The organism is Paenibacillus sp. oral taxon 786 str. D14 (genome assembly GCF_000159955.1).
Lineage (GTDB): Bacteria > Bacillota > Bacilli > Paenibacillales > Paenibacillaceae > Fontibacillus > Fontibacillus phoenicis.
The window spans coordinates 1-42,820 of record NZ_GG695999.1; the positions used below are offsets into that span (position 1 = coordinate 1).

The following is a 42,820-nucleotide window of genomic DNA, read 5'->3' on the forward strand; positions in this document are numbered from 1 at the left end:
TTTTTACCGCTATATACTCACGGAGATTAAGCTTCGCTGCGAATAGCGGTAATATATGGCCTTATTAGGCCCAATATACGCCATAATAAGTGCAACGCGGCTTACTTGATCCCCTGAACCCAAGCTGCAATATCGTCGATGATCTCCTTGAAGACGTTGGACGGTTGGGCGTACTCGGCGCCGATCGAGAGGCCATCCACTTTGGCCAGCAGGTGGTTGACCTGCGGATACGATTTAAACGCGACGTCTTTGCGGTTTTGCAGCGCGGTTTTCCAGCCTTCAAATTGCTTCATCGTCACTTGCCAATCGTTCTCGCCTTGCAGGATCAGCATCGGAACGGACTGCTGCTTGGCGAGCTCGGCCGGCACGTAGTTTTTCTGCTCAAACCACCAGTACGCCGGTTGGGTCGGGAATTGCTCCGGCATATGGTCAACCGTATACTGCGGGTCGTTGACCATCGCGGCGATCGACGTATACATCGCAGCTTGCTGCTCGTAAGGCGCCGGGTCCAGGCCGAGCTCCTTCACACGGCTGACGAGCTCCGCTTGCTGCTCAACCAACACATCGGCGAATTTGCCGCTTGGTCCGGATAGCAAGATTGTCCCGGCGATGTCGCCGCTGGTATCGCCTGCGATGATCAACGGCATCGCATAACCGCCTTGGCTATGGCCGGCGACAAAGATGCGGGAGGCATCGATCTCCGGTGTCTGTTTCAATAACGCGACCGCCTTCAGGGCATCGTCGACCGTCTCTTTTTTCAGCGTAAACTTCGAATCGGCGGCCACTTTAAAGGTATGCTCGTACGTGACTTTGTCGTACCGCAGAACGGCGATGCCTTGCGCAGCCAGGCCCACCGCCAGGTCACGGAACGGCTTGGCGCTGCCGATCGCCTCGTCCCGATCGTTGGTTCCGGAGCCGTGCACCAGCACAACGGCAGGGAACGGGCCGTTGCCCACAGGCAGCGTTAAGGTGCCCGGCAAGGCCATGGCGCCTTCCCCAACGGTGACTTCCCGCTCAGTATAAGCGGCGGCATCTTCGTAGGCAGGCTTTTGGTAGGCCGAGCTGGCAGCGGCAGCGATATACATATCGTCGATCTCACCTGCGGCATTCAGCCGCAGCGTTAAGTTCACAGGAACTGCGGCCGTTTGAAAGGCGTACGTTACGTTGCGGTGGACGGTATTGGACGTTTCACTCTTGGATGGAGTGCCAACCACTTTGCCGAACACCGCTTCATAATTGGCCCATAGCTGGTTCAGCAGGGAAGCCGGAAGGTAAGAAGATGCAGAGGCGCTGACGTATTTCGCCGCTTCGGCGCCGTTACCGGCAAGCAGCGCTTTCAGGAACAAGTCGGCGGAGTCCGCAGCTTCCGCATCCGTCTGCGCCGATTCATTTTCCCCAAACACCTCAACCAGCCATTTGGCATCGACCAGCGCCCGGCCGTTCGTTATACGTACAGGCTCCCCTAAAATAGCACGTTTCCCGTCCACCAACGCTTCCGACGAATCGAGGGTCAGCTCCAGCTTATGTCCGTCCTTGGTGATGAGGATGCTGCGGCTTTCCGGCAGCCAATCTACTTGCGCGCCAAAGTCTTCGGCCGCTTTCCGTACAGGGATGAGCGCAGTGGCGCTTTGCTGAGATGCCAGAGCGGATGCTGGCGGAAGTGCCAGACTAAGGGTGAGTGCAACAGCGGCGGCATGCTTGAATAGTTGGGATCGTTGGGTCATTTCATTTTCCTCCTTAAATATCAAATGAGCTTCATCTATTTAGTAAGCCAGGCAGACCAGGCGATGACGACCAGAATGCCCAGCAGGGTGAGCCATGATATCGGATTTGCGAAGTTCATCGTCCAGCCGATCCCGGTTCTTTTCTCCACAAAAAGAGTTGGGTCCTGCGGATTAAAGTAAATCGCTCCCAGCTTCCAGTAACGGTCATCGTAAACCGGCGCGGCGCTTGCATTGCCGGGGACACGCCCGCGTCCGATTCGGCTGCCGCCTTGGCCTGTCGTAAAGGTCAGCACCATGGCAAATAATACAATAAATACAGGGACGGCCAGGCTAACCATCGTGATCACGCTGATATCCATGGGACGAATCATGTTAACTTGAATGAACGAAAACATCAGGATCAACGCCAAGGATGAGGCTACTGTGAAGACGGACCATCTCCGGCGGAACGCGGCGTTTTGACGGAGCGAGCGCTCTGGATCGGAGGTCCGGAGCTGTTGTTTGCTGTGATGGATCGACCAATTCACAAACCAGAACAGCAACGTTAAGATGATCTGCATCACGTTAGGAAACAACACGATGCGATAAGATTTAGCGGCACTGCTGACCACTTGACCCGAAAAATCGAACTTCATTGCGACCGTATCAGGGATAGACGCGTATTGGCTCAGGGTCAGGGCTGCACTTACGACAATGATGACGGCGTGGATCAGAAACCACTTGCCGGATAATGCCAGCCTTTGCCGGCGAAACCCGGTGTCCACCGCAATCAAGGCCGGAGAGTCCGGAGCGGCGGGCAGGGACGGGCGGAGTTTTTTCATCCGGAAGTAAAACGCTAGATGGAGTCCCGTGGAGATCACGAGGACCACTCCGAGATAAATGGCAAACAGGATACCCTGCTCATTGCCATTCTTGTTCCACAGGCTCACGAAGCAGGCAATCAGCAGGAGTGAATAGATGGTTCCGCTGATGGAGGCATACAGCCTGCGCAGCCGCCGCACCGGTTCGCTCCAGTATTGCTCCTCGCTAACGGATACGCCGAAGCTTACCGTCTCCCGAGTTAAATAAGGCATCAAGGCTAAGGACGCCAGCAAGGGCAAAAACATCAACAATAAGAGAAATGTAGATAGTAGCTGCATTTCGGTTTACTCCTTTCGAGAAATCTCTTGGTGGATTTGCTCTACAATCCGAAGCAGTTCTTCCTTCTCCATCCCGCGGCAGATGGCTTCGGCCACGATCGGACGCAGCTCGCGCCGCTGTTTCTCGCGAAATTCCGGCGTAATCGGCGGCATGGCCACCGGATCGACGACAACGCCTTTTTGGCGGTGGACTTGGATGTAACCTTCCTGCTTCAGAATCGTATAGGCTTTGTTCACCGTATGCAGGTTAACGCCGATATCGGAAGCCAAGCTGCGTACGGAGGGCAAGGGTTCGCCCAGTTGAAGCCGTCCGCTGGCAATCCCTTCGATAATTTGATTAACCAGTTGTGTATAAATCGGGACCTCCGATTGTAAATCCAACTGAATGATCACGGACAGGCATCTCCTTTTTGTTCTAACTGTTATACATTAACTATAACAGATAGTTTGTGTGGTGTAAAGTGCTGCAGGAGCGATTGATTGACGGGTACCTGAAATCATGATTAGATGATCCTGACCATGAATGGGGGAGTTATAGGTGTCGGATCAGACGGAGGGGCGTTTGACCGGATACTTCAGCTGGTATTCAGCGGATGAGGTGGAGGCGAACATCAATGCCATGGTGCATCCGCAGCAGCGCCGCCAAGGTATTTTCCGAACTTTGCTGGAGGCGGCGGCAACGGACATGCGCGAGCAGGGGATTCAAGCCTGCCGATTTAAAGTTCCGGCGGATTCGGATGCCGGTCAACATACCATGGAGCATCTTGGCGCCCAGTTTGACAAATCGCAGTACGCAATGGAGTTTCTCGCTTTACCGAGCGATGAGATCAGGAACCCGAACCTCGCGCTTCGCCCGGAAACGCTGGAGGATTTCGGATTTATGGTGCGCTGCTCCACACAAGCGTTTGGCGATTCGGAGGAGTGGACGCTGCGTTATTTCGGTAATACCCGGGAGATTACTACACATGTAAGCTAAAAGCATGGCCATAAGATGAAAAAAACGAGTTCCCTTCACACACCGTGAAGAGAACTCGTTTTTGATTTGAAGCGTTGATTTACGCGTTTGCTGCGATCATTTGACGCAATACGGTTTGCAGGATGCCGCCGTTGTGATAGTAATCCACATCGACCATGCTGTCGAGGCGGGCAATCACCGTGAACTGGAACGTGCTTCCATCCTGGCGGGTTGCCGTTACGGTTAATTCTTGACCCGGCTTCACGTCGTTGCTCAGGCCTTCGATATCAAACGTTTCGGTGCCGTCGATGCCTAGCGTTTTCCAGCTTAAGCCTTCCTTAAATTGCAGCGGCAGTACACCCATGCCGACCAGGTTACTGCGGTGGATCCGTTCGAAGCTCTCCGCGATAACCGCTTTGACACCCAGCAGGTACGTGCCTTTCGCTGCCCAGTCACGGGAGCTTCCGGTACCGTATTCTTTGCCGGCAATGACAACGAGGTTTTGGCCTTCAGCTTGATATTTCATCGAAGCGTCGTAGATCGACATCACTTCGTCCGTCGGCAGGTATTTCGTTACGCCGCCTTCCGTACCTGGCGCCACTTGGTTGCGGATGCGGATGTTGGCGAACGTGCCGCGCATCATGACCTCGTGGTTACCGCGGCGGGACCCGTAGGAGTTGAAGTCTTTGCGTTCAACTCCATGCTCTGTCAAATATTTGCCCGCCGGACTGCTTGGCGAAATGTTGCCCGCCGGAGAGATATGGTCGGTCGTTACCGAATCGCCGAGCAAGGCCAGCACACGTGCACCGCGGATGTCTGCAATGTCGGACAAGCCTTCGCCAATCTTCTCAAAGAACGGCGGATTTTGGATATAGGTCGATTTCTCATCCCACTCGTACAGCTCGCCTTGCGGAACCGGGATGGAATTCCAGCGTTCGTTTTGCGTGAAGACATTCTCGTATTTGCTGCGGAACATCTCCGGACTCATCGATTGGCCGATCACTTCCTTAATTTCTTGGGAAGAAGGCCAGATGTCCTTCAGGTAAACCGGCTTGTTGTCGCGGTCGTAGCCGATCGGATCGTTTTGCAGGTCGATATTCACCGTACCCGCGAGCGCGTAAGCAACGACCAGCGGCGGAGAAGCCAGATAGTTCGCTTTCACCTGTGCATGGACGCGGCCTTCAAAGTTCCGGTTCCCCGAAAGTACCGCCGCAACCGTCAGATCGTTATCGGCGATCGCTGCGCTGACTTCGTCCGGCAATGGACCGGAGTTCCCGATACAGGTTGCGCACCCGTAACCGGCAACGTGGAAGCCAAGTGCTTCGAGCGGCTCGATTAAGCCGGCTTTTTGCAGATACTCCGTTACCACGAGGGAGCCTGGGGTCAAGCTGCTCTTCACGTAACCCGGCTTGGTCAGACCGCGTTCAACGGCTTTCTTCGCCAGCAGGCCAGCGCCGACCATAACGCTTGGGTTGGAGGTGTTGGTACAGCTCGTAATCGCCGCGATAACGACGGCGCCAGTTTTCAGTTCGCTGGTTGAACCGTCCGGATGCTTCACCGGTACGGACTGCTCGATCTTCTCTTCGGTCAGGCCGTAACCGCCTTTCTCAACCGGCGTGCGGATGATGGAGTTGAAGCTCTCTTTCATCGCAGTAAGCTCGATGCGGTCCTGCGGACGCTTTGGTCCGGCCAAGCTTGGTACGACGGAGCCAAGATCCAGCTCGATCAGATCGGTAAATACCGGATCCGGCGTATCGTCCGTGCGGAACATGCCTTGCGCTTTGTAATAGGCTTCAACCAGCGCGATTTGCTCTTCGGAGCGGCCGGTGCTACGCAGATAAGCGAGCGTTTCCTTATCTACCGGGAAGTAACCGATCGTTGCACCGTATTCCGGGGCCATGTTTGCCACGGTCGCGCGATCGGCAAGGCTGATGTTGGTCAGGCCTGGGCCATAGAATTCCACGAATTTGCCGACAACGCCTTTCTTCCGCAGCATTTGCGTAACGGTCAGCGCCAAGTCGGTGGCCGTAGCGCCCTCAGCCAGGCTGCCGGTGAGCTTAAACCCGATAACTTCCGGAGCGACAAAATAGAGCGGTTGCCCCAGCATGCCCGCTTCGGCCTCGATCCCGCCAACGCCCCAGCCAACGACGCCAAGACCGTTGATCATCGTCGTATGGGAGTCGGTGCCTACGAGCGAATCTGGGTAAACGAACGTTTCGCCGTTTACGGTCTTCGTAGCGGCCACAGATGCCAGATACTCCAGGTTGACCTGGTGAACAATCCCGGTAGCCGGAGGTACGGCGCGGAAGTTGTTGAAGGCGGTTTGCGCCCAGCGCAGGAAGCGATAACGTTCTTCGTTGCGCTCAAACTCAACCTTCATGTTGTACTCAAGCGCATCTGGGGAACCAAACGCGTCGACCATGACGGAGTGGTCGATGACGAGGTCAACCGGCACGAGCGGGTTGATTTGTTTCGGATCCCCGCCGGCTTTCTTCACGGTGTCGCGCATCGCGGCGAGGTCGACGACGACCGGTACACCGGTGAAATCCTGCAATACGATACGAGCGGGGATAAAAGGAATCTCTTTATTCTCATCGCGGCCCTCGCTCCAACCGGCGATTTGCTTCACATGTTCTTGGGTGATCGCTCTTCCGTCATATTGGCGGACAGCGGCTTCAAGCAATACTTTAATGGAGAACGGAAGTCTGGAAATCTTCCCCAGACCTTGCTGCTCAAGAGCTTGCAGGTCATAGTAGCGGTAGCTCTTGCCGCCGACCTCCAGCGTACGGGCAGCGGAAAAAAAATCGTTCGCTGACATGAATGAACCTCCTTGATTGTAGTTTCACTAGATGAAACATTATTTCAAAAATTCCTGATTTAAGTATACCTTTCCTACCGTGGGGAGTAAAGTACTTTTTGTACCTGATTTAGGCTCGTTTGGGCTGTATCGGTGCGGTTGAATGGGCTTTCAAGCCTAGGCCGGCCAGGTGTAAAACATACTCCCTCCCAGGCGTTCATATAATGGCTAATAGTGAAAAGGAGGCGTGGACGTATGGCGGAGGAATGGAAGAAGACGTTATCGGTTTATGTAAACGAACAGAACCAGGACGAAGTGGACTATCGCACGCCTAGCGGAGGCACGGTCGTAACCGATGTGGATTATCTAATGCGGCGGGGTGAGCGGAAGCGCAGACTGGAGAGCTGGTATCGCCTTCGGGGAGCCTCGCCGCTGCGCTGCGAGACCCGGGCCAAGCTGGTGCGTGAGATCGAGAAGCGCGAGGGCGAGATCGAGGTCGATCTGCAGCTGTCCCGCAAAATATACTATGAAAAAGGCGGAGCCCGCCATCAGGAGGAGCGAATCGAAAAGCAGCGCCTAACCTTGGCGCGCGACGGTTCCGGCTGGATCGTCAGCAAGGTGGAACAGCCGGTGCCTGAGCGGCATCCGGTGATGGTGCTCCCTGATCATAATGAAGAGGAAGCGGCGGGGAGCAAGGGAGCTGTGCCGCGGCCGTTTTTGAACCACGAAGTTCTCGGGATAGGCGGCGCACGCAGCATCGCTTACCGTCGCGAGGAAGCCGTGATATACGCTGATCGGTGGTGGGACAGCTTTAATCCGGAATTCGCCGCCTTTGAGGTGGATTGCACGAACTATATCTCCCAGTGCCTCTTTGCAGGCGGAGCCCCAATAAACTATACTGGAAAAAGAGAATCGGGCTGGTGGTACAAAGGTTATGTCGGCGGACGGGAGCTGTGGAGCTACAGCTGGTCAGTGGCCAATGCGTTAGCGCGCTATCTCGGCCAGAGCCGAACCGGACTTCGCGCCGAACTGCTCGAGCGTCCGGAGCAACTCCAGCTTGGCGATGTGATCGCCTACGACTGGGACGGCAACGGCACGTTTCAACACAATACGATCGTGACCGCGTTCGACGCTGGCGGCATGCCGCTGGTTAACGCCCATACGACGCCAAGCAAGCACCGTTATTGGGATTACCGGGATTCCTACGCCTGGACCGAAAAGACGGTGTATCGTTTTTATCATATCGCGGACCGCTTCTAGAGTTGAGTTCAATGAAGGTTCATTGAACTACATATTTAAGGAAAGAGGTTGCTCATGGGACAGGACAGAATTACCGTAGGCCTCATCTACGGGGGTAAATCAGGAGAGCATGAGGTTTCGCTGCAGACGGCCTTCGCCGTATCTAAGGCGTTTAATTTTGACAAGTACGAGTTACTTCCTTTTTATATCGATAAGCAGGGCAAATGGAAGGTGGGCGAGAAGCTGCACGCGCCGTTTGCCGCACTGGAGGAGCTGAAGCTTGAGGAGAGCAAGGGCGATACGGCTGCTGCGATGGGGCTGTTGTTCAGCAAGCTGTCGACGGGCCAATCGGAAATTGACGTAGTGTTCCCGCTGCTGCACGGCACCAACGGCGAAGACGGCACGATTCAAGGGCTGTTCGAAATGGCAGATTTGCCATACGTCGGAGCAGGCGTACTGGCTTCCGCGGCCGGGATGGATAAGGTCATCATGAAGAAGCTGTTCGCCGAGGCCGGACTCGAGCAATGTGCGTACTGCTATTTCACCGCATCCGAGTGGGAGCGCTCAAGCCACACGCTGATCCAGAGCATCGAGGAGAAGCTTGGCTATCCGTGCTTTGTCAAACCGGCGAACCTTGGCTCCAGCGTAGGGATATCCAAAGCGCGAAACCGTGAGGAGCTGCTGTCCTCCGTGGCGCTGGCCTTCCGTTATGATTTGAAAGTGATCGTTGAGGAATTTGTGGACGCCCGCGAAGTGGAGGTCGGGGTGCTCGGCAACGATGAGCCGCTGGCCTCAGTACCAGGAGAAATCGTCTCCTCAGGCGAATACTACGATTATCAAGCCAAATATTTGGATGGAAAATCGCAGATGCTGATTCCTGCGCCGATCGATACCGAATTGGCTGAGCGCATCCGGGAACTGGCGGTTAAGGCGTTTAAAGCGATTGCCGGCAGCGGGCTGTGCCGGGCTGATTTTTTTGTGCGGAAGTCGGATCATAAAATTTGGATTAACGAAGTGAACACGATGCCAGGCTTCACGCCGTTTAGCATGTATCCGCTCTTGTGGCGCGAAACCGGAGTGGCTTATGAGGTGCTGCTGGATCGCTTGATTGAATTGGCGCTGGAGCGCTATGAAGCCCGGCAGGCGTTGGAATTCGAAAGCGGCATTTAGTCAGCGGCGGCGATTGCCGCCCGGACGGCCGGCTGAATGAAAGGAAGGGGTAACGGTGGGGTTTCAAACGGAATTCAACTCAGTGTGTAAGTTCAAGAAAGAGCAGGAGCTTTACGAACTGTTGGAATACGGCAAGGGCAAAATGCTCAAAGAAGGGCTGCGCGTGTTCCCGACAGGACAGAAGGTCATCGCATATTCACCGGATAACAAGGCGGTGGCGATCGTGAAGATCACCGCTTGTGTTGCCGAGATCAACTTCAATGGAGAGGAAGTTACTTCGGTTGAGCTGGAACTGATCCGTCCGCTGACGGAGGAGGAGTCTGCCGTGCAGACCGCTCTGGCGCACGAAATGTTCTTCGGAGATCCAGACGTTTAACGACCTCGAGACCCTGGAGCAGCGATCCGCGCGGACACGCCGATCACGTTATCGTCCTTCCTTTGCTTGAGTTTCTGCGCAGTATCGCCCCGATCACCGAGCGGGTGGATGTGATGCTGGAGGCGAAGCTCAAGGACGGGGCGCTATCTGCGTTAATGGAGGATTTAGCGCGGTATCGGGAGGAAGGCGTGGAAATTTTGGATGGAGCGAGCGTGCGCATCCAACCGTAATTCTGAGGACAAGCCGTCGCTGAACGCCGGCTCTCTTGAAAAATGAAGGGAAATACGGTAAGTTGTACAAAATGAAGGTGTACTTAAAAGAGGAGGATATTCATGGGTAATTTGTTAGCGGGGAAAAATGTGATCGTGATGGGGGTTGCCAACGAGCGCAGCATCGCGTGGGCGATTGCGCAAAGCTTGGCAGAACAAGGCGCCCGTCTGGCTTTTACATATGAGAGCGAACGCGTAGAGGGCCGGGTTCGCAAGCTGGCCGAAACGATTCCAGGTTCACTGATCCTGCCGTGCAACGTGACGGTGGATGAGGAGATCGATCGACTGGCCGACGCACTGCGGTCCGAATTTGGCGTTCTGCATGGTCTGGTTCACAGCATTGCGTTTGCCAAAGGCGAGGATCTGGCGGGTGAGTTTATGGACACGTCCCGCGAAGGTTTTGCGTTGGCTAACGACATCAGTGTCTATTCGCTGGTAGCCGTATCGAAGCGCCTGTCTCCGCTCATGACGGAAGGCGGCAGCATTATGACGATGACGTACATGGGATCGGAGCGCGTGATGCGCAACTATAACGTGATGGGCGTAGCTAAGGCCGGACTGGAAGCATCGGTACGTTACCTGGCTAACGACCTCGGGCCGAAGAACATCCGCGTCAATGCGATTTCGGCTGGGCCGATCCGTACGCTGGCCGCGAAGGGGATCAGCGATTTCAACTCCATCCTCAAGCAAGTTGAGGAGAAAGCTCCGCTGCGCAAAACGACGGACACCGCTGAAGTTGGTGACACGGCGATGTTCCTGATCAGCCATCTGTCCCGCGGAATTACCGGGGAGGTAATTTTTGTAGACGGCGGGTATAATATCGTAGGTGCATAACGTAAAGACCGCATGCGGTTAGTCAGCAAAAAGTTCGTTTCCGGAGGGGACACATTCCCTGCTATTGGACACGGACTTTTTGCATATAAAGTAAAGTGGCTTTCGTTTGAATTCCAAGGCGGGCAGGCGAAAGGACGCAACTTTGCAAATTTAAGGACGTATAGTTTTTAGGAAGCAAATTATCAGTATAAGATGAAAGTAGAGTGAATCGATTGGAATCGAATCCGAAAGTTCCATATGTGGTAGGCAGCAAGAGTCCGACGGCCGTAGCGATCAACTGCGCTGCGAAAGCGGGAGAATGGATTAAGAGCCGGCTGGGGGACTACCGTGATCTGAGTACGAAGCAATCGCCGCAGGATTTGGTAACGGATGTGGATAAGGGTGCGGAAGCGATGATTCGCAAGCTGATCTTGACGCATTTTCCAGATCATGAGATCCTTGGCGAAGAAGGTGTAGCCCCAGGAGCGGCGGCATCTGCTGCAGCGCTGAAGCAGGGGAGCGAGTCGGAGTATTTGTGGATCGTCGACCCGGTGGACGGAACGACCAATTTCGTGCACGGATTTCCGTTTTTCTGCGTATCGATAGCGCTGGCATATAAAGGTGAGGTCATTATCGGCGTGATTTATGACCCTATACGCGACGAGATGTTTGTGGCGGAGAAAGGCAAAGGCGCCTACATCCACGGGCAGCCGTCGAAGGTGTCCGCCGATGCGACTTTGTCCGGCAGCGTCGTTGCGGTAGGGTTTAACCCGGACCGGGATTTTGCCTTGCCGGTAAACATGCGTGGACTGAACGCGTTGTCCGGTGAAGTGCGCAGCCTGCGCGCCGCGGGTTCAGCCGCTTTGCATCTGGCGTATGTTGCTGCTGGTCGGCTAAGCGGATATTATGAGGTTGGACTGAACGCCTGGGACGTCGCCGCCGGCGCACTGATCGTGAAGGAATCGGGAGGAATAGTGACAGATACCGCAGGTAACCCTTATCACATCGGCGTACGTCATTTGGTTGCCAGCAATGGCAAAATCCATGACGAGCTGCTGAGTGTTATCCGGGCTGCCGATGCGACGGGCCTGTAAAACGAGTTTGGCGACAGCAAATGTTTAATCCATATTTACCGGAAGGAGTGTCCAGGATGAGCGATAGCAAGGAATTGGAACGCGAGCTCAGCGAGATGCTGACGGAAGGGGAATACGGCAATGAGAAAGAACGCCGTGAGGAGGAACGCAGAAGATTGTCACCGAAGTACGAAATCCGAATTCAGACCACGTTGGACCCGATCGTGGAGGAGACGCTGAATTATCGGAAGATGGCCAAGGAAGTCGATGGCCGTTATGATGAGTATTTGAAAAGGACCGGGCGCGCGGAGAAAAAACCGGAATAACGCAGTCAAGGAGTTGAAAAGCTTGAAGCATCATCGGATGAACAAGGCTTTCGTTTTGGCGGGAGCGCTTGCCCTCGTTCTAATCTTGTTCAGCGGCATCGCCGCAAAACCGGCCCAAGCTGCGGAGGCTGTCGACGACTACCTTATCGTTGCGCTGGGCGATTCCATTACAGCCGGGTACGAACCGGGCATGACCGAGCAGAGCGTCCCCTACGGCTTCGTCGAACGTCTTAGAGAACAAGGGCTGTTTCATGAGCGGACGTCTGCCGTCAATTACGGCATTCTGGGTCTGACCAGCGAAGGCTTAAAAAATTACGTTACCGCGATCCAGAAGGGTGTGCCGGCGGCTGCTGCAGACATTCAAGCGAACGTGCCCGATCCGCGTATTGCTTCCTTTGCGGCGGGGATTGCCCAAGCGAAGGCTGAGCTGCAGAAGGCCGATTTGATCACGATTACGATCGGCGGGAACGACCTGCTGAAACTGCTTCCTGATGTGAAAAACATCTCGCTCGATCAGCTCCGCGCCCAAGGCGATGAGGTGTTGACGCGTTATGGTGACAACCTGCGCGAGATCGTCCGCATCTTGCTGGAGTTGAATCCTTCGGCGCAAATCGTGATTGCGGACCAATATCAGCCGGTGCCGAAGCTGGCCGGCGCAGCGATCTACGATGAGCTGCAGCAGCTCGCCGGTAAGTTTACCGCTATCGTGGATGGCATTGTTGCTGATCACGCAGGTGATGCGAAGCCGGTAAAAGCAGCCCATGTAGCAGCGGCTTTTACGGGGCGGGAAATTTCGCTGACGCATATTTTCTCCGACACGGATATCCATCCGAACCAAGCCGGATATGAGGAAATCGCCAAGATTTTCGCTGAATCGGTTTGGGGCAGCTATCAGACGACAACCGCCAAGACCGGTGGAGCCCCGATATCCGTTGTGGTTAAGGGCAAGGAGTTAAACACGCCGTATCCGCCGATCTTGAAGAACGGGCAGACGTTTGTGGCCATTAAGGACATCACTGATGCGATTGGAGCGCAAAGCAAATGGGATTCCCGCACCTCCACTGCGACGGTTACCTATGGCAGCCGGACGGTTGTGATCCCGATTGGCGCGAAGCAAATCAAAGTAGATGGAACGCCGGCGACGACCGCAACTCCAGCTTTCCTGCAAAAGGTCGGCAAAGAGAACAAAACCTATGTTCCGCTCGCTTTGCTCGTGCAGGGGCTTGGGCTGGATGTTCAATACAGCAGCAAAATGAAGACGGTATTTATCAACGAACTTTAATATTAAAATAGTTGGCCGACAAATCGCCGGAGCGTGGAGAACGCTCCGGTTTTTTTGTGTTGCGGCTGGCGCCAGCCCCCCAGATGTATATGGCTGCCGGCTTCTCTCGATATTATCCCGATGAGTCAGGGGGAGTGAATGAAAGGGATGCCAAATCCGTATGATCACACATAAGCTCCTTAGTCCTGGACATTTGGCCGCAAAGGGCGTTCCGCTAAGCTAAGTGGGAGAGGTTTATTTTAGGGATACACATAAAAGGAGATGGCGGAACATGCCGAAAATCGCGGACAAATATTTACAGGTCGACCCCTGGAAGGTCGTGGAGGTAGGTTTTGATCCGGGGCGTAACCGGGTCAGCGAGTCGATTTTTTCACTGGGGAATGAATATATGGGGGTCAGAGGCTACCCGGAGGAAGGGTATAGCGGAGATACGCTGCTGGGCAGCTATTTCAATGGGCTGTTTGAGGAGAGCCCGGTGACGGCTCATTACAAGGGGATTATTAAATCGCTGCGCTTTATGGTGAACGCGGTGGATTGGCTTCATACGCGGATTACATTGGATGGGGAAACGCTGGATCTGGCGGTGAGCCGGTTCAGCAACTTTCGGCGGGAGCTGGATTTTCGCACAGGAATCTATACCCGGGAGTTCGTGTGGCATACCGCCAGCGGGAAAGACGTCCAGATTACGTTTGAACGCCTCGTCAGTATGAAGGTGTCCCATCTTGGGGCACAGCGGATGACGTTGACGCCGCTCAACTTCACTGGTTCGATTCAAGTGCAAACCGGCCTGAACCTGAAGGTGATCCATGAGGATCAGCAACGGTGTTATTGGAAGGAGCTGAAACAGGGGGAAGCAAAAGATATCGAAGGAACCGGGATCGCGGGGATTCTAGGGGAGACGGTGAACACGGGGAACCGGTTGTTTTCCGGATTCCGCGTAGTTGCACCGGACGCCGTTACGGACGAGTTAGTGCAGGAAAGCTGTTACATCGGCCGGGCGCTGACCTTGAAGCTGGAACAGGGCAAGCGCAGCACGCTGGATAAACTCGTTGTGAACGTGGCTGAGAAAGACCGTACCACGCCGGACGATGACCTTTGGCTGCGAGGGATCGAGCTGACAGCTCGGCACACCCAGGCGGGGTTTGATGCGGCGGCGGCCGACCAACGGGCGTATTGGAACCAGGTGTGGGCGGAATCGGACATCGCGATCGAAGGCGATCCGGAGAATCAGCAGGGGATCCGCTTTTGTATTTTTCAACTGTATCAGACTTACCACGGGGATAACCCCGGCTTTAACATCGGTGCAAAGGGGCTGACCGGCGAGGCTTATCGGGGGCTGGCTTTCTGGGATACGGAGTCGTATTGCTTGCCGTTTTATATTTTTAACAATCCGAAGGCAGCGCGGAGCTTGCTCGAATTCCGTTATCGGACGCTTCCTGAGGCGTTGAAGCGGGCCAAGGAGCTGGACTGTGAAGGAGCGTTTTATCCGATTGCTACCATCGACGGAACGGAAAGCTGCGATCTGTGGCAGCACTCCAATCTGCAGCTGCATGTCGGCACGGCGGTAGCGTACGGGTTGCGCCATTATGTGAAAATTACGGGTGACAAGGCGTTTCTGTATGAAAAAGGCGCGGAAATGCTGATCCAAATCAGCCGTTTTTACGCGTCACGCGGCCAGTGGGGGCAACAGTCGGGCAAATACGGCTATTTCGGCGTCATGGGCCCGGATGAATTCCAGCTGATGGTGAACAACAACTGTTATATCAACCTGATGGCCAAGAAGTTGTTCGAATATACGCTGGAGGTGCTGGAAGCGATGCGGAGCGAGGCTTCCGCCGATTATGACGAGCTGGCAGCACGGCTTGGCCTGACGGAGGAAGAGCAGAAGGATTGGCAGAACAAGGCGCAGCATATGAAAATTCCGCGGGATGAACGGACGGGGATTTTTGAAGAGCATGATGGCTTTTTTGACCTGCCGCATCTGGATATTCACGCCATTCCGGTCACGGAGTTCCCGCTGTATTCGCATTGGTCGTATGATCGACTCTACCGTTACGACATGATTAAGCAGCCGGATGTGCTGATGTTCATGTTCCTGTACAGCAGCGAATACTCGCTCGAGGAAAAACGCGCTAACTACGATTATTACGAGCCCCGCTGCATTCACGAATCGTCGCTGTCGCCGTCGATCCACTCGATTTTGGCGGCGGAAATCGGACGTTCGGATGAGGCGTATAAGTTCTTTGAATTTGCGACCCGGTTAGACCTGGACAACTATAACCGCAATACGCGGGAAGGCTTGCATACCACGTCAATTGCGGCAGCTTGGATGAACATTGTGTACGGGTTCGGCGGGATGCGGTCCGATGGGGAGTTGCTTGCGCTGAATCCAAGTATCCCTGAACGGTGGGAAAGTTACCGGTTTATGGTGACGTATCGCGGCACGAAACTGCAAGTTGAAGTGGACCAGAATCAGGTTAGCATCCGTGCGATGTCCGGCGGCGTGGCGGAAATTTTGGTGTATGGCAACCTGGTCAACATCGATGAAGCCGGGATTCGGTTGCCGCTCCGAAAGGCGGTCGTTCAATGAGCTGGATCGTTAGAGAAAACGGGTTTGACCCGGAGCGGATCGCACATCACGGCAATAAGTTTATGATCGGGAACGGGGTTCTTGGTTACCGGGGGACGTTGGAGGAGTTCAGCAAAAGTGAGCTGACCGCAACGATCGTCGCCGGCCTGTACGACCAAGTTGGGAGCAAGTGGCGTGAGCCGGTGAATGCCCCTAACGGGCTGGAGACGAATGTTTTTTGGAACGGCACGCGGCTAAGCGTGTTGGAGGCCGGAAATGTGGCCACAGGGGATAGCGCAGTGAAGAGCGAGAGTGCAGGCGGAGAGCGCGATCGAAGCAGACCAGAGCTTGTGGCTCACGAGCAGTCGCTGAACCTGCGTCAGGCGGTACACCGCCGGCGGTCGGTTTTTCGCACAGGGGATGGCGCAGAGGTCACGATCACTTCGGAGCGGTTTTGCAGTGCGGCGCGCACGGAGCTGATCGTATGCCGCTTCACCGTGGAGAGCAGCCAGGATGGCGAGCTGACGATCGTCACCGGCATTAATGGCGACGTCTGGGACATCAATGGCCCGCATCTTGTGCGGATGGAGAGCGGAGCGCATGCGGCAGGGGATGACGCAACCTGGGAGGTCGTGTCACTTACCGCTTCGACGCAGGAGCTCGGCTTGCCGATTACCGTAGCGGAAGCGGCAGAGGTTGCGAGCGGCGGGGAGCATGAAGTTTTACACGAGGATCTATCCATCCGCCGCCGGATCCACGTGCGTTGCCGGGCCGGGGAACCGGTCGTGCTCGTAAAAGCTGTCGCCGTGGTGGCCGGACTGGAAGGGGAAACGGCTAACCAGGTTCAGGCGGCAGCGATCCAGTCGGCCCGGGAAGCGCGGCAACTTGGTTACGATCGGCTGCTGAGCGAGCACGCCGAATATTGGGAGCGCAAGTGGAGCGCCTCCGACATTATCGTTGTAGGCGATGACGAAGCCCAGCTGGCATTGCGCTATAGTATGTACCAGCTCCACATCATTGCACCGGAACGCTCGGAGAAAGTGTCCATTCCGGCTCGCGGGTTGTCCGGCCAGGTATACAAGGGCGCGGTGTTCTGGGATACGGAGATGTTTATGCTGCCGTTCTTCCTGTATACCCAGCCAGAGGTGGCACGGAACCTGATGATGTACCGGGTGCATACGCTGGGCGGAGCGAAGCGCAAAGCCGCCGAGTACGGCTATGAAGGCGCATTTTATGCCTGGGAGAGCCAGGAAACAGGGGAGGATGCCTGCACCTTGTTTAACGTCAATGACGTGTTCACCGGCCGACCGATGCGAACCTATTTCCGCGATAAGCAGGTGCATATCAGCGCGGACGTGGCGTACGGGATCTGGCAGGTTTACGCGTTTACAGGCGATGACCGTCTGCTTTTGGATGGCGGGGCGGAGGTCGCGTGGGAGTGTGCGAAGTTCTTTTATTCGTATGGGTATTTCAACCCTCGGAAGCAGCGTTACGAAATCCTCGACGTTACGGGGCCGGACGAATATCATGAGCGGGTGAATAACAACGCGTTCACGAACCGGATGGTGAAGGAATGTCTGCGCATCGCTTTGGATGCAATGGAGATTCTAAAGCGCGGCAACTCCGAGCGGTATGAGCAGCTGCTGGCAGGCAGCCATATACAGCCGGAGCACATTCGCGACATGTATGAACGGTTGTACGTTCCAGAGCCGGATGCCCAAAGCGGGTTGATTGAGCAGTTTGACCGCTATTACGCGCTGGAGGACGTTGCGCTGCCGCAACTGAAATCGCGAATGCTGCATCCCCACGAATATCTCGGCGGGGGAAACGGACTTGCGACGACAACGCAAATCCTCAAGCAAGCCGATGTAGTGCTGATGCTGCACCTGTTTAAGGACGATTACGATCCAGCAATCAAAAAAGCGAACTGGGCTTACTACGAGCCGCGCACCGAGCACGGATCGAGCCTCAGTGCTTGCATCTATGCACTGGTGGCAGCGGATACGGGATCACCGGACTGGGGTTACCCTTACTTTATGCGGACGGCGACGATTGACCTAACCGGCGATGCCAAGCAATACGTCGGTGACTTGTACATCGGCGGCACGCATCCCGCTGCCAACGGCGGGGCGTGGATGGCGGCGGTGTTGGGATTTGCCGGCTTACGGTATGACGGAGACAAGGCGGTGCTTCGTCCGGCGTTGCCATCAGCCTGGCAGGCGATCGAATTCCCGGTACGCTTAGGCGGCGGCTCTTATCGGATCCGTGTCAGCCGGGAAGAGGTGGTCATCACGGCTCATGGCGATAATCCAGCTGGCCTGCGGTTTACCGTAGGAGAAGGAGAGCTGGCGGTAGCGCCGGGCCAGGAGGTTCGGATCCCCGTATGATACGGTCCGTTAGGAGTGCAAACGAAAGATTAAAGGAGAATCCATCATGTTAGAAACAATGAAAGGTGCGATCTTCGACCTCGATGGCGTGATCGTTGATACAGCCAAATACCACTATCTCGCCTGGCGGGCGCTGGCGCGACGGCTAGGTTTCGAGTTTACCGAAGCCGACAATGAGCGGCTGAAAGGTGTCAGCCGCATGGAATCGCTGCGCATCCTGCTTGAGGTGGGCGGTGTGGAAGCCACGGAGGAAGAACGCGAGCGGATGGCGGCAGAGAAGAACCGCGAATATGTCGAGTATATTTCCAAGCTGGAGCCTTCGGAAATTTTGCCGGGGGCGAAGGAGTATTTGCTGCAGCTGCGCGAGCGGGGCGTCAAGGTCGCGCTTGGGTCGGCGAGCAAAAACGCCGGGTTCATCTTATCCCGGCTGGGCATCGAGGAGCTGTTCGACGCGGTGATCGACGGCACCAAGGTGTCCAAGGCGAAGCCGGACCCGGAGGTGTTCCTCGCGGCTTGCTCGGCGCTGGCGTTGCCGCCGTCTGAATGCGTCGTGTTTGAGGACGCAGAGGCGGGCGTGCAGGCGGGCAAAGCCGCAGGCTGCCGCGTCGTCGGCATCGGCAGCCCGGACATCCTGGCTGAAGCCGATCGGGTCGTCAGCGGGCTGCATGAACTGGTGTAGCTGGCACGTTTGATCGCTTTGCACGAAACCCAATAAAGTCCCCCGGAAATTTCCGGGGGACTTTTTGTTTTTTTTAACTGGCAAGAATCCCAAAATCCCCTACACTAAGAAATAGGCAGGGGCCCGCCCATCCGCGAGAACAGGTGGAACCGCCACGATCTTCGTAGAAACGCGCATACTTGCCGGTTTTTAGAATTGCTATAGTTAAATTGCCGGAGGTGCAACACCATTGAAGCTAAAACTCAAGAACCCGCTAGCCAATTTGAACGTCAAACAGCAGATGATCCTCCTCTTCATTGTGATGGTCATTCCGTTATTTATTCTGAACGCCTACGGCAACTATAAAGCGGATCAAGTATTGAAGCGAAATGTCACCAACGCCTATATCGAGCTGAATAAGCAGAATTTCCGGCTCATTACCCGGGATATCGAGGCGATTAACAAGGTTACGTCAACCGTATTCCAGCATCCGCTGCTCCAGCAGCTGAACCCCAGCGGTGAAAGCTCAGAGACCGTCCTGGATCGGGTCAAAAACTACGAGAGGCTGGAGAACCTGCTGCTCAATTACTCGCAGGAAACCGATCAGCGGGAGCCGGTGTATTATTCGCTATACGTCTACGATCCGGACAACGCGTATTTCTTTGCCCCATATTATCCGGATGCGCGAAAGGCGGGCGTCTATTTTTTTCTCGAGAACGAGAAGCCGGAATGGTTTGATGAAGCCGTCGCGCAAAAAGGAAACGGTTACCTGCGCCTCATTGAGCACCTGTCTCCCTCCGGCCAAGGCCTGCCAAATCAAAAAACGCTCGCTTATATTCGGGCGATCAACAGCATTTACAAAAACGGTACGATCGGCGTACTGGTTGTGTCCAATGTTGACGGGCGCATCGGCGAATCGCTGCAAACCGTCTCCATTCCGGAGGGTGAGCTGTATTTTACCGATTGGAACAACCGGATTCTGACCTCCACACCAAGCCTGACGCCAACGCCAACTGGTTCGATATTGGATTTACCGCCAGAGGCGGATTTAGGCGATTCGCTGATCGGGGTGAAGGATCTCATCACCGAGGATTTCATCTATGTGATTAATTATAATTACGTTCTGCAGCAAAAGCTGGTGTACAAAGTGCCCATCAAGGCCATGCTGCAACAGCAAAACGAAATCAAACGGATTATTCAGCTCATTTCCATCGCTTATTTTGTGGTGGGGCTGGTGTTAATCTTATATTTCTGGCGGTCGCTGATGACCCCGATTCAAAAATTGGTTTATTTCGTCCGCCGTTACGAGCCGGGCAATGTGGTGCCGGAGACGCCGTACCGGGAAAGAAACGACGAGGTCAGCGTGCTCATTTCTACAATCTACGAGATGGCTCGCCGCCTCAATGGACTGATTCATTATAAATATCAGATGGACATCAAGCAGAAGGAAGCCCAGCTGCAAATTTTGTATCAGCAGATTAACCCGCATTTGCTGTACAACACGCTGGAGAGTATTTATTGGAAAAGCGCGATGGAAGGAAACACCGCCTCCGCCGAAATGATCAAGGAGCTGTCCAAGCTGATGAAAATCAGCCTGAGCCGCGGCCGGGAGCTGATCACGCTGGAGGAAGAGCTGGAGCATGCTTCGGCTTACATCAAGCTGCAGGAGCATCGTTATGAGTATGGTTTCCGCGTGACCTGGGACATTCCATCGGAACTGCATTCCACCATCATTCCAAAAATCACGCTGCAGCCGCTTATTGAGAACGCTATCATTCACGGTGTTAAACATATGGGAGAGGACGGCGAAATCCAGATTTGTGCCGAGGCGGACGAAGCGCTGGGCCGGGTCTACATTCGGATCGCGGACAATGGGTATAAGCCGGTCGATTTCGATGCGATCGACAAGCTGCTGAACGATGAAACGCCAAGTCCGTCGTTTGGTTACGGCATCCGCAATATTCATCAGCGGCTTCGGCTGCATTTTGGGCCGGAGTACGGCTTGAACTATGTGGGCCGCCCTGAAGGCGGAACCCTCGTCACCATTACCCTGCCGCTCACGGTGAACCGGAACGAATAAAACGAACAGGGGGAACTACGATGTACAACGTATTGGTCGTCGACGACGAACCGTTGATCTGCAAAGGCTTATCCGGACTTCTAACCGCTTCAGGACTGGATATCGGTCAGATCTACACCGCGTATAACGGGCACGAAGCGCTGGATTACGTAAGAATGGAGGAAGTGGATCTGCTCGTCACCGACATCCAGATGGGAGAAATGAACGGGATCGAGTTGATGCAGCAGGCGAAGCTGATCAAGCCTTGGGTGCAGACGATCATCATCTCTGCGCATGAAACGTTCCAATACGCCCAGATGGCGATCCGGCTTGGCGCCAAGGACTATTTGATTAAGCCGCTGAACAGTGAGCAGTTCCTGGATTCGGTGCGCAACGCGCTGCTCAAGATGGATAAACCGATGCCGCAGAGCGAGGAGCTGTTGTCCCGGGGCGCTGAACATTTCCGCATGGAGGAGCCGCTTCCGGAATACGGCGAACGGTTGAACCGCCTGTTAAGTGATCCCGCCGAAGGGGACGAAGAGCAGAGGTTTGCGGAAGCTGAGCGATTGGGGCTGACGGGGCCGTATTTTTCCGTGATCAAAATCAAGCTGGCCATCCCCGCTGACAAGCAGCTATCCGTGGACCAGGATCGGGATGCCTGCCTGTTCCGCTACGCGGCGCTGAATATCGTGAACGAGCTGCTGCATCAGGAGTGGCGCGCGGCATCTTTTTATACCCAGAGTCTGGAGATCGCCCTCATCTTGCAGTGGAATGAAACGGAGTACGCCGAACCCAATCTCAATAAAATCAACCAGCTCGAAATGCTAGGCCGCAGCCTGCATCATCACATCCATAAATACCTTGGCTTGCGGTGCACGGTGGGGATCAGCCAGATTCTCAAAGGTACGGGGTTTCTGAGCTTGCTAAGCCGTCAGGCGGACAAAGCGATGCTGTGGGGAGGAGAACACGGGGATCACCATGTGTTTTATTATGGCGATTTTAACTGGCACAACTATACCCAGGATCCTTCCACGGAGGAGCTGACGAAGCAGAATAACCGGATCGTGGAGAGCGCCAAGAAGTATATCGAGGAGAATTACCGGCAGAAGGGGCTGACCATCCACGAGGTGGCCCGCAACAATCATGTCAGCCCCAATTACTTGAGCTATCTGTTCAAGAAAAATACCGGCTACAACCTGTGGGAATACGTGATCAAGCTGCGGATGGAAGAGAGCAAAGCGCTGATTCTGAACACGGACCTGCGCCGTTACGAGATCGCTGAACGCGTGGGTTATGAGTCGCCGGAGCATTTTAGCAAGATTTTTAAGAAATACTTTGGCGTCAGTCCCACGGAACTGAAGAAATAACGATGAAGTAAGAACGACCATAGTTCACATAGTTTTAGACATGTTCGCCGTCCGGCTGCTTTTCTACAATGAGAAGAGACACTACGTAGAAAAGAGGGAGAACGATGGGGGAACCCGTGATTTCACCGGGGAACATGCAGCAGAACACGGTTAAAACGTCCGCCTCCGCTTCGCGGAAGCCGCGGCGGGGGTCGAACTGGAAGCAGTACATGTGGGGGTATCTATTTCTGGTACCGGCGATCGCCATATTTATCGTGTTCTTATGGGTCCCGATCATCAAAGGGATGGTTTACAGCTTCTATAACATTGATTTCGTCAAAGGTAACACATTTGTCGGACTGGACAATTACGTGAAGGTGTTTCATAACCCCGACGTACTTCTGTCGGTTCGCAACACCTTGTATTATATGCTCCTCTGCTTGGTTATCGGCTTTTGGGTACCGATCGCGGCGTCAATCGCCATTTCCGAGCTGCGCTGGTTCCAGGGATTTGCGCGGATTGCCGCGTACCTGCCGTTTGTCGTGCCGGGCGTCGTCCTCTATGGGATGTGGCGCTGGATGTACGATCCGGTGGGGCCGATCAACGCCTTGCTCGGATGGTTTGGAGCCGATCCGGTGTCCTTTATTTCCGACGGCAGGTGGTCGATGGTCTCGATCGTCTTTATGGAGACGTGGCAGCAGTTTGGTTCAGCGATGCTGATTTACCTGGCCGGAGTGCTGAGCATTCCGCGGGACTGGTACGAAGCGGCGGAAATCGATGGAGCCGGCGTCTGGGCCCGGATCAAATACATCACGCTGCCATCGATGCGGAATCTGATCGTGTTGATGCTGATTTTACAGCTGATCGGCACTTCCCAGGCGTACCAATCGCAGTTAGCTTTGCTGGACGGCGGGCCAAACAAGGCGACGTTAACTTACGCCCTCCTGACAGTCAAATACGCCTTTACCCAGCTCGATTACGGGGCCGGGACCGCGCTGGGTGTTCTGATGTTCATCGTGCTAAGCGTGCTGGGCGTGTTGCAATACAAGCTGAACAAGGAGGAGTACTGATATGAAAGAAAGAGGCATCCTGTCGCCCTCCGATCTGCAGAAGCCGCTGAATAAAGTGGTATACGGATTTATGGTCTTGTGCATCGCGGTGATGACGTTTACGATGCTGTATCCGATCGCGATGACGATGTTTAACGGGCTGAAGAGCAACCAGGAGGTCAACTCGTTTCCGCCGCGATTTTTTCCGCAGGAATGGCATTGGGACAATTTCCCGAAAGCCTGGAATTACATCGATTTACCGATGTTTTTGAAAAATACTCTGCTTATCTTCGGCGGCAACCTGCTGATGACCATTTTGGTGCTGGGTCTCGCTTCGTTCAGCATTTCACGGATCCGGGTGCCGTATAGCCGGGCGATCTACTTTTTTATCCTGCTGACGTTGTTTATCCCGGCCTCCAGTTATATGATCCCGAACTTCGTCAACCTGAAGGAGCTGGGGCTGCTGAACACCTATTGGGCGTTCTGGCTGCCGGCGGGAGCGAACGCGTATTATTTTCTGCTGATGAAAAATTTCTTCGACGGCATCCACCCGGAGATCTTCGAAGCGGCCCGGATTGACGGAGCTTCGGAGTGGACCAGTTACTTGCGGATTGCGGTGCCGCTGTCCGTGCCGATCTTCGCGACGCTGGCGATCTTTATTTTCTCCACGGCGTGGAATGACTGGTTCTGGCCATCGCTGGTAATGCACACGGAAGACAAATATACGCTGGCGACCGCGATCTACAAATATGTAATTAACGCGCGGAACATGGATAGCAGCATTAAGTTCAGTATTTTGTTTATGGTGATGATTCCGCCGATCTTCGTGTTCCTGGGGTTCCAGAAGTTTATCATGCGCAGCGTGAGCTTGTCTGCAGTTAAGGGATAGGCGGATGGGTGGCAGCGTTTACAGAATCGTAGGCCTGCACACGAAAGTCATAAGATCACACATCGAATGCTAAATGTTTCTCTTTTATGATAAAAATGCAAGATTACCTAACTTATGAAAAGGGGAGTTTCAATGCGCAAGTTTTCAGCAGTGTTGATGTGTCTGATGTTGCTTGGTTCGCTGCTCGCGGCCTGCGGCGGAGGCGGGAACAAGGAAGCCCAAAATAACGGCGGCGGACACACGGCGGCCACGGGGAACAACGGAGGAAGCAATGCGGATGCGAATTCGGGAGAAGCCGATGATATCACGCAGCGCAAGGTCACGATCAAGATCCACTATCCGTTGCCGGACGAAACGACGCTTCGCCAACAGGAGGACGATAAAATCGCCCGCTTCCAAGCCAAATACCCGAACGTGACGATCATTAAGGATGACTGGCAATACAGCGTCAACGAAATCGGCGTAAAGATGGCCTCCAACGAAGCCCCAACCTTCTACAATACGTGGGCAACGGAAGCCCAATTCCTGGTGGAACGCGGCTGGGTTGCTGACATCACGGATCTGTGGAACAACTGGGAGTATAAAGACGAAATTAACCCGGTGCTGCAAAATCAATTTATCGTTGACGGCCGAGTGTACGGGATCACCCAAAACGGTTACGTTACCTCGACGGTCGTCAACAAGAAGCTGCTGGACGAGAAGGGCATCGCTGCTCCTCCGTTCGACTGGACTTGGGACGATATGTACAACGTAGCCAAAGGGGTTGCCGATCCGAAGAAAGGGATTTCGGGGATCGCACCGATGGGGAAAGGGAACGAAGCAGGCTGGAACTGGACCAACTTCCTGTTTGAAGCCGGCGGCGATATTGAAAAGACCGAAAACGGCAAAGTGACCGCCGTCTTCAACTCCGAGGCTGGGGTGAAGGCGCTGGATTTCTATAAGAAGCTGAGATGGGAAGCTAACGCGATCCCGCAAGACTGGGCGCTGGGTTGGGGCGATGCCGTCAGCTCCTTCCAACAAGGCCGGACGGCGATGGTGATCGCCGGTGCATTTGACGTCATTCAAGCGGCGCTGAATGAAGGCGGCATGAAGCCGGAGGATGTGATCGCTTATCCGATGCCTGCTGCAGAGAAAGGCGGCAAGCATTACGGGGTGCTCGGCGGCAACTACCTCGTCATTAACCCGAATGCCACGAAAGACGAACAAGAAATGGCGTTCCGCTATATTACGTTTGATTACTTCACCGACGATGCCTTGAAAGCCGTTGAAGATACGATTCAAGCCCGCAAAGCGGAAGGCAAGTATTATGTGCCGACACCGCTGGAGTATTTCAGCGAAGATTCCGAGTATGCCAGCAAAGTGAAAGCCATTTACGAAAAATACGACAACGTGTACAAATACGATCCGCAGCTCTTCGGCCTGCTGGAAGGCAAGCCGGAAGCGCAATTCGGCACGCAGGACTACTACGCCACGATGTCCAACGTCGTCCAGGAATCGTTCTCGAAGAAGGGCACGGACTCCAAGCAGCAGCTGGATGTCGCAGCGAAGTACGTGCAAGAGAATTTCTTTGACAAAATTCAAGCGCAATAATTCGTGAGTTGGCAGGGAGTCTCCCCTTGGGTCAGGTTGACCGGGGGAGGCTTTTTTTGCGTTGGAGGGGGCGGGAGTGGTGGAGGTAGGGAGTACGATTGGAGAGTGACGATGGTGGCGGAGGAGGCTAGTGCTAATGCCAGGCGTAGGCCGCTAACGGACCTGAGAGACCTTATTTTGCGGTTTTCGGCGCGTGTTGAAATCTAACGGACCGGAGAGACGTTATTTGCGGTCTGGAGTGGAGTTCAGTACGGATTTCAGCCCAATAGCGTCATCTGGTTCCGTTAGGATGGGAAATGGCCGGGAAATGAGCGAATAAGGTCATCTGGTTCCGTTAGAAGGGACTGGAGCGGAGAGGGACGGCGCGCCCTGCCGAGCTCTCTAAATCTAAATCACGCCGACGTTGCCGTTTTGTCCGTCGACTGGTGCGCGCGGGCTTGTCGGCCGAGTACGAGGCCAACGAGGGAGGCCATTACTTGCTGGAACACCATGCCCAACACGACCGGCACGGCCACCGGGGCGGGGAAGTAAGTGACGGCCAGCACGGCGCCGGCGCTGATGTTGCGCATGCCGCCGTTGAAGACCAGCGCGACTTTGTCGGCTTCGTTTAGGCCGATCAGCCGGGACAAGCCGAAGCCAAGCGCGTAGCCGATGGCCGCGAGCAGAACGATGATGGCGGCGAGCCCCAGCAGCCGCGGGCTGAAGTCGGTCAGGTAAGGGGCGACAACCGCGCCGTTAATCGCCACGACCGAAGCCATGGCAAGCTTCGAAAACGGGTTCAGCCAAGGCCCCCAAGTGGTGATCACCTTGCCTTGGGTCCACTGGTTCAGCACCATGCCCACCAGCGATGGGACGACGATCATCCAGAACAGGCTGGTCATCATCGCCACGGCGTCAAGCCGGACGCTGGTGCCAACCAACAGCGCCAGGATGCCGGGAACAACAAAGGGAGCCAGCAGCGTGTCGATCAGGATGATCGACAAGGTCAAGGCAATGTTGCCCTTGTAGATGCTGACCCAGACGAAGCTGCTCACCCCGGTTGGAATCGCCGCAGCGAGGATAAAGCCGGTGATCGTATAAGCATCCCCGGGGAACGCCAAATGCCCCATTCCCATCGCCATCAGTGGCATGGCCAGGTGGAGGATGAACAGGCAGAGCACCAGGGGGAGTGGTTTTTTGAGCACGTTTAGGAAATCTTTGAAGCTGAGACTAATGCTCCCGGCAAAGGTCATGAAGGCAAACAGCCACGGAGACAGGTAGGTATAGGAGGCTAGACGACTCCCGCAAAGGACGCCGATCAATATGCCAGTAGGGGTAATTAATGGCATTAATTTGTTCAGTTGTCGGTTTAGCGTTTGCAGCATGGTCACGACATCCTTTGGCAGTTTATCGGAAATTATATAAAAAATATAATTGTTTACATTTACATGGTAAATTTAGGTAGTAGACAATGAAACAAGTTTGGCCAAATTAACAAGAATAAATAGAGAGGTTGAGATGCTATGTTTAAAAGAACATTATTATGCGCCTTGACTTTAGTAATTACCTTGTTCATTTCTGGGCCAGGATATGCAGCGAATGATCAAGATGATAGTCTGGGGCATGATTCTATTAGCCCACAGACTAAAATGGAAATTATCAAAACAATGGAGGAATTAACGAAGATAAGCTTGGAAAAGCTAAATCCTCAAAATTCTTCGAAACTTAGTTCGAATGCTGAAGGCACCCTGAGGAAAAAACTTTCTTCCTTGGGTGTTAGAGAGCTTACTCCAATTGAAGTGCAAGAAAAGATATCAAAAAATTTAGTAACACCTAACGTTTCAGTTCCTCCTAGTAATAGTAATGTCAGATGGTATGAGCTTAGATATACACATACCCGGAGTGGAAAGACATATGATATCCAAGAACTGTATGCTCAGGCCGTAGGGTATAACACTAATCTTTATAGTTCTAACAACACATTGTATTTGATTAATGGTACAAAAACACAGGTCAATGTTGGTCAGGCACTAATAAATGTTTACGCGAATAAATTAATCGGAGTTATTGCGTCATTGAATCCAATCACAAATATTTTACCATATGAGTTATTTGTAAAAATACCAGACGGAAGTTCCACTATTTCTATGAATTCTGATTTCATTTCATACAGATTACTTTCAACTGCTTGTTTTTCATACGTAAAAGATTCTGGAAAAAGCGACGATTATTTAACTATGACGTACGCCTATGCTTTGGCCGTCAGACGGATGATTGAGCCGGAGCCTGTGTTCGGGGATATGAAAAACAATTGGGACTTCAAACGATTCCTGCTTCGAGGCTTACCAAAAGCAAGCTTTGAAGTCGGGTGGCTTTCCCTTGCCCACAATCTGCTCAAGAAAGCAGCGGCGGACGCCAAAAACCAAGGAGCTAAGCGGTCTGTTCTCGCTTAGCTCCTTGGTTTTTTACTTATACCATCCTATCTTGTTGCTGAGGATGTTCAAAAGTTTACTTTTGGGACAGCCTCTACTATTTTCATCGGGCAATTTCTTTGAAAGAAGCCTCTGCGGCTTCCAACGTGAAGTCGATGTCGGCTTCCGTGTGCGCCGTTGTCAGGAACCAAGCTTCGAACTTCGACGGGGCGAGGTTGACCCCACGGTTCAGCATGGCGCGGAAAAAGGCAGCGAACGCTTCGCTGTCGGTGTCTTGCGCCTCCGCATAGTTCGTGACCGGATGGTCACAGAAATGCGTCGAGAACGAGCCGCGGATTCGGTTGATGGTCAGCGGCACTCCATGGCGGCGGGCCGAGTCAGCCAGCCCGTCGGTCAGCTTCACGGCGAGGCGGTCCATCTCTTCGTAGACCCCAGCGCCTTGCAACACCTCAAGGCAGGCGATGCCGGCGGAGATGGAAGCAGGGTTGCCCGCCATCGTTCCGGCCTGATAGGCCGGACCCAACGGTGCTACCTGCTCCATGATCTCTTTGCTGCCGCCGTACGCGCCGATCGGCAGCCCGCCGCCGATGATTTTGCCGAGGGCGGTGAGGTCCGGCCGGATCGCTTCGTGGTTGGAGAGGCCGGCGTAGGTTTGCGCCGAGCCGTAATGGAAGCGGAAGGCCGTAATAACCTCGTCGTAAATGACGAGGGCGCCGTACTGCCGTGCGAGCCGGCAGAGCTCTTCCAAGAACCCGGGCTTCGGCATCACCATGCCGAAGTTCCCGACGATCGGCTCGACCATGACGGCGGCGACGTCGTCGCCCCACTTGTCGAGCGCATCTTTCAGCGCCGAAGCATCGTTAAACGGTACGGTGATCACCTCGTGCGCGATGCTGGTCGGGATGCCGGCGCTGTCAGGGATGCCCAGCGTGGACGGGCCGGAGCCCGCGGCCACGAGCACGAGATCGGAATGGCCGTGGTAACACCCGGCAAATTTGATGATTTTGTTGCGCTTCGTATACGCGCGCGCGACGCGGATCGTCGTCATGACCGCTTCCGTACCGGAGTTGACAAAGCGTACCTTGTCCATCGAAGGGATCGCTTCTTTGAGCATACGGGCCAAGCGGATCTCCAGCTCGGTTGGGGTCCCGTACAACGTGCCGTTTGCGGCTGCCTCTTGAATGGCCTTCGTCACATGCGGGTGGGCATGTCCGGTAATGATCGGCCCGTAAGCCGCCAAATAATCGACGTAGCGGTTGCCGTCCACGTCCCAGAAATACGCGCCCTCCGCTTTTTTCATAAAAACAGGCGCCCCGCCGCCAACCGCCTTAAAGGAACGGGAGGGGCTGTTGACGCCGCCTACAATATGTTGCAACGCTTCTTCATACAATCGTTCGGATTGTGATCGATTCATCTCAATAAACTTCCTTTCTGAATTGAATTACTGGAATGAGCTCGTTATTGTGCCAGCCAGCTTACGATTTAACTGCAAAAGTACATTTGATTTGTCCGAAAAACCGACTCTTACGCGCGATCAACTGCAAAAGTACATCTCAGACATCACGATATGCCCTCAAAAGCGACCTTTCAGCAGAAATGAACTGCATTTTTACATTTGAATGCTGAAAAAGAGCGGTTTTGGGCAATATGAACTGCACTTTTACAGCTGACAGGCCCAATAGCGCGGATTCACGGTAGGCGGCGATCAAAAAAGGCAGTTCGTGATGCCGAACTAGGCAGTAAGAGTGGGGGCTAGCAAAGGCAGTTACTGTCGCCACCAAAAGACAGCAGTAGTACCATCCAAGGCAGTTACCTGTGCCCCCAAAGGACAGGAGTGGTGCAACTAAATACAGTTACTTGCGCCCCAAATGGCGGTTATCCGGCCAAAAGAGAGGAGGCCGCCTCTCGATTAAGGCCTGGCCACAGGGCCGAGCCTGCCTCGAGAGACGCCCTCCGATCTCACGGACTCCCGCCCGCCGCCTAAGCAGGCAAGGACTTCGCTAACCTCAGGCTTAGGGCCCTCCGCCCCAAAAGGCTCTCAGCCTCAAGGGCTGGCCGCCTCCAGGTTCCGGCTGCTGCTGCCGGCGTTCGCCCCAGTACGGCCTGAGCTGCCACTGCTGTCACTGTTATTCTCGGCACCGTCAGCATCGTTGCCACTGTCCGTCCCGCTTTCCTCCGCTTTATTAAATACATCCTGCACGTATTGCTTTAAATCCTCCTCGCTGCGAACGCCAAGGACGGACGAGCCGCCAACGGTTTTCTCCACCAGCAGTTCCATCGGCGGAATCTGCTCGCTGGCGACCATTTCTGCGTCATACCCGACAGTAGCCAGCTTCCACATATCCTGAACCGACAAGTTCGTGTCGATGTAAGGATTGATTTTCTCCAGAATCGAAGGCAGCTTCATAATGGAAGTCGTCGACTTCAGCTTATCCGCCACCGCCTTCAGGAAATTGCGCTGCCGCTCGGTCCGGGTGTAGTCAGACAGAGCGTCGTGCCGGAAGCGGACGTATTGCAGCGCCGTTTTGCCATCTAAGTGCTGCTGTCCTTTTTTCAGATCGATGTCGTATTCATGATTATCCGCCTTGCTGGTGTAGTGCATATCTTTTTCCACATAGAAATCAACCCCGCCGACCGCATCCACCAACTCAATGAATCCTTGAAAGTCGGTATACACATAATATTGTATCGGGATGCCCAGCAGATCGGAGACGGCTTGCATCGCTGTATTCGGTCCGTGCGTAATCGCCGTGTTGATCCGATCGGAACCGTGCTCTGGAATCTGCGTGTATGTGTCGCGCAAAATCGAGAAGAGGTAGGCCTTCTTGCTCACAGGGTCCAGGGAAGCGACCAGCATGGTGTCGGAACGAGGAATTTCCCCTTTCTTCAAACCGCGCGCATCGACGCCCATCAGCAAGATGTTGACGCGATCCTTGCCTTCCCATTTGGGCGGTTCCGGCACTTTCGTTTCGGTTGGTTGCACGTTATAGAAAGGAGACTGTTCTCCTTCTTTTTGAAAATTGTCGACTTGGTTATAGAGGGCGGTAAAATAGTAGGCTGCAAAGCCGGCGAGAGCGACAACCACTCCGATCACAGACCAGAGAATCGCCCGTTTTGTGCGTTTCGTCATTGGGTTCGTTCCTTTCAAGGCATGCGATAAATTCGGTTTCTATTATAGATATACTACATGTCTTTCCATTATAATTTCTTTTGTAAATACAATCAATTTCAGGGTTGGAGAGGCCAGAGGAGGAAGGAGCATGTCGAAACAAACGCAACAAGTGCAAATCGGTCAGCCTGTTCCGGATTTTCGACTGCCCGCCGACAGCGGGGAGGAAATCTCGTTATCGCAATTTCGCGGCCGGAAGGTCGTTCTTTATTTTTATCCCAAAGATGCTACCCCGGCTTGTACTCAGGAGGCTTGCGATTTTCGTGATCTTGCTGAGGTGTACGGTGAATATGGGGCGGTGGTGCTGGGCATCAGCGGGGATTCGGTGAAATCTCACGCCAGGTTCGCCGGGAAGCAAGGGCTGAATTTCCCGCTCTTATCGGACGAGTCTCATGAGGTGTGCCGAATGTTTGGCGTATGGCAGCTGAAAAAAATGTACGGCCGCGAATACGAAGGCATCGTCCGTTCGACGTTCCTCATCGACGAGGAGGGGAAGCTGCTCCGTGAATGGCGCGGGGTTCGAGTCAAAGGGCACGCGGAACAAGTGTTGGAGGCACTGCGAGAAGCCGGCCAATAAAATAGGTGTCTTCGCCAGAGAGTTGATCAAAACGCCTCATCCTAACGTTAAAGTGGGATGAGGCGTTTACCTTTACTTATTTTTCAAAATGCAGATCAAAAAGGCCTAGTTCGATGTTCTCCTGATCGGCTGTTGCACGGAACTCGACTTTCGCTGCATGAGCGACGTCAAGCGCTAAATCCTTAGGGAAGTCTCCCGGTTTGAAAGTTTCTGAGTAAGCTTCACGATCATCGACCAGGATCCGCAGCGTCACCGAAGCCCCAGAATCTCTATATTTTCCGGTCAACCCCACTTTGCCGACCACCTTTTTGGCTTGTCCGTTAAGCGGAAATTGAATATGGACCCAGCGACTGTCTGAGCCGTTATCATTTCTAGGGAACTCAAAGCGCAGGAAGCTGGTATACGTGTTCCCCAAGTTATCTTCAATCGGTTCGTTCGCATTGTATACGTATTCATATCTGCTCCAGTATGCGGTCTGCGCATTCGAATGCTGGATATCGCGTTCTGGATAAATATCCGTTTTCCCCTCTGTCTCGCCTATGTATACGGTTTGCGTGGAGGCGTCCCATTTCACCGGAAGCTTCAGCGCTTCAGCAACAAACCGAAGAGGTACGTATGTCGTCCCGTTATAGAGGAACGGTTTGTTATCCTCACTCAACTTTTGAGCTGTTTTGTTGACGGTAATCCCTTTGACGTTGTAAAACACTTCGATCAGCTTTCCGCTGCTGCCGGCATAAACTCCTGTTGCTCCGAATAGAAGGGAGCCTGCAACGAAGCCGGCAATGAATTTAGATTTTGAATTCTTCATGTTGCAATTACACCTTCCTTTGGATAGTTTTGCAACATATTATATCTGCGCCGGCGGGGGTTCGGCAATATTTTCTCGAATGACGTCTATCTTCATCTCTACCTTCATACAATCTACCAGAAAGCTAAAGGATTCATAGAAAAGAAATTGATCCTAGTGCGGAGGTAGAAGGTCGATGAAACAACCAAAAAAGTTATCCGGACAAATGCTGGTACGTTTGCTACTGCTTACGGTAGTACTGATTGCGGCAATCTGCACGCCGCTTGGCTTCCAGCACAAGGGCTTGCCCGAAGTCAAAGCCCTGGCCATGAAAGAACAAGCCGCGGGGGGAACCGCGACGCATAAAGTGAATTTCGCTGCACCTGCACCCCAGAAGTTGGAACCCGTCCATACGTCGGCCATAGGCTCGGCTGGCGCATCGGCGGCTTTGGCAGCGTCTCAGACGAAGAAGGCGGAGACGCTGCAAGAAAACCAAAAGGAAGTGCAAGGCAAGACCGTTTATTTGACGTTTGATGACGGACCTAGCCCGCATACGGATCAAGTACTGGAGATTTTGCGGGAAGAAGAGGTGACCGCTACCTTTTTCGTGCTTGGCGAGCAGGCCAAACGTTATCCAGAGAAGATCCGGCGAATCGTCGACGGCGGCCATGCCCTCGGGAATCATACGTATAACCATGATTACGACGCGTTGTACGACAGCTTCGGCCAATTCTGGAAGCAGGTCAAGGCAACGGAAGAGGTGCTGCGGGAGATCACGGGAACACGTACGGCGTTGGTTCGCGCGCCGGGCGGGACGTACGGTCATTTTGACAAGACGTATTTCAACCTGCTGGAGCAGGGTGGGTATAAAGTGTTCGACTGGAATGTGGACAGCGGCGATTCCAAGCGCAAAGGCGTTCCGGCAAATGAGATTGTAGCCAACGTCAAGAACGCGAAGCTGCAGGACCAAGTGATTGTGTTGATGCATGATGGAGGCGGGCATGAGCAGACCGTCAAGGCGCTGCCGGAAATTATTCATTACTATAAAAAACTAGGTTACGAGTTTCGTACATTATCTGCGGAGCAAAAGCCCGTTCAATTTTCGCTGGATCCTCAGGTAGGCAAGAAAAAGAACCGTCCAGCGCCTTCCGCCGAATGGATCGCGTCCAACGTCGTTCCGAATGCGGCTTTGTTTGAACCGGAGCTGCCGCTCACCGTGGAGGCCGGCGGCTTGCAAACGCGCCTTGCGCCGGGGGAATACGAGCTGCGTGACGGCCAGTATGTGGCTCCTGTCCGTATGGTGATGGAGCGGCTGGGAGCTGAGGTCTATTGGAGCGAGGCGACGCAAAGCGCCTTCATCAACTGGGGGGACGCCTACATCGTAGCGGATACACGGCGCGGAGTGCTGACTGCGGTTCGCCCAGACGGGACCTATGCCGAATGGGAAGTGACGTTTGAGCGCAAGGCTCAGGCGTTATGGATTCCACTGCGTCCGCTCTTGGAGGCATTAGGTCATCCGATTGTCGGAGTTGTTTCAACTGCTGGGGAGCGACGGGTCTCGGCAATCTAGTTGTTTTGATAGATTCTTGGGACAAACGCTTAACTTTCTCTCCCTTTCTTCCATGTCTATTTCCGCTAGTTTCTGGAGATACTGGTTGATAGATTACGGCCATGGTTTTTAGAAATGGAGGGGGAGTCAGGATGAATCACGATCAAGCGCAGACGTTGCTGGAGCGGCTCGTCCACAAGGTGGATCGGGTGATAGTTGGAAAAAAAGCGGAGATCGAGCTCGCGGTAGTGGCGATGCTGAGCGGCGGTCATATTTTGTTAGAGGATGTGCCAGGAGTGGGTAAAACGATGCTGGTACGCACGTTAGCTGCCTGCATCGGCGGGTCGTTTGGCCGCATTCAGTTCACGTCGGACCTGCTGCCGTCTGATGTCACCGGCGTAACGGTATACCATGCGCAAAGCGGTCAGTTTGAGTTTCGGCCCGGGCCGGTGTTCGCCAATGTCGTATTGGCCGATGAGATCAATCGGGCAGCGCCGCGAACCCAGTCGGCACTGCTGGAAGCGATGGAAGAACGGAAAGTGACGATCGATGGAGAGACGCGGGCTTTGCCGAAGCCGTTTTTGCTGCTGGCTACGCAAAATCCGCTGGAATACGAAGGAACCTATCGCCTCCCGGAGGCGCAGCTGGATCGTTTTTTGATGCGGCTGACGCTCGGGTATCCGAAGCCAGAGCAGGAGGTGGATCTGCTCGGGAGGATGCAGGATCCGCCTAATCTTGCCGAGCTGAAGCCGGTGCTGCTGCCGGAGGAAATGGCCCTCATGCAGCGTCAGGTGCGCAGCGTATTTGTGGACGACGTCATCAAGCGCTATATGGTTGGGGCGGCGGACGTATCCCGGCGCCATCCGCAAATCGCGCTGGGTTTCAGTCCGCGCGCAACGCTTGCCTGGATGGGGGCGGCGCAGGCGATGGCGTATTACAAAGGACGTTCGTTCGTCACGCCGGACGATGTGAAGGCGGTCGCGCCCGCTGTGCTCACGCACCGGATCGTGCTGAGGACGGAAGCGAAGCTCGACGGAGTCAGCGGAGAGAAGGCGCTAGCTGAAGTGCTGGCTAAGGTGAATGTGCCGATTTTTGCACGGAGAGCGGGGGCTTCGTCATGAAGCACGCAGGATGGGCATGGCTGATCGCCGTCACCTTCGCCGGAGCTTTGGGAGGTTGGTACGCTTGGCGCGGCGGGGCGTCGGCTTTATTCTTGCTGCTGCTGGTCGGATTCATTATGCTGCAGGGCGTTTTGGTCCAAGCATTTGGCCCGAAGCGCTTCAAGGTGGAGCGCGCTTGGCAGCCGGTATTTCCGGTTGCCGGTGAACCGGTCACTGTCACGTTAACGGTCCGCTGTGAGGGAGGTCTGCCGCCGGTTTGGCTGCAGATCGAGGACCAGCTGGCAGGAGACGCGGTTGGTTCAGAATACGGGAAGAACCGCCCGGGGGGCCGGGGCGGTAGTTTGTTTTTTACCGGATTTCGCCGGGATTACCGGATGACATATGCGATTCAGGACTTGCCTCGGGGCGTCTATAAGAATGCTTCCGTTAGGTTAACCTGGGGCGATCCGTTTGGCTGGTTCAAGCGGAGCCGACTTGCGGCTTCCTCTGAGGTGATGGTGGTTCATCCGCTGCGGCTGGCAGGAGATCCCCCGAAGGCAGAGGAGCGGGGCGAGCAGGAGGGCGGCGGGGCTTGGCAGCCCCAGCTGGTCGCATCGTCTCCAACTCCGGGCCGGTTAAGACCCTATGTCGAGGGTGATCCGTTGCGGCGAATTCATTGGAAATACTCGGCGAAAAAAGGCCAGCTGCTCTCCCGCATCCCCGAGGAGCAGGGGGTCATGCCGCGCTATTTGCTGCTGAGCACGCAGGACGGGGATTACGCTTCCTCCGCCGGCTTCGAACTGGCGGTTTCGGCAGCCGCCACGTGGTTTACGCGCGAAGCGGGCGGCGATTCCGGCGCCGATGAGCTTCGCTTCAGCCATAGCGCGATGGACGGAGCTTGCCGGGTGAACGGTCGCGACGGCCTGATGAGCGGCCTGGAGCAGCTGGCCGGCCTCCGCTTAGGGAGCGGCTTGTCTGCGGGAGAATTGCTTCGCCGGGATTGGTCCGAGGTGCTCTCCCAAGGGCAAAGCCTTACGGTCATCACCGGCACGCTGACGCCTGAATTGGCGGGGGATGTGCTGCATTGGGCCGAGCTGGGGGTAACCGCGGAAGTTTGGTGCGCCGGCGGGCTCGGCGGATCGGATCTGGGGCGGCTGGTAGCCCGGCTGCGAGAACGGGGCGTCACGGTGTTGGATCTGACGTTGTATCGGACGAAAACTCCGCGGAAGGAGGCGATCAAGCATGTCGGCGCCTAAACCGGCAGTGCTCACCTCCAGCGGCCAGTTGGCACCGGTGACACCATCCCGGCGAGGCGGGCATTCTGCGCCTTCTGTCGGCCTGCGGGTCGTGATTACGCTGCTGCTGTTTGGTTTGTTTGGGGAATGGTTGTATCCGTTGCATGCGATGATTCCCGAAAGGCAGACGGAGCTGCTTCCGCTGTTTTTCGTTCTCACCGGAGCTTTGCTGTTGTTTGGCTGCCTGCGGCTGCCGACTGCCCTGTATGCGCCGCTGCCGCCGCTGCTGATCGCCGGTGCCATGTTGTATCTGTTCGGGAGAGGAGAAGGGATTGCCTGGTTTGCCGGCTACGCCCATACGATCTCTGCCGATCTGGAGGCGTTTTGGGATACGGGGCGGTTGTTCTCCATCAGCATGGAGACGCGGGCATTGCTGCTGTTGATCGGTTGGACGTTGCTGGTCGTTTCCGTACAGATGCTGGCGTTATCGCGCCAGAGTATTTTGCTGTTCTTGTCCGCCACGGTGATCTACTTGCTCGTGCTGGAAGCTGCCGTCGGCTTGGAGCTGTATTTGGGCGTCATCCGCTCGGCGGCGTTGGGCTTGGCCCTGCAGGCGGCAGCGTTCCATCGCGGCGAGCCTGGATCGAGCCGGGGAGCCGGGAGACTCGCCGGCGGGGTCGTCGTACTCGCCTGCGTGGCGGGCGCAGCGCTGCTCAGCTCGCTGCTGCCGCTGCAGCCGGTGCGGGCGATCTCGTGGGAGCAGGTCGCCCGCAGCTTGTCGGAGTGGAGCGGAGCCGAGTTGCCTGCCACGGCGGGCCGGGCCGCGGCGGTCAACGTCTCCGGCTACGGTCGGGACGACTCCAAGCTGGGCGGGCCGCTGCGCCTGCGCCTTGATCCATATTTTACGGCGTTGTCCCCGTACAATACGTACTGGCGCGGCGAGAGCAAAAGCGTGTACACCGGCCGGGGCTGGATTCAGCCGGTCGGGGATAGCGCGCCGGTGATCGCCGGGGCGGAGCGTACGGGCGGTGTGACGGGCGAGGCGGCTGAAGGCGAAGCCATCACAGCCGAGGCCCAGGTCGACACCGGCCGCGAGCTCATACGGCAAACGGTGACGTTCGAAGCGCCGTTATCGGGGAGGGTAGCCTTGCTCTCGGGCGGGCTTCCGGTCCAGGCGGAACGGATCATCGCCGGTGACGGAAACGAGTCGGTGCAGATTGAGCCTCGGTTTGATGCCTGGGCCGATGCCTTGATCGTCGACTATGCTGCCCCGGCGGAGCAGATTTACGGCTATGAGCTGACGTCGGCGGTGCCGACGGCGTCTGCGGACAAGCTGCGCCAAGAAGAGGGGCCGGACCCTGTAGAGGTCCGTGACCGCTTTCTGCAGCTGCCGGACGCATTGCCGGAGCGGGTGCGGAAGTTGGGCGAGCGGCTTGTCGCCGGAGAAAGCAACCGCTATGATGCGGCGGCCGCCGTCGAGAGCTACCTTAAGCATCGCTACGCTTACAGCCTCGATTCCCGTCAGCCGCCGGAAGGCGCCGATTTCGTCGACCACTTTCTGTTCGTCGACCGCATCGGCTATTGTGACCATTTCTCGACGGCGATGGTCATCTTGCTGCGCAGCGGCGGGATTCCGGCTCGCTGGGTCAAGGGCTTCGCGCCGGGAGATCCTGCGCCATCTGCAGCTGCGGCTTCCGGAGGAACGGGGAGCAGGGGGGAGGCCGTTTCACTAGCAAGCGGTACAGGCTCCAGCTCGGCAGAGATGCACCGATATACCGTAGCCTATGCGGATGCGCATTCGTGGGTCGAGGTTTATTTTCCCGAAACGGGTTGGATTGCCTTTGATCCGACGCCAGGGTTTGGCGAGTCCATCGCCTTGAGCGTCAGCACCTTAGCGGATTATAGATTAGGTGAAGCAAATACGGTAGCGACTTTTCCGTGGTTAGCCAAAGCTGTTGAAGTGGCCAAGCACCTGCAACCGAGACTTACTGAATTGGCTTACGAAAAACTTACCCGTATGACCCCGCGGCTGCGCCCGTTTGATTGGACCGTTTTGGCTTTAACTGCTGGTTTCGCCTTACTGTTCGCACGAGAACTGAGGCTGCGCGGATACTTACTGCTGCTTGCCTTCGGACGATTGCGGCCAGGGAGCACGTTTCCTGGACGCCGGGAGTTGCTTGCTTCAGCGGATCGGGTTTGGCGCGAGTTAGCATTGCTGCATGGTCCCAAGCCCGCGTCCATGACAGCCCGGGAATATATTCAGGGCGCGTTCAGCGAAGATCAGGCGCAATCGGAGTGTGCGGAGCAGTTCGTACGGACCTGGGAAAAGATCTACTACGGAGGCTTGCGACCGGATCGACAGGAAAGCGTGAAATTCCTTGAACAATGCCGGAAGTTGGCCTCTCGCCGAGGCTGAAATTGGCGCTTGGGCTTCCTTGACGACCTCTTTTGTCGTTTCGTATAATAGGTGTCATAATTTGAGGGAGGCTCGGTCATGAATAAGCCAAATGAAATGATTGTGGTCCTTGACTTCGGAGGACAATACAATCAGTTAATTGCAAGAAGAATCCGCGACTTAGGCGTGTACAGCGAATTGCTGCCGTATAATACGCCGGTTGAACGCCTGCGGGAAATCGCGCCGAAAGGCATCGTATTTTCGGGTGGTCCATCCAGCGTTTATGCGGAGGATGCCCCACACATTGACCCGGCCGTGTACGACATCGGTGTGCCGATCTTCGGCATCTGTTATGGGATGCAGTTGATGGCTCACCAGCTTGGCGGTAAGGTTGAACGGGCGGCAAAACGCGAGTACGGCAAAGCGGACGTGGATTTTGCCGAACATTCGGCCCTAACTCGCGGTCTGGATTCGAAGCAGACCGTATGGATGAGCCACGGGGACCATGTGACCCAGCTTCCGGACGGCTTCGTGGTTGATGCATCGACAGAGCATGCGCCGATCGCCGGATTTGCCAATCCGGACCGGAAGATGTATGGTGTGCAATTCCATCCTGAAGTGCGGCATTCTGTACATGGGAATGAAATGATCCGCAATTTCCTTTATGACATCTGCGGCTGTGAAGGCAACTGGAGCATGGAGACGTTTATTGAAGACGCGGTACGTGATATTCGCACGCAAGTCGGCGACGGCAAAGTGCTTTGTGCGTTGAGCGGCGGTGTAGACTCCTCAGTGGTGGCTATGCTGATTCATAAAGCAATTGGTGATCAGTTAACCTGTATGTTCATCGATCACGGTCTGCTGCGCAAAGGCGAAGCGGAGAGCGTCATGGAGACCTTCGTGGGCAAGTTCGATATGAAGGTCGTCAAGATTGATGCGCGCGAGCGTTTCCTCTCGAAGCTGGCCGGCGTGGATGATCCGGAACAGAAGCGCAAAATCATCGGTAACGAGTTTATTTACGTGTTCGACGAAGAGTCGGCGAAGTTCGATGACTTTACTTACCTGGCGCAGGGGACGTTGTATACCGACATTGTCGAGAGCGGCACGGCAACGGCTCAAACGATTAAGTCCCACCATAACGTGGGCGGGCTGCCGGAAGATATGAAGTTCAAGCTGATTGAACCGCTGAAAACGTTGTTCAAAGACGAAGTGCGCAAGGTTGGCGAAGAATTAGGGCTGCCGCGGGAAATCGTGTGGAGACAACCGTTCCCGGGACCGGGACTTGCGATTCGCGTCTTGGGCGAAGTGACGGAAGAGAAATTGCAAATCGTTCGGGATTCCGACTACATCCTGCGCGAAGAAATCGCCAAAGCGGGACTGGATCGTGAGATTTGGCAATACTTCACGGCATTGCCGAATATGCGCAGCGTAGGGGTTATGGGCGACGCTCGTACTTACTCCTACACAGTAGGCATCCGTGCCGTGACGTCCATCGACGGCATGACCGCCGACTGGGCGCGTATTCCGTGGGACGTGCTGGAGAAGATTTCCGTACGGATCGTCAACGAAGTCGAGAACGTGAACCGCGTCGTGTACGACATTACGTCGAAGCCGCCGGCCACGATTGAATGGGAATAGGTTATCAAACTCACAAATGCTCTCCTTTAGATGCCGGTTCAGGCAAATAAAGGAGAGCATTTTTGGTTAATTTACTGTTGTATCTATTGCTTTGGGTCTCTTGATTACTTTGAAATCAGTGTAAATTTTCACGAATAATTCAAATTACGAACAATAATATCACGAATTGAATCGAATATTCGTTTTTTCTGTTGACATTTTAGGACCCTCCGCCTAGAATAAATCATGTGATAAGCCTTGCTGACATGGCTTGTCTGGATATCGACAAAACCGCATAGTTCTTTTCGTATAATTCCGGGAATTGGCCCGGAAGTCTCTACGAGGTCACCGTAAATGATCTGGCTACGAAAGGAAGAAACGAACGTATCGTTGGAGCGAGTTGGGGAAAGTTCAGGGATGTTGCTCGGACGAATGCTGCGATGCTTGCTTCACGGAAGCCTATGGCTGTTGGCTGATCCGAACGATCGTTTCTTCTGGATGTACGGTAACCCGAGGGATGTCGCCTCGGGCTTTTTGTCGTTTTCCGAAGGAAATTCAACAAAGTGGTGCTGTCATGCCAGTTGTTTGAACCTGGATTGTCAATTTTTAAGGGGGAGTAATTTTATCATGGATCGGTTTTTTAAACTGAAACAGAACGGTACAACGGTACGTACGGAAATTATGGCGGGCCTGACCACATTTATGGCGATGGCCTACATCCTTACGGTGAACCCGAACACGTTGACGGCGTTTGGCCAGATCGAAATGGGTTGGTACTCCGTATTCTTGGCAACGGCGCTGTCCGCAGGGATTTTCACGATTGCCATGGGCCTTTTCATTAACTTTCCTGTGGCGCTTGCGCCGGGGATGGGTCTGAACGCGTACTTTGCGTCCGTCATTCTGTCATCTGCGACAACGGATCATCCGTTTACTTGGGAAATGGGCTTAACGGCTGTATTCATTTCCGGGTTGATCTTCATCCTGTTGACTTTAACGAAAGTTCGTCAAATGCTGCTGGATGCCGTTCCAGATTCGTTGAAGCATGCAATTACGGTCGGGATCGGGTTGTTCATTACGATTATCGGTCTGAAAAACAGTGGTCTGATGACCATCGGCGTTGAAGCCGGTAGCGATATTCCGGCGAACACATTCACCGATGTGCTTTCCTTTGAAACGGTAATTCATTTAGGCAGTCTGGAGAATACAGACGTACAGCTCACTTTGATTGGCTTGTTGCTGATCGGGGTTTTGATGGTGCTGCAGGTTCGCGGTGCGATTTTGCTGGGGATCCTGGGAACGACGGTTATCGCTTTGCTGATGGGTGTGGTGGACTTCGGTACTTTGTCCGATCCGCAAACGCCTTGGGTTCCGGACTTCACGCAAATCAACTTTGCACGCTTTGACTGGGACGGCATCTTGCATACGGGTATTATTTCCGCGATTGCGACTTTTACTTTCGTGGAATTGTTTGATACATTTGGTACTTTGGTAGGTACAGCTTCCCGTGCTGGGATCATGAAGGATCCGGAAGAAGGCAAAAAACGCGTCGGCAAAGCCATGCTGGTTGACGCAGCGGCTGTTACTGGCGGCGCACTGCTCGGGACTTCGACGACGACAGCTTATATTGAAAGTGCAGCTGGCGTAGCTGAAGGTGGACGTACGGGCTTAACCGCCCTCACGACGGGGATTTGCTTCTTGGCCGCCTTGTTCTTGGCTCCGATCGCAGCTTTGATTCCTGGTGCTGCAACGGCTGCAGCCTTGATCATTGTTGGTGTCCTAATGGTTCAATCGATCAAAGAGATCGACTTCTCCGATATGGTTGTAGCCATCCCTGCGTTCTTGACGGTAACGATGATGCCGTTCACCTATAATATTGCGAACGGGATTTCATTTGGGATTGTGTTCTATGTGGTGCTAGCCTTCGCGGCTAATCTGATCGGCAAAAAGAAATATAACATCCACTGGTTAATGTGGGTATTGTTCGTTCTGATCATTCTTCGTTACATTTTTCTTGGCAGCCAAGGTTAATGATGAACTAACGGTCTCTCAAGCCTGCAGTCCCTTTGAGGATTGCAGGTTTCTTTTTTAATAGTAGTAGATTCTCGATTATATGCGACGATTTCCAAGTATTGCATTTGTGTTTGCTTGTGAGGTTTGGTATATTATAAAAGTCGCTCACGGCGATGAGGTGTTTGCGAAGAAGATTGAACTTGATGGTCGAAAAAACGATCGAAAAAAGTTCTTGCATCCCAACGAATCACCTGATATAA

The 42,820-nt window shown here is 54.5% G+C and carries 32 protein-coding genes, 1 pseudogene and 1 riboswitch; of the genes and pseudogenes, 25 read left to right on the forward strand and 8 right to left on the reverse strand.

The features are described 5' to 3' along the window. Positions 1-101 precede the first annotated feature (101 nt). From POTG_RS21365 to POTG_RS21375, 3 genes are read right to left on the reverse strand one after another with little or no spacing between them, the layout of a single operon-like run. A complete protein-coding gene (locus POTG_RS21365; RefSeq protein ID WP_009226930.1) occupies positions 102-1,724 on the reverse strand; it encodes an alpha/beta hydrolase family protein in 1,623 nt (540 codons plus the stop codon). A 35-nt stretch (positions 1,725-1,759) separates the two neighbouring features. Then, positions 1,760-2,863 (reverse strand): DUF1648 domain-containing protein, encoded by a 1,104-nt coding sequence (locus tag POTG_RS21370; RefSeq protein ID WP_009226931.1) that lies wholly within the window; start codon positions 2,861-2,863, stop codon positions 1,760-1,762. A 6-nt stretch (positions 2,864-2,869) separates the two neighbouring features. Continuing rightward, positions 2,870-3,256, reverse strand: coding sequence for a GntR family transcriptional regulator (locus POTG_RS21375; RefSeq protein ID WP_036646601.1), 387 nt, complete (start codon positions 3,254-3,256; stop codon positions 2,870-2,872). Positions 3,257-3,401: 145 nt separating this feature from the next. On the opposite strand from POTG_RS21375, the gene POTG_RS21380 reads away from it, so the two are divergent. Further along, positions 3,402-3,839, forward strand: a complete 438-nt coding sequence (locus POTG_RS21380; protein ID WP_009226933.1) for a GNAT family N-acetyltransferase — start codon at positions 3,402-3,404, stop codon at positions 3,837-3,839. A 79-nt stretch (positions 3,840-3,918) separates the two neighbouring features. On the opposite strand, the gene acnA is transcribed toward POTG_RS21380, so the two are convergent. Then, positions 3,919-6,636 carry an aconitate hydratase AcnA gene (gene acnA / locus POTG_RS21385; protein ID WP_009226934.1) on the reverse strand — a complete coding sequence of 906 codons (2,718 nt, stop codon included), beginning with the start codon at positions 6,634-6,636 and terminating at the stop codon, positions 3,919-3,921. A gap of 234 nt (positions 6,637-6,870) precedes the next feature. Here acnA and POTG_RS21390 point away from each other — a divergent pair, with 234 nt between their 5' ends. From POTG_RS21390 to POTG_RS21460, 16 genes are all read left to right on the forward strand, one after another. Beyond that, positions 6,871-7,875, forward strand: coding sequence for an amidase domain-containing protein (locus tag POTG_RS21390; protein ID WP_036646604.1), 1,005 nt, complete (start codon positions 6,871-6,873; stop codon positions 7,873-7,875). Positions 7,876-7,929: 54 nt separating this feature from the next. Beyond that, entirely contained in the window at positions 7,930-9,024 is a 1,095-nt protein-coding gene (locus POTG_RS21395) for a D-alanine--D-alanine ligase (protein ID WP_036646606.1), read from the forward strand. 55 nt (positions 9,025-9,079) lie between these two features. Beyond that, positions 9,080-9,400, forward strand: a complete 321-nt coding sequence (locus tag POTG_RS21400) for a hypothetical protein (RefSeq protein WP_009226937.1) — start codon at positions 9,080-9,082, stop codon at positions 9,398-9,400. Positions 9,401-9,462: 62 nt separating this feature from the next. Beyond that, positions 9,463-9,630: a hypothetical protein gene (locus POTG_RS23385; protein ID WP_009226938.1), complete on the forward strand. Its 168-nt coding sequence runs from the start codon at positions 9,463-9,465 to the stop codon at positions 9,628-9,630. 102 nt (positions 9,631-9,732) lie between these two features. Next, entirely contained in the window at positions 9,733-10,503 is a 771-nt protein-coding gene (fabI, locus tag POTG_RS21405) for an enoyl-ACP reductase FabI (RefSeq protein ID WP_009226939.1), read from the forward strand. Positions 10,504-10,706: 203 nt separating this feature from the next. Next, complete coding sequence (locus tag POTG_RS21410; RefSeq protein ID WP_009226940.1) at positions 10,707-11,576, forward strand: inositol monophosphatase family protein; 870 nt, start codon at positions 10,707-10,709, stop codon at positions 11,574-11,576. A gap of 56 nt (positions 11,577-11,632) precedes the next feature. Next, positions 11,633-11,881: a hypothetical protein gene (locus POTG_RS21415; protein WP_198136241.1), complete on the forward strand. Its 249-nt coding sequence runs from the start codon at positions 11,633-11,635 to the stop codon at positions 11,879-11,881. Between the two features lie 22 nt (positions 11,882-11,903). Next, on the forward strand, positions 11,904-13,163 hold the full coding sequence (locus POTG_RS21420) for a stalk domain-containing protein (RefSeq protein ID WP_009226942.1): 1,260 nt from the start codon (positions 11,904-11,906) through the stop codon (positions 13,161-13,163). 271 nt (positions 13,164-13,434) lie between these two features. Further along, positions 13,435-15,753, forward strand: coding sequence for a glycoside hydrolase family 65 protein (locus tag POTG_RS21425; RefSeq protein WP_036646618.1), 2,319 nt, complete (start codon positions 13,435-13,437; stop codon positions 15,751-15,753). Further along, entirely contained in the window at positions 15,750-18,119 is a 2,370-nt protein-coding gene (locus POTG_RS21430; protein WP_009226944.1) for a glycosyl hydrolase family 65 protein, read from the forward strand. The genes POTG_RS21425 and POTG_RS21430 overlap by 4 nt, the downstream gene beginning before the upstream one ends. A 46-nt stretch (positions 18,120-18,165) precedes the next feature. Beyond that, positions 18,166-18,798, forward strand: coding sequence for a beta-phosphoglucomutase (pgmB, locus tag POTG_RS21435; RefSeq protein WP_009226945.1), 633 nt, complete (start codon positions 18,166-18,168; stop codon positions 18,796-18,798). Between the two features lie 229 nt (positions 18,799-19,027). Further along, on the forward strand, positions 19,028-20,857 hold the full coding sequence (locus tag POTG_RS21440) for a sensor histidine kinase (protein ID WP_009226946.1): 1,830 nt from the start codon (positions 19,028-19,030) through the stop codon (positions 20,855-20,857). Positions 20,858-20,877: 20 nt separating this feature from the next. After that, positions 20,878-22,203 carry a response regulator gene (locus POTG_RS21445; protein ID WP_009226947.1) on the forward strand — a complete coding sequence of 442 codons (1,326 nt, stop codon included), beginning with the start codon at positions 20,878-20,880 and terminating at the stop codon, positions 22,201-22,203. Between the two features lie 104 nt (positions 22,204-22,307). Then, on the forward strand, positions 22,308-23,252 hold the full coding sequence (locus tag POTG_RS21450; RefSeq protein WP_009226948.1) for a carbohydrate ABC transporter permease: 945 nt from the start codon (positions 22,308-22,310) through the stop codon (positions 23,250-23,252). Between the two features lies 1 nt (position 23,253). Next, on the forward strand, positions 23,254-24,120 hold the full coding sequence (locus POTG_RS21455; protein WP_009226949.1) for a carbohydrate ABC transporter permease: 867 nt from the start codon (positions 23,254-23,256) through the stop codon (positions 24,118-24,120). A 132-nt stretch (positions 24,121-24,252) separates the two neighbouring features. Then, the gene (locus tag POTG_RS21460) at positions 24,253-25,710 is read left to right on the forward strand and encodes an ABC transporter substrate-binding protein (RefSeq protein WP_009226950.1); all 1,458 of its coding nucleotides are present in this window, start codon (positions 24,253-24,255) and stop codon (positions 25,708-25,710) included. Positions 25,711-26,102: 392 nt separating this feature from the next. Here POTG_RS21460 and POTG_RS21465 read toward each other — a convergent pair whose 3' ends face one another. Then, positions 26,103-27,074 carry a bile acid:sodium symporter family protein gene (locus POTG_RS21465; RefSeq protein ID WP_009226951.1) on the reverse strand — a complete coding sequence of 324 codons (972 nt, stop codon included), beginning with the start codon at positions 27,072-27,074 and terminating at the stop codon, positions 26,103-26,105. 864 nt (positions 27,075-27,938) lie between these two features. Between POTG_RS21465 and POTG_RS25450 the strand changes: the two are divergent. Further along, a pseudogene (locus POTG_RS25450) lies at positions 27,939-28,142 on the forward strand (transposase); the annotation flags it as partial. Between the two features lie 82 nt (positions 28,143-28,224). Here POTG_RS25450 and POTG_RS21475 read toward each other — a convergent pair. Then, positions 28,225-29,535: a glutamate-1-semialdehyde 2,1-aminomutase gene (locus POTG_RS21475; RefSeq protein WP_009226953.1), complete on the reverse strand. Its 1,311-nt coding sequence runs from the start codon at positions 29,533-29,535 to the stop codon at positions 28,225-28,227. A 630-nt stretch (positions 29,536-30,165) separates the two neighbouring features. Next, entirely contained in the window at positions 30,166-31,251 is a 1,086-nt protein-coding gene (locus POTG_RS21480; protein ID WP_009226954.1) for an LCP family protein, read from the reverse strand. A gap of 130 nt (positions 31,252-31,381) precedes the next feature. Here POTG_RS21480 and bcp point away from each other — a divergent pair, with 130 nt between their 5' ends. Then, positions 31,382-31,867 (forward strand): thioredoxin-dependent thiol peroxidase, encoded by a 486-nt coding sequence (bcp, locus tag POTG_RS21485; RefSeq protein ID WP_009226955.1) that lies wholly within the window; start codon positions 31,382-31,384, stop codon positions 31,865-31,867. 76 nt (positions 31,868-31,943) lie between these two features. Here bcp and POTG_RS22870 read toward each other — a convergent pair whose 3' ends face one another. After that, complete coding sequence (locus POTG_RS22870; protein ID WP_009226956.1) at positions 31,944-32,675, reverse strand: stalk domain-containing protein; 732 nt, start codon at positions 32,673-32,675, stop codon at positions 31,944-31,946. A gap of 175 nt (positions 32,676-32,850) precedes the next feature. On the opposite strand from POTG_RS22870, the gene POTG_RS21495 reads away from it, so the two are divergent. The 6 genes from POTG_RS21495 (at position 32,851) to POTG_RS21520 (ending at position 42,578) form a co-directional block, all read left to right on the forward strand. After that, positions 32,851-34,224 (forward strand): polysaccharide deacetylase, encoded by a 1,374-nt coding sequence (locus tag POTG_RS21495; RefSeq protein ID WP_009226957.1) that lies wholly within the window; start codon positions 32,851-32,853, stop codon positions 34,222-34,224. A 131-nt stretch (positions 34,225-34,355) separates the two neighbouring features. Further along, a complete protein-coding gene (locus tag POTG_RS21500) occupies positions 34,356-35,324 on the forward strand; it encodes an AAA family ATPase (protein ID WP_009226958.1) in 969 nt (322 codons plus the stop codon). Then, the gene (locus tag POTG_RS21505; protein WP_009226959.1) at positions 35,321-36,559 is read left to right on the forward strand and encodes a DUF58 domain-containing protein; all 1,239 of its coding nucleotides are present in this window, start codon (positions 35,321-35,323) and stop codon (positions 36,557-36,559) included. Before POTG_RS21500 ends, POTG_RS21505 begins: the two co-directional genes overlap by 4 nt. Next, the gene (locus POTG_RS21510; protein WP_009226960.1) at positions 36,546-38,954 is read left to right on the forward strand and encodes a DUF4129 domain-containing transglutaminase family protein; all 2,409 of its coding nucleotides are present in this window, start codon (positions 36,546-36,548) and stop codon (positions 38,952-38,954) included. Before POTG_RS21505 ends, POTG_RS21510 begins: the two co-directional genes overlap by 14 nt. A 78-nt stretch (positions 38,955-39,032) precedes the next feature. Beyond that, complete coding sequence (gene guaA / locus POTG_RS21515; protein ID WP_009226961.1) at positions 39,033-40,571, forward strand: glutamine-hydrolyzing GMP synthase; 1,539 nt, start codon at positions 39,033-39,035, stop codon at positions 40,569-40,571. Positions 40,572-40,835: 264 nt separating this feature from the next. Then, a riboswitch (purine riboswitch) is annotated at positions 40,836-40,936 on the forward strand. A gap of 241 nt (positions 40,937-41,177) precedes the next feature. Next, complete coding sequence (locus POTG_RS21520; protein WP_009226962.1) at positions 41,178-42,578, forward strand: NCS2 family permease; 1,401 nt, start codon at positions 41,178-41,180, stop codon at positions 42,576-42,578. Positions 42,579-42,820 lie beyond the last annotated feature (242 nt).

Bases quoted from the DNA above. Each gene is read 5' to 3' on its own strand.
- POTG_RS21365 (WP_009226930.1), bottom strand. From the start codon at position 1,724: ATGACCCAACGATCCCAACTATTCAAGCATGCCGCCGCTGTTGCACTC.
- POTG_RS21370 (WP_009226931.1), bottom strand. From the start codon at position 2,863: ATGCAGCTACTATCTACATTTCTCTTATTGTTGATGTTTTTGCCCTTG.
- acnA (WP_009226934.1), bottom strand. From the start codon at position 6,636: ATGTCAGCGAACGATTTTTTTTCCGCTGCCCGTACGCTGGAGGTCGGC.
- POTG_RS21390 (WP_036646604.1), top strand. From the start codon at position 6,871: ATGGCGGAGGAATGGAAGAAGACGTTATCGGTTTATGTAAACGAACAG.
- POTG_RS21395 (WP_036646606.1), top strand. From the start codon at position 7,930: ATGGGACAGGACAGAATTACCGTAGGCCTCATCTACGGGGGTAAATCA.
- fabI (WP_009226939.1), top strand. From the start codon at position 9,733: ATGGGTAATTTGTTAGCGGGGAAAAATGTGATCGTGATGGGGGTTGCC.
- POTG_RS21415 (WP_198136241.1), top strand. From the start codon at position 11,633: ATGAGCGATAGCAAGGAATTGGAACGCGAGCTCAGCGAGATGCTGACG.
- POTG_RS21425 (WP_036646618.1), top strand. From the start codon at position 13,435: ATGCCGAAAATCGCGGACAAATATTTACAGGTCGACCCCTGGAAGGTC.
- POTG_RS21430 (WP_009226944.1), top strand. From the start codon at position 15,750: ATGAGCTGGATCGTTAGAGAAAACGGGTTTGACCCGGAGCGGATCGCA.
- pgmB (WP_009226945.1), top strand. From the start codon at position 18,166: ATGTTAGAAACAATGAAAGGTGCGATCTTCGACCTCGATGGCGTGATC.
- POTG_RS21445 (WP_009226947.1), top strand. From the start codon at position 20,878: ATGTACAACGTATTGGTCGTCGACGACGAACCGTTGATCTGCAAAGGC.
- POTG_RS21450 (WP_009226948.1), top strand. From the start codon at position 22,308: ATGGGGGAACCCGTGATTTCACCGGGGAACATGCAGCAGAACACGGTT.
- POTG_RS21455 (WP_009226949.1), top strand. From the start codon at position 23,254: ATGAAAGAAAGAGGCATCCTGTCGCCCTCCGATCTGCAGAAGCCGCTG.
- POTG_RS21460 (WP_009226950.1), top strand. From the start codon at position 24,253: ATGCGCAAGTTTTCAGCAGTGTTGATGTGTCTGATGTTGCTTGGTTCG.
- POTG_RS21465 (WP_009226951.1), bottom strand. From the start codon at position 27,074: ATGCTGCAAACGCTAAACCGACAACTGAACAAATTAATGCCATTAATT.
- POTG_RS21475 (WP_009226953.1), bottom strand. From the start codon at position 29,535: ATGAATCGATCACAATCCGAACGATTGTATGAAGAAGCGTTGCAACAT.
- POTG_RS21480 (WP_009226954.1), bottom strand. From the start codon at position 31,251: ATGACGAAACGCACAAAACGGGCGATTCTCTGGTCTGTGATCGGAGTG.
- bcp (WP_009226955.1), top strand. From the start codon at position 31,382: ATGTCGAAACAAACGCAACAAGTGCAAATCGGTCAGCCTGTTCCGGAT.
- POTG_RS22870 (WP_009226956.1), bottom strand. From the start codon at position 32,675: ATGAAGAATTCAAAATCTAAATTCATTGCCGGCTTCGTTGCAGGCTCC.
- POTG_RS21495 (WP_009226957.1), top strand. From the start codon at position 32,851: ATGAAACAACCAAAAAAGTTATCCGGACAAATGCTGGTACGTTTGCTA.
- POTG_RS21500 (WP_009226958.1), top strand. From the start codon at position 34,356: ATGAATCACGATCAAGCGCAGACGTTGCTGGAGCGGCTCGTCCACAAG.
- POTG_RS21505 (WP_009226959.1), top strand. From the start codon at position 35,321: ATGAAGCACGCAGGATGGGCATGGCTGATCGCCGTCACCTTCGCCGGA.
- POTG_RS21510 (WP_009226960.1), top strand. From the start codon at position 36,546: ATGTCGGCGCCTAAACCGGCAGTGCTCACCTCCAGCGGCCAGTTGGCA.
- guaA (WP_009226961.1), top strand. From the start codon at position 39,033: ATGAATAAGCCAAATGAAATGATTGTGGTCCTTGACTTCGGAGGACAA.
- POTG_RS21520 (WP_009226962.1), top strand. From the start codon at position 41,178: ATGGATCGGTTTTTTAAACTGAAACAGAACGGTACAACGGTACGTACG.